We start from the raw sequence: 57671 nt of genomic DNA, 5'->3' as shown, positions 1-57671 counted from the left end.
GCAGGAACGCGTCGGTGAAGGCCAGGTGCACCCAGCGCGCCAGGTCCGGGTCGTTCGCCGAGTAGTCACGGGTGACGCCGTGCCCGTCGACGTACTGCCCGCGCACCCGCTCGTGCAGGCGCAGCACCCAGTCGCTCGCGCTGCGGGCGGTCGCGGTGTCGCCGTGCGAGACGGTGTAGATCCAGCGGATGGTGCCCGCGAGCCGGCCGAACGGGTCCTCGCGGTACCGGGAGTGGTCGGCGACACCGGCCAGGGCGCCCGGGTGCAGCGCCTGGACGAGCAGTGCCCGTACCCCCGCCACGATCGTGTGCTTGCCGCCGTGGACCGCCCAGGTCGCAGAGCCGGGGCCGAAGAAGCCCGCGTCGGTGCCCTGCTCGAGGTCGTCGATCCAGGCCGGCTTGCCCGCCGCCCCACCCGTGAACGTGTCGTTGAGCCGCGAGCGGAAGGCATCGGAGACGGAGGGCATGGCGTCATCGTCCGTCCGGCCCCTGTGAGCAGGCTCGGTGTCGCGCCTCGTGGCCGTTCCCAGCGCGCTCGGGGGCGGCCCGCTAGGTTGGGTCGCGTGAGCATCGACACGCCTCGTCCCTGGCTTGCCTCGTACGCCCCGGGGGTCCCGCACGACATCGAGGAACAGCGCGGTTCCCTGGTCGACCTGGTCGAGGAGTCCGCCCGGCGGTTCCCGAAGCGGGTCGCCCTGGAGTTCTTCAAGCGGACCACGACGTACGCCGAGCTCGAGGAGCAGATCCTCCGTGCGGCGAACGGGCTGCGGAAGCTCGGGGTGGGCGCCGGCGACCGTGTCGCGATCGTCCTGCCGAACTGCCCCCAGCACGTCGTGGCCTTCTACGCGGTCCTGCGACTCGGCGCGATCGTCGTCGAGCACAATCCGCTCTACACACCCCGCGAGCTGCGGCACCAGTTCGAGGACCACGGCGCGAAGGTCGCCATCGCGTGGGACAAGTCGGTCGCGACACTGCAGGACTTCCCGTCGGACGTGCACCTCGACGCGATCGTCTCCGTCGACATCACCCGCGCCATGCCCCGCAGCACCCGTCTGGCACTCGCCCTGCCGGTGGCGAAGGCGAAGGAGTCCCGCGCCAAGCTCACGGCCTCGGTGCGCGGCACGACGAAGTGGGACGACCTGGTCCGTTCACGCAAGCTGTCGAAGCGGCACCCGCGGCCGACCGTCGACGACGTCGCGCTGATCCAGTACACGTCCGGCACCACCGGGACGCCGAAGGGCGCGGTCCTCTCGCACCGCAACCTGCTGGCGAACGCCGCACAGGCCCGCGCCTGGGTGCCGCAAATCCGGCGCGGCGACAACGTCGTGTACGCCGTGCTGCCGATGTTCCACGCGTACGGGCTGACGCTCTGCCTGACCTTCGCGATGAGCATGGCCTCGCGACTCGTGCTCTTCCCCGCCTTCGACCCCGCCCTGGTGCTGAGCGCGATCAAGCGGCACCCGCCGACGTTCCTGCCGGCCGTGCCCCCGATCTACGCCCGGCTGCAGCACGCGGCCGACTCGGCGAAGGTGTCACTCAGGGGCATCGAGATCGGCATCTCCGGCGCGATGCCGCTGTCGCAGGACATCGTCGAACCGTGGGAGGCCCGGACGGACGGCTACCTGGTCGAGGGCTACGGCCTGTCCGAGTGCTCCCCCGTCCTCATGGCGAACCCGGTGTCACCGGAGCGTCGGCTCGGCTCGATCGGCCTGCCGCTGTCCTCCACCGAGGCACGCGTGGTCGACCCGGACGACGACACGAGGGTGCTGGGCGTCGACGAGCCCGGCGAGCTGCAGGTGCGCGGTCCGCAGGTGTTCCGCGGCTACTGGGGCAAGGCCGAGGCGACCGACGAAGTCTTCACGCCCGACGGGTGGTTCCGCACCGGTGACATCGTGGCGATCGACGCGGACGGCTACGTCCGGATCGTCGACCGGCTCAAGGAACTCATCATCACCGGCGGCTTCAACGTGTCGCCGTCCGAGGTCGAGGACACCCTGCTCAAGCACCCGAGCGTCAAGGAGGTCGCGGTCGTCGGCATCACGCAGGCGGGCAACGAGCAGGTCGTCGCCGCCGTCGTGCCGAAGGACCCGTCGACGTTCGACCCGGCGGCGCTCCGTGCGTGGTCGCGTGACCACCTGGCTGCCTACAAGGTGCCCCGTCGGATCGTCGTGGTCGAGGACCTGCCGCGCTCGATGATCGGCAAGGTGCTGCGGCGGAAGGTGCGGGACCAGATCCTGGACAGCTGACGCGCGGGCGGCGCGCGGGCACGGCTCGGCGCGAGCGCCACGCGGGCACGGTCGAGCGCGAGCGCCACGCTGGCACGGCTCAGCGCGGGGGCAGCGGGTGCCGCGCGGGCAGCGCCAGCACGGACAGCCCGGCCACCACCAGCACGATGCCGGCCCACCCGCCGACGCCCAGCCGCTCCCCCACCACGAGCACGGCCAGCACCGCCGCGACGACGGGCTCGAGCAGCGACAGCAGCGTCGCGACCGATGCCGTCACCGTCCGGAGCCCGACCGCGTACAGCGAGTGGCCGATCACCGTCGGCACCAGCGCCAGGTACAGGAACACCGGCCAGTTGCCGGCTCCGGTCAGGAACGGCCCGCCGGCGACGACGGCGAGCACGACGAGCGGGACCGCGGCCAGCCCGAACACCGCACCGACCAGCCCGCGCTCGCTCGGCCCGCGGGCGGCTCGTGCGGCCGTGACTCCGACGTCACCGCCGACCCGCACGACGTCGACCCCGAGTCGGCCCACGGCGATCGGCATCCGACTCGCGGCGGCGTGCATGCCCCGCGCCACCGCCCACGAGTAGGTCGCGTACGTCAGGCCGGCGACCAGGGCACTGCCGACACCGAGGGCGAGCGAGCGCCCGCCGCCGTCGTGCTCGGAACGCGCGAGGGTGACGACGACCATGCCGACCACGCTCACCAGGGTGGCGACGACCCACCGGCGGGTGACGCGCGTGCTGTCGGCGACCCACTCGACCAGACCGGCGAAGACGGGTGACGATCCGATCGCCAGGGTCGTGCCGAGCGCGACCCCGGCGTCGGCGAGGGCCGCGTAGAACGCCACCGCGTAGACCACGAGCGATGCGGCGCCGAGCAGTGCCCAGCCACGGGTCCGGCGCTGTGCGACGGCGCGCAGGGTGCCACGGCCCGCGGTCGCCGCGAGCACGAGGCCGCCGAGGCCGAAGGAGACCGCACCGAAGACGAACGCCGGCACGCCGGGCGCGAAGTGCGTCGCGGTCCCGGTGGTGCCCCACACCGCCGCGGCGATCGCGATCGCCGCCAGGCCACCGACGGGCCGGGAGGCACGCCCCGCGCCCGGTGCCCGGCTCACGACACGTGGACGCTCGGCCGACGGTTGACGTCCGGTTCGGCCTCGCGCAGGACCTCGCGCGTGACGGGGGCGACGTCGCCGACGCCGGTGAAGACGAAGCGCAGGGCGTTCCGGATCGGGTTGCCCTCGTTCCACTCGAAGTAGATGCTCGGCACGACGCCCGCGATGTCCCGGATGGCCAACAGCGTCGACGCGATGGTGTTCGGGACGTTGCCGGACCGGACGCGGAGCACGCGGTGCCCGTGCACGACGTGACCCTCGACCACCAGGTCCTCCTCGAAGTCGGAGGAGTCAGCCGGCAGGACCTCGAGGAACATCGTGGGGACGCGGGCCGGGATGCCCGAGTCGCGGCGTTCCTCGCGCCCCTTCGCACGGTAGGCCGCGGCCGTGCCGGCACCCGGCTCGTTGGCGATGATGCAGACCGCGCTGAACTGGTCGGCGTCGGCCTCGACGAACTGCTGGGCCGTCGCGTCGAGCTCGATGGACGAGGCCCGGAGCTCGAACGACCGGCGCACGCGGGACACGAGGGACACCACGACGATGGCGATGATGAAGATCGCGGCGATGCGGACACCGTCCGGCCGCTCGATCACGTTCGCGACGGTCGTGTAGACGAAGACGACGGTGATCACGCCGAAGGCGATGGTGCGCTTGCGCTGCTGTCGGCGGCGGGCGGACAGCGTCACGGCGACGGCGGCACTCGTGATCAGGACGAGCACGCCGGTGGCGTACGCGCCGCCCTGGGCGTCGACGTTCGCCTCGAAGACGATCGTGATGGCGAAGGCGATCAGCGTGAAGATGATGACGAGCGGTCGGACCGCGCGTGCCCACTGCGGGGCCATGCCGTAGCGGGGCAGGAACCGCGGCACCAGGTTGAGCAGCCCCGCCATCGCGCTCGCACCGGCGAACCACAGGATCGCGACCGTCGAGGCGTCGTACACCGAGCCGAACACGTTGCCGAGGTACTCGTGCGCCAGGAACGCCAGGGCGCGGCCGTTCGCCCCGCCGCCCGGCTGGAACTCGTGCTGCGGGATGAGGAAGGTCGTCGCGATCGACGAGGTGATGAGGAACGAGCTCATGATCACGGCCGCGACGGTGAGCAGGCGCTTCGTCCCGCGGATCCGTCCCTCGGGGCGGCCGTCCGGGTCGTCGCCGGCGTCACCCCGGACCTGGGGCATCACCGCGACGCCGGTCTCGAAGCCCGACAGACCGAGCGCAAGCTTCGGGAACACCACGAGCGCGATGCCGATCATGACGAGCGGGTTGCTGTGCTGCGCGGTCAGGTTCGTCCACCAGTCGCTCGCCACCATCGGACGCTCGAACACGTGCCAGAGCGACACGACCACGACGATCGCGTTGAGCGCCAGGAACACGGCGACCAGGCCGACGGCGATCCCGATGGCCTCCTTGAACCCCCGCAGGAACACGATGCCGAGCAGGAGCAGCAGCACGAGGGTGATCGGCACCGGGATCTCGGTGAACCACTGCGGCGTGTACGGGTTCTCGGCGATGTGGGCCGTGGCGTCGGCGGCCGAGAGCGTCATGGTGATCATGAAGTCCGTCACGGCGAAGCCGAGCAGGACGAGCACGAGCAGCTTGCCGGCCCACCAGGGCAGCAGCTTCTCGAGCATCATGATCGACCCGGCGCCGCGGAAGCTGTCGCTGGCGACGCGTCGGTACACCGGCAGCGCCCCGAACAGCGTGACGAGCACGAGCACGATCGTGGCGATCGGCGACAGCAGTCCGGCGGCCAGGGCGGCGATCGCCGGCTGGTACCCCAGGGTCGAGAAGTAGTCGACACCGGTCAGGCACATCACCCGCCACCAGGGATGGGTCTTCTCGACCTCGACCTGGTGCGGGCCCTGGTGCGAGGCGCCCTGGTCGGCCCCGTGCAGCATCCAACGGCGCACACGGGTGCTGCGGTCGAGGGGCTGCTCGGTGGCGTCGCGCTGGGCGGCCCGCTCGGCGTCTGTCGCGGTCACGAGGAAGATGCTAAGCCGTCCTGGTGACGCCCGTGCGCCCCTGGACGGCCGCTGTGGACAGGCGCGCTGGGGACGGGCGCTGCGGACGACCGCTACTTCGCGCTGATCCGCGTGTACTTGTCGACGGCCCACGGCACGAACACCGCGAGCATCACGGCGATGCCGATGAGCACGGTCAGCACGGGGTGCTGCATGGTCCAGATGTCGGGCACGGGTGCCGACCCCACGTTGCCGAACAGCTCGCGTGCCGCCTGCACGAGCGACGACACCGGGTTCCACTCGGCGAACACCCGCAACACCAGGGGCAGGGTGTCGCTCGGGACGAACGCGTTCGAGATGAAGGTGAGGGGGAACAGGATCATGAACGACGCGTTGTTGATGACCTCGGGCGTCTTGACGCTCATGCCGAGCAGCGCCATCACCCAGCTGAACGCGTAGCTGAACAGCAGCAGCAGGGCGATGCCGGCCAGGAACTCGAGCGGCGATGAGTTCACCCGCCAGCCCACGACGAGCCCGGTGAGCATCATGATCGCCATCGAGATCGAGTTGAGCACGAGGTCGGAGTTCGTCCGCCCCACGAGCACGGCCGAGGCGGACATCGGCAGCGTGCGGAACCGGTCGATGAGCCCCTCCTTCAGGTCCTGCGCCATGGCCGAGCCCGAGAACGTCGCGCCGAACACCACGGTCTGGGCGAAGATCCCGGCCATCAGGAACTGCGTGTAGTCGGTCCCCTGCACCTGGATCGCGCCGCCGTAGACCTGGCTGAACAGCAGCACGAACATGATCGGCTGCAGCACCGCGAACACGAGCATGTCCGGCGACCGCTTGATCTTCGTGAGGTTCCGCTTGGTGACGGTCCACCCGTCCTCGAACCAGACCGCGATCGGGGCGGTGACGACGACGGGCAGCTGGCGGCCCGGTCCGACGGACGTGGCGGTCACCGTGCCGCCTCCTTCTGCCTCGTGCCGGCGGCTTCGTCGGCATCGTCCTCCGTCGCCGCGTGGCCCGTCAGGCGCAGGAACACGTCGTCCAGGGTCGGCCGACGCATGCCCGCGTCGTGCAGGTCGATCCCCGCGGCGCCGAGGTCGGCGAGGACCCGTTGCAGCGCCGCAGGGCCGGCCTCGACCGCGATCGCACGGGTGCGGCCGTCGCCGGACGTCTCGACGTCGCCGACGCCGTACCGGCGCAGGACCGTCGTGGCGGCCTCGCCGTCCGCGTCGTCGACCAGCGTCACGACGACCCGGTGCCCGCCGACCTGCGCCTTGAGCTGGTCGGCGGTGCCCTCGGCGATGACCCTGCCGTCGTCGATCACCGCGATGTCGTCGGCGAGCCGGTCGGCCTCCTCCAGGTACTGCGTGGTGAGCAGGACCGTCGCGCCCTGGGCGACCAGGTCCTCGATGATGCCCCACAACGCCAGTCGGCTGCGCGGGTCGAGGCCCGTGGTCGGCTCGTCGAGGAACAGCACGCGCGGGTTCATCACGAGTGCCCCCGCCAGGTCGATCCGTCGCCGCATGCCGCCCGAGAACCCCTTGACCGGACGGTCGCCGGCCTCGGCCAGGTCGAACACGTCGATGAGTTCACGCGCACGCTCGCGGGAGGTCCGCCGCCCCAGGTGGTAGAGCCGGCCGATCATCTCGAGGTTCTCGAACCCGGTCAGGTTCTCGTCGACCGCCGCGTACTGCCCGGACACCCCGATGGACCGCCGGGTGGCCTGCGGGTCGGCGACGACGTCGATGCCGTCGATCGTGGCGGTGCCGGAGTCCGGCGTGACGAGAGTGGTCAACACCTTCACCGTCGTCGTCTTGCCGGCACCGTTCGGGCCGAGCAGCGCCTTCACGGTGCCCTGCGGCACCGAGAGGTCCAGCCCGGCCAGTGCGTGCACCGGCCCGGACTTCGAGCGGTACGTCTTGGTCAGCCCGGAGGCTTCGATGATGGCCATGTCGCTCCTTCGTCGACCACGGAGAACCAGTGGACCGGTGGAGGGCGACCGTCACTCACACGTCGAAGTCGCCACCACCGAAGTCGCTGAAGCCACCGCCGAAGTCGGATCCGCCGTCGCCCCAGCCCGCACTCTCGAACCCGCCGCCGTCGGACGCGCCACCGTCGGACGCACCGCCGTCACCGGACTCGCCACCAGTGTCCTCCGAACCGCCCTCGCCCGCAGCATCGGTACCGCCGTCGAACGATCCGGGGTCGGGCAGGAAGGCGCTCATGATCGCCGACCCGATGACGTAGCCGGCCACCGTCCCGAGGATGGACGCACCGATCATGCTGCCGAAGGACGGCCCGCCGCGCTGGCCGCCGAAGCGCCCGCCCGGTCCACCGCCCACGCCACCGAGCGACCGCTCCATGAACCCGGGCTGCCGGATCTCGGACCGGGTCGCCGACTGTGCGAGGGACCGGGGGTCGTCGCCGCGCGGGGCCTCCCCGGGGGGAGCCGTCCGGGTGAACTCGTCGTAGACCATCCGACGCTGCTCGTCGGTGAGCTTGGCGAACGCCTCGGCGTGGACCTCCTCGATGCGCTCCGGCGGGGCGGTCCGCAGCAGGTAGCGGTAGCGCTCGACGGCGCGCTCGTCGTCGGTCGACGACTGCGCGCCCGGTGCGGGTGTGCCCCCGCCCCACTGCGGGACGCCGTACGGGTCGCCCTGCTGCCCCGCCGGCGCGCCGGTCGGCGCGGGCTGGTGGTACGACTGCTGGCCGTAGCGGTAGCCCTGCTGCTGCGGCTGCCCCCACTGGTTCTGCTGTCCGTCACCGGACCGGTCACGTTCCGGTCGTCCGAGCAGGCGGTCGAGGAATCCCATGTCGATGCTCCTTCGTGCACGGCAGGGTCCGGTCGGACCCGCCGTGGACTGCCACCCTACGAAGCGCCGACGACGGCTGACTGAGCGCGCGCTCAGAGTCGCCCGGGAGCGGGACGGGAGGCCCGGACCGGTCCGCCACGCACGGCACGACCACCGCGCCCGGCTCCACCGCCCCACCGCGTCCGCCGCGCCGCCCGCGTCGGCGACGCGACCTCGCTCAGGCCGTCGCGAGTGCCGACGTCCACACGGTGTGCAGTTCGTCGGCGGCGCCGGGGTGCGCGACGAGGAACGGCTGTCCCGCGGGCGGGAACCCCTCGACGGGACCCTCGCGGGTGAGCACGACCCCGCCGGCCTCGTGCACGAGCAGCACCGCGGCGCCGTGGTCGACCGGGTCGAAGGCCGACACGCACGCGCCGATCCCCCGGCCGGCCGCGACCTGCGCGACCGTCATCGCGCCAGACCCCTGCACCCGGAGCGCGCACGCCCGGTCGGCGAGGGCGTCGAGGAACGCGCCGAAGCCGGGCCACGGGCGGTGCCCGTCCAGCTCGGTGCCGACGACGGCGCCCGCCAACGGCCTGGGCGCGTCGTCCAACTGCAGCGCGCGGTCGCGCAGGACGGCCCCGCGACCGCGACGCGCCTCGAGCACCTCACCGCGCCAGGGGTCGGCCACGACGGCGACGATCGGCGCGCCGCCACGCGTGAGGCACAGCGACATCGCGGTCCACGGCACCCCGTTCGCCAGGTTCGTGGTGCCGTCGACGGGGTCCAGGTACCAACGGTGCCGGTCGCCGGGAGCGACGCCGTACTCCTCGCCCGTGAAGCCGTGGGTGGGGAACGCCGCCCGGACGCGCGCCCGCACGAGTTGTTCGATCCGGCGGTCGACCTCGGGGCCGTCTGCCGTCGGGGCCGTCCCGGCTCGTCCGTCGCCGACGGGGTGCTCCCGCGTGTAGGCGATCACCTCGTGTGCGACCCGGTGCGCCAGGGCCTGCGCGCGGGCGGCGACCTCGGCCTCGCTCGGCTCGCGGTCCGGTGTCGGCCACCCGTCTCGCTCGGCGGCGGCCAGGCCCGCACGGACCGCGGGCACGTCGTCGGTGGTCACGGAGTCGACGCCCAGACGGGCCGCCCACAGGGCCGGTACGGCGTCGTCGACCCCGCGGACCGCGACCACCAGGCCGAGCGCGTGGGCGGCCTCGACCGTGCGCGGTGTCAGGAAGGCCACGTGGAGGTCGAGCGTCGACGGGCCGAGTGCCTCGAGGTCCGCGGCCGTCGGCGGGTCGAGCGAGTCCCACGCGAGCCAGACGTCGGCGTCCGGGACTGCCGCGCGCACCGTCGCCATCGCCTCGGGCGCCCCGCGCCACGCGACGACCGTGGTGCTCGACGCCGTCGTGACCGTCCGGGCCGCCACGAGCGCGTCGGCCGGGTCACGGACGTCGAGCAGCAGCGTCGCCCGGCAGCCGTCGAGTCGTTCCAGGGCGTCGTCGAGCCGCGGGATGCGGTCGAGACCGTTGCCGAGCCGCGCGACCTCGCACCAGTCGACGTCCGAGACGCGACGGGCATCGCCCCACATCCGACCGAGCGTCTCGTCGTGCAGCAGCACGGCCACGCCGTCTGCGGTGCGACGGACGTCCACCTCCACCACGTCGGCACCGAGCGCCTCGGCGACCGCGACGGCGGGCAGGGTGTTCTCGCGACGGACGCGCGGCGCACCGCGGTGGGCGACGAGACGTGGCGGACGCACGCCGGGCCTCCCGTCCGGGGTCGAGGTGCGCACCTGCGCGACGGGGGCCGGTGGACTCGTCGTCATCCGCGCATGCTGCCGCACCGGGACGAACCGCGGGTGACGTCTGCGTGAACGACGGGCGCACGCATGTAGCTGCCACTGCGGTGTGCATCGTGGTCCTGCACCTGTGGACGCCAGTGATCCGTCCACAGGGCGGGCCCGGTGCGGCTCGGCACGGGCGACGGCTGCGAGGATGGTCGTGTGACACATCGCACCTGGGGCTGGCTCGCAGCCGTGATCGACGTCGTGCTCATCGTGCTGTTCGCCCTGGTCGGGCGGTCCTCGCACGGCGAGTCGAACGCACTGCTCGGGCTCTGGACGACCGCGTACCCGTTCCTGGCCGGCTGGGCCGTCGGCTGGCTCACGAGCCGGGCGTGGGCACGACCGGTCCGGGTGTGGCCCACCGGTGTCGTCGTGTGGGTGCTGACCGTGGTCGTCGGACTCGTCCTCCGGGTCGTGACCGGGCAGGGCGACACCGACGGCGATCCGTTGCCGATCTCGTTCGTGATCGTCACCACCGTCGTGCTCGGCGTCTTCCTGCTCGGGTGGCGCGGGATCGCCGGACTGGTCCTGCGCGCGGCGCGGCGTCGACCACGCAGCAGACCGGCGACCGAGCAGCGCTGACCGCCGGGCACCGGGCGACCGCGCCACCGGGACGCCGGGCCGCGACCCGACCGCGGTCAGAACAAGCCGGAGCGAGCGCCCTCGTCCGGACCGTCGAAGCCGCGGAACATGTCGGAGACCAGGGCCTCGATCTGCGGTTCGACCAGTCGCTCGACCGCTTCGGCGATGCGTGGCCGGTGGTCGATGAGCGCCAGGCACACCGCCGTCCCGGTCGACCGGGCGCACTCGTCCGACAGCTCGATCTCGTGGCGCAGGGCGGCCTTCGCCTCGTCGGACAGCGGCTCGCGCGGCTGCTGCTCGGCGGCTCCCGTGCCCGTGAGCTCCCCGAGGGTGAACAGGAACGGTGATCCCGGCGACGGTTCCGGGTCCACGTCGAGCCCCTGGAACTCGGGCGACAGGCCCTCGGCCGGCTGGTACCCGGCGTGCCGCTTCCGCGCCGCGGCCCGCTCGAGTTCACGTTGCAGCAGCGGCAGGTTCTTCGCGGTGTAGTCGTCGACGGCTTCCTCGACGATGGTCGAGATACGACCGATCAGGGCGTGCTGGACCGTGTGCGGCACGTCGGGACCGAACCCCGCAGCAGCGGCGACGGGCGAGCCGGTGCACTTGCGACAGATGCGGGTCCGGGGTCGGGCGGAGCCGATCTGCCAGCGCGGCAGCCAGCGCAGCCAGACGTCGACCGCGCTGCGCACACGCCCGTCGATGCCGTCCATGGCCCCAGGGTATGCGCCACGCCCGGGTTTTCCGCCCGACCGCGGGGCCTGTTGGCGGATCGGTGCACCGACCGGCTCGGCACGTCGCGCGTGCGCTACCCCCGCGGCTCGGTCACGAAGTCGATGAGCTCCTCGACGCGGCCGAGCAGTTCGGGCTCGAGGTCGGCGAAGGTCCGCACCTGCCCGAGGATCCGCTGCCACGCCCGGGCGATGTCGGCCTGCTCGGCGTGCGGCCACCCGAGGGCCTGGCAGATCCCCTTCTTCCACTCGATCGAGCGCGGGATCGTCGGCCACTCCCGCAGCCCGAGGCGCGCCGGCTTGACCGACTGCCACACGTCGACGAACGGGTGCCCGACGACGAGCACGTGCGCGCCCCACTTGCCACGCATCGCGGCGTCGGCGAAGCGGGACTCCTTCGACCCGGGCACCAGGTGGTCGACGAGCACGCCGACCCGACGGTCCCGCGACGGACGGAAGTCGTCGAGCACGTCGGCGAGGTTGTCGACGCCGGAGAGCTCCTCGACCACGACGCCCTCGACGCGCAGGTCGGCTCCCCAGACCTTCTCGACGAGCTCCGCGTCGTGCTTGCCCTCGACCATGATGCGGCTCGGCAGCGCCACGCGGGCACGCTGCGATTCGACCGCGAACGACCCGGACGCGGTGCGCAGGCGACCACCGCCGGATGCCTGGCGGACCGCCGGGGCCGACCCGGGCCTCCAGTCCGCATGGACGGAACCCAGCGCACCGGGCGAGCCAGCGGCGGCAGCCGACCGCCCGACCGGCGCCGACGGCCGCCCCAGCGTGACGAGCTCGCCCTCGAGCAGGAACTGCCCGGTGAAGGGGAAGGAGCGTGTGCGGCCCTTCCAGTCCTCGAGGGCGATGTTGCCCGCCTCGAGCCCCACCACGGCACCCGCCCACCCGGAGTCCGGGTCCTCGAGCACCATGTCCTTCTCGAGCGGCACCTGCCGCACCTTCTTCACCCCGCGCGAGCGCCAGTCCCCCGAGAGCACATCGCCGCCGTACCGGTCGTCGTCCACCCGCACGAGGGTACTGTCGACGACGGCCCGGACGACGTCGACCGCGCCGGTTCCCCACCATCTCGACGGAAGGCCCGCACGTGCGCGCAGCGATCATCCACGCCCCGAACGACATCCGCGTCGAGGACCGCGACCGACCAGAACTCGTCTCCGGCAAGGACGTCGTCGTCAAGGTCATCGCGGCCTGCGTCTGCGGCTCCGACCTCTGGCCCTACCGCGGTGTGACCGAGACGAAGCGACCGCGGCCGATCGGGCACGAGCTCGTCGGCGAGGTGGTCGCGGTCGGTGACCACGTGACCGCGCTGCACGAGGGCGACTTCGTCATCTCCCCCTTCACGATGAACGACGGCACCTGCCAGGCCTGCCGCCACGGCATGACGACCGGCTGCGACCACCTGTCCGGGTTCGGCGGGAAGGACGCGTACGGCGACCCGGTCGGTGGCGCGCAGGCCGAGTACGTGCGCATCCCCGACGCCGACGCCACGCTCGTCGTGGTCCCCGGTCCGGTCGACCCGGCCCTGGTGCCGTCGCTCCTGACGTTGTCCGACGTGTTCTCGACCGGGCACCACGCCGCCGTGTCGGCCGCCGTCGGCCCCGGCAAGACCGTCGTGGTCGTCGGCGACGGCGCGGTCGGCCTGTCCGCCGTGCTCGCGTCGAAGCGGCTCGGCGCCGAGCGCATCATCGCGATGAGCCGGCACGCCGACCGGCAGGCCCTCGCCCGGGAGTTCGGGGCGACCGACATCGTCGCCGAGCGTGGTGCGGAGGGGATCGCCGCGATCAAGGAACTGCTCGGCGGCGACCTGGCCGACTGCGCGGTCGAGGCGGTCGGCACCGAGGAGAGCATGGACCAGGCACTCCACTCGGTGCGCCCGGGTGGCAACCTCGGGTTCGTCGGGGTGCCGCACGGCGTGCCGACGATCGGCACGCGCTACCTGTTCGACACGAACATCGCCGTCGCGGGCGGCATGGCACCGGCACGGAAGTACATCCCGGAGCTGCTGCCGGACGTGCTCTCGGGTGCGATCGACCCGGGCCGCGTGTTCGACCTCGAGCTGCCGCTCGACGACGCGGCCGAGGCCTACCGCGCCATGGATGAGCGCCGAGCCATCAAGGTGCTGCTGCGCCCGTAGCGGCGCGCGTCGTGGACGCACCCGCAGGCGGACGGGAGGCCCGGGGCGGTGCTGCCACGGGCCTCCCGTCCGTCTGCTGGGCGACGCGCCGGTGCCGGCGAGAGCTGACACGTTTCGCGGAGCAGAACGCGTGTTACCGATCCGTAAACAAACCTTACAGTAAAGAAGGTTGTCCGTTACAGTCCTCGACATGACCACACGAGGACGCACCCCCGGGCAGCCCGGTCTCCTGCGCGTCCTGAACGACCGCGCGGCACTCGAGCTCCTACTCGATGACGGTCCGCTCACCCGCAACGAGCTGGCCCAGCGCACCGGGTTGAGCAAGCCGACGGCCGCCGAGATCATCCGTCGGCTCGAGTCGGCCGACCTGATCCGCCAGGCCGGCACCGACTCGCAGTCCGGCCGCCGCGGCCCGAGCGCCGTGGTCTACGAGGCGATCACCGACCGCGACCTCGCCGTCGCCGTCGACGTGCAGCTCGTCGACGTCCACTCGACCGTGGTGGACGCCGCCGGCCGCACGTTCCCGGTCGCCACCCACCGCATGACCCCGGCCGAGGTGCGCTCACCCGGCGCGGACATCGTCGGCGCAGCGGTGTCCCGGGCGGCCGCCGCAGCAGGCGTCGACCCCGACCTCGTGACGGCCGTCGCGGTCGGGGTGCAGGCGTCCGTCGACCACGCGACCGACACCCTGATCTTCACCGACGGCCTGCCCGGCTGGCCCCGCGAGCAGGTCGCCGCCACCCTCTCCGCCGACCTCGGCGTCCGGGTCGTCATCGAGAACGACGCCAACCTCGCCGCGATCGCCGAACGCAACATGGGCGCTGGCCGCACGCCGGAGTCGTTCGCCCTGTTCTGGATGGCCGAGGGCCTCGGCATGGCGCTCGACCTCGGCGGCCGACTGCACACCGGGGCGTCCGGCGCCGCGGGCGAGATCGGCTACCTCAGCGTGCCCGCCGACGCACGCTCCATCGACCCGACGGCCACGATCGTCGCGGACCTCATCTCCGAGTCCGCGATCACCGCCCTGGCCGCCGAGCACGGGATCACGGCGCCGGACGGCCGCCCAGCCGACTGGCGTCAGGTGCTCCCGCAGCTGCCCGCTCTACCCGAGCAGCACCCCTTCACCACCGCCCTCGGCGAGCGCGTCGGGCACAACGTGCTCCCCGCCCTCGCAGTGGCCGACCCCGAGACGGTCGTGCTGCACGGCCCGACCGGGATCGCGGGCGGACCCGCCCTGGCCGCCGCGGTGACCGCCTGGCTCCGGACCCGCTCGCGCTGGTCCACCGCCGTGGTGGCCCCCGGAGTCCCCGACACCCCCGTCCTGCACGGTGCGCGGCACGTCCTGATCGACGTCGTCCGCACCGCGCTCGCCGACCGGTTGGAGCGCATCAGCGACGATGCGTCCGCGCCGGACCCGGTCGAGCGCACCTGAGAAGTCCCACCCGCACCACCTCGAGGCACCATCACCCAGCCCTGTCACAGGGCTCTTCGGCGCGCCCGGGAACGGTCGATGCAGGCGGCTCCTGCCGCACGCATCGATCGGTCCGTCGCACGCACCGGAGCGAGACCAGAGAGCGAGTACCACAGTGCCGTACCCCGAACCGTCCCACACCGCCCCGGCCCGGCGGGCGTTCCGCCGGATCACCACCGCCACCGCCGTCGCAGCGGCCGGTGCCCTCGTCGTCGCGGGCTGCAGCTCCGGCAGCAGCGCGGACTCGATCGACGAGAGCGCCCCGAAGGAGCTCAAGGGCACCGTGTCCCTGTGGCACTTCTTCACCGGCCGTGAAGCCGGCGTGGTGAAGACCGCCGTCGAGGGCTTCGAGAAGGAGCACCCCGACGTCACGGTCGACATCCACGCCGGCCAGGACGACGAGAAGCTGCAGAAGGCGATCTCGTCGGGGCAGAACATCGACGTCGGGCTCTCGTACTCGACCGCCATCGTCGGCAGCTTCTGCTCCTCCGGGGCGTTCCGCGACCTGTCCCCGTACATCGAGCGGGACGAGGTCGACCTCTCCGACATCCCGAAGGCCGTGCAGTCGTACACGCAGTACAAGGGCACCCGGTGCACCCTGCCGGCCCTCGCCGACGTCAGTGCGTTGATGGTCAACAAGCCGCTGCTCGAGAAGGCCGGGATCACCTCGCCGCCGAAGACCCTCGACGAGCTCAAGGCCGACGCGCTGAAGCTGACGACGTACAACGCCGACGGCTCGATCAAGCAGCTGGGCTTCAACCCGCTCATCGACTTCTACGAGAACTCCCCGGAGCACTGGGCGCCGATGGTCGACGGCTCGTGGTTGGACGAGGACGGCAACAGCGTGATCGGCACGTCCGACGCGTGGAAGAAGCTCATCACCTGGCAGAAGGACTTCGTCGACGAGATCGGGTACGACAAGCTCAAGGCCTTCACGTCGGGCCTCGGCCAGGAGTTCGCAGCGGACAACGCGTTCCAGACCGGCCAGGTCGCGATGCAGATCGACGGCGAGTACCGCACGGCGTTCATCAAGGACCAGAAGCCGGACCTGGACTACGGCACCGCGCCGACCCCGGTGATGGACGGCCTCGGCAACTACGGCTCGACGTACATCGCGGGCAACGTGGCGGGCATCGCGAAGGGCTCGAAGCACCCCGAGCTGTCGTGGGCGCTGCTGAAGTACTTGTCCACGGACACCGACGCGCAGGTCACGCTCGGCAACGGGCTGAAGAACATCCCGACGCTCACCTCGGCGCTGCAGTCTCCCGACCTCGAGGTCGACGAGAACTACAAGACCTTCGTCGACGTCGCGGGCAACGAGGACACGATGACCTCGCCCGGTACCGCTGACGGTGCCGCCTACATCGGCACCTTCACGAAGTTCTGGCAGGCGTACCAGCAGGACGGCGGCGACCTCGACGCCAAGCTGAAGAAGCTCGACTCGGACATCGACAACGCCAACCAGCTGGCTGGTCCGTGATGAGCGTCACCACCAAGACGACCGGTCGGGAGGCGCGGCTCGCCCGTGCCGCCCGGCCCACGGCCCCGACGTGGTCCGGTCCGGTGCCCCCGGCGACTCCCCGGCGTCGGTCCCGCTCCGCCGAGTCCCGCCGCCGCCTGGTCGCACTGACGATGCTCGCGCCGGCGCTGGTCGGCCTGTTGGTCTTCTTCGCCTACCCCCTCGTCGCCTCGATCGGCTACTCGTTCACGCGGTACAACCAGCTGCAGGAGCCCGAGTTCGTCGGGCTCCTGAACTACCGGTTCCTGTTCACGCAGGACCCGCAGATCTGGCCGGCGGTGGTGAACACGCTCTGGTTCGTCGTGATCCTCGTGCCGGTCCGGATCGTCTGCGGCCTGCTCGTCGCGGGGTTGCTGTCGCGCGCCCGCACCGCCACCGGCTTCTGGCGCACGCTGTTCTACCTGCCCGCCCTGGTGCCGCCGGTCGCGAGCGTCGTCGCATTCGTGTTCCTGTTCAACCCCGGCACCGGCCCGGTGAACCAGATCCTCCGCCTGGTCGGCGTCGACGGCCCGCTGTGGTTCAACGACCCCGCATGGTCGAAGCCCTCGCTCGTGATCCTGGGCGTCTGGGTGATGGGCGACATCATGATCATCTTCCTGGCGTCGCTGCTCGACGTGCCGCGTGACCTGTACGAGGCGGCGTCGCTCGACGGTGCCAACGGGGTGCAGCAGGTGCGGCACATCACCCTGCCGACGATCGCACCGGTGATCGGGTTCGCCGCCGTCACGGGGGTGATCGCGGCGCTGCAGTACTTCACCGAGGCCGCGGTGGCCTCGGGTGTGGCCAGTGGCAAGGCCACGATCGGCGGCGGGACCGCCGCACAGCTCGGCTACCCGGGGACCTCGTTGCTGACCTACACCGAGCTGCTCTACCAGCACGGGTTCGCGAACTTCCAGTTCGGGTACGCGTCCGCCATGGCCGTGGTGCTGTTCGTCATCACCGCCGTGGTGCTCGTGCTCACGATGCGCCGGATCTCCGTCTTCCGACCCGAGGAGTCCTGATGACCGCCGTCTCCCAGTCCCCCCTCGCCCGGGCTCCCCGCGGCCGAGCGCCCGGCACCGGTCGCGGCCCCCGCCGGACCCTGCTCGTGTGGGTCGCCGAGCACGCCGCGCTGGTGGCGCTCGGCGTGCTGACCATCGCCCCGATCGTGTTCGTGGTGCTGACGTCGCTCATGTCGAGCAACCAGGCGCTGACGGCGTCGATCGTGCCGCGGCCGTTCGACTTCTCGAACTACGCCCGGGTGTTCACCGAGCTGCCACTCGCGACCTGGTTCGGCAACTCGGCCCTGTACGCCGTGCTCGCCACCGCGTTCATGCTGGTCAGCTCGGTGCCGGCGGCGTACGCGCTCGCGCAGATCCGGTTCAAGGGCGCGAACCTGGTCTTCACGGTGATCATCGTCGCGATGCTGCTGCCGCCGCAGGTGACCGCGGTGCCGGTCTACGTGATGTGGTCGCACCTGCACCTGACCGGCACGCTCTGGCCGCTGATCCTGCCGAACCTGCTCGGTGACGCGTTCAGCATCTTCCTGCTCCGCCAGTTCTTCATGACGATCCCCAAGGAGTACGGCGACGCCGCGCGGATGGACGGCTGCAGCGAGTGGGGCGTGCTCATGCGGGTCGTCGTGCCGATGGCCCGACCGGGCATCGCATCGGCGGCGATCTTCATGTTCTTCCACTCGTGGAACGACTACTACGGCCCGCTCCTGTACGCCTCCGAGAACCAGGCCGCGTGGCCGGTCGCGTACGGGCTCGCCACGTTCCGCGGGCAACACGGCACCGACTGGTCGATGACGATGGCGATGACCGTCGTCGTCATGGTCCCGGTCGTCGTCATCTTCTTCTTCGCACAGAAGGCATTCGTCGAGGGCATCGCGCTCACCGGCGTGAAGGGATAGCAGCACCAGTGAAACTCACAGTCGTCGGTGGCGGATCCACCTACACCCCCGAACTCGTGGACGGCTTCGCCCGGCTCCGCGACCAACTGCCGATCGACGAGCTCTGGCTCGTCGACCCCGACCCCGTCCGCCGCGAACTCGTCGGCGGTGTGGCGAAGCGGATGTTCGCCCACGCCGGCCACCCCGGCACCATCCACGTCACCGACGACGTGGTGGCCGGTGTCACCGACGCCGACGCCGTCATGTTCCAGCTCCGAATCGGTGGGCAGGCGGCCCGGCACCAGGACGAGACCTGGCCGCACGAGGCGTGCTGCATCGGGCAGGAGACGACCGGTCCCGGCGGGTTCGCCAAGGCGCTCCGCACCGTCCCCGTCGTGCTCGAGTACGCGGAGCTCGTCCGGGAGCACGCCAAGCCGGACGCCTGGATCGTCGACTTCACCAACCCGGTCGGGATCGTCACCCGTGCGCTGCTCGAGGCCGGGCACCGCGCCGTCGGGCTGTGCAACGTGGCGATCGGCTTCCAACGCCGCTTCGCCCGCGAGTTCGACGTCGCACCGGGCGCGGTCCGGCTCGACCACGTCGGGCTGAACCACCTGACGTGGGAGCGCGGTGTGCACGTGACGGGCGCGGACGGCGTGGAGCGCGACGTGCTCCCCGAACTGCTCGCCCCCGACACGGGCGCCCTCGACCGGATGGCCGAGAGCGTGCACATGGCGAAGGACCTCATCCGCCTGCAGCACGCGGTGCCCTCGTACTACCTGCGGTACTTCTACGCGCACGACACCGTGCTCGAGGAACAGCTGCACGCCCCCACGCGGGCCGAGGCGGTGATGGAGACCGAGCGGGCGCTGCTGGCGAAGTACGCCGACGAGTCCGTCGTGACCAAGCCGTCCGAGCTCGAGCAGCGCGGCGGCGCGTACTACTCCGAGGCCGCGATCGACGTGCTCTCGTCGATCCTCGGTGACCGCGGTGACGTGCAAGTGCTCAACGTCCGGAACGACGGCACCTTCCCGTTCCTGCCCGACGACCACGTGATCGAGGTCCCCGCCCGCGTGACGCGGCAGGCGATCACCCCGCTGCCGGTGTCCCCGCTCGCCCCGGACATGGCCGGCCTGGTCGCGCACGTCGCCGGCTACGAGCGGCTCGCCCTCGACGCGGCCGTGCACGGCGGGCGTGACCGCGTGCTCCGCGCGATGTGGGCGCACCCGCTCGTCGGACAGGCCGACAAGGCGGAGCAGCTGACCGACCTGCTCCTGGCCGCGAACGCGGAGCTCATCCCGTGGGCGGGGTGAACCGCGCCGACGCGACGGCGCCGACCGGAGCCTCCCGCCCGCCCGCACCCGTCCTGGCGGACCCCGCCGACGTCGTCCTCGCCGTGGACGGCGGCGGGAGCAAGACCGACGTCGTCGCCATCGCGATCGACGGATCCATCGTCGGGCACGCCCGCGGCCCGGGATCGAACCCGCAGACCCGGGGCTGGGCGGTCGCCGGGCCGATCCTCGACGACGTCCGGGCGCGGGTGGTCCGCGGTCTCGGCGATCGGCGGATCCGCACCACGCACGTGTACCTCGCCGGACTCGACCTGCACGACGAACTCGTCGCGGCGACCGCGGCCCTGGCGCACTGGACCGACGACGGCGGCGGCCCGGCGGTACTCGACAACGACCTGTTCGCGCTGCTGCGGGCGGGCACGCTCTCGCCGGACGCCGCTGCCGTCGTCTGCGGCACCGGCATCAACGCGCTGGCGGTCCGCGCCGACGGCGCCACGGCACGGTTCCCCGCCATCGGTGACGTCTCCGGCGACTGGGGCGGCGGGGCATGGCTCGGCAACCGGGCGCTCTGGCACGCCGCTCGGGCCGACGACGGACGCGGGCCGGCGACCGCGCTGACGACCGCCGTTCCCGAGGCGCTCGGACGCACGAGCGTCCGCGAGGTCATCGAGGACGTGCACTTCGGCCGGCTCGACGACGGGGTGGTCAACCGCCTCTGCCCCGTGCTGTTCGAGGTGGCCGAGGCGGGTGACACGGTCGCCGCCTCGGTCGTGGCCCGACAGGCTGACGAGATCGTGCTGCTCGCCTCGGTCGCACTCCAGCGGCTCGGGCTCGGTGGTTCCGGGGCGGTCCCTGTGCCGGTGGTGCTCGGCGGCGGGGTCCTCGCCGCTCGGCACCCACTGCTCGTGTCAGGCGTCGTCGACGGGCTCGCCGCCCGCGTGCCGGGCGCCGTCCCCACCTGGGTGACCGACCCACCGGTGCTCGGTGCGGGGCTGGCGGCACTCGAGTCGGTCGGGGTCGGTGCGGCTGCGCTCGACCGGTACCGCGGTGCTGTGCGGTCCCGCGCCTTCGCGAGCACGACGGCCGCGATCCGCTGACTCCGCTGCGGCCAGTCGTCGGACTTTCGCGCTGGACGACACCTCACGCGGCCCCGAGCCCGTGACCTGTCGCTCAGCGCGAAATCCGCCGGCGCCGCCCGCCCGCCGCGCTCAGGCGTCGCGGATCGCGAGCACGCGGTGCGGCGCCGCCGCCTCGGCCCGCCACCCCTGCGGCAGCACCTGCTGCAGCTCGGGCACGGTGTAGCTCCGGCGGATCGACCGCAGCCCGTCGACCCGGACGAACGTGCCCGCGGCGACGAGCGGCGACGCCAGCGCGTAGGCCCGGTACGCGGCCGGGGACCGTCGGATGTCCGAGTGCAGGCTGCGCGTGCCCGCGAGCACCGCGGAGTCGGCGAGGAACCCGTCGCGCTCCTCGTCGCCCAGGTGGTGCAGGACGTGGTTCGAGACGACCACGTCGAACCGTTCCCCCGCGACGACGAGCTCGGCGCTCGACTGCTGGCGGAACGTGACGCCCGCCGGTGTCGAGCGTCGTGCCGCCGCGATCGCCCGCTCGTCGGGATCGGCTCCGACGACCTCGAGCTCGAACCCGTCCGCGGCAGCCCACCGCACGAGCGATCGCGCCAGGTCGCCCCCGCCGCACCCCAGGTCGAGCACGCGCCCGCGGCCCGTCACGGGCAGCGCCGGCGCGACGTGCGACCGCCAGGCCGCGCGCCATCCGCTGATGAGCGCGTTGACGAGGGCGAAGCGACGGAAGGTCCGGTCGAGTGTCCGCGGATCACAGTCCGGTTCGTCCATGAGCTCGCGCAGGTCGCGCGCACGGGTGCGCAGGTCGACCGCCGGGAGGCCCGGGTCGCCGCCGCTCCGAGCGGTCACGCCGCTCCCGTGGTCGCGACCGGCACCCGCGCGGGCTCGACGGCCGGCGAGGCCTCGGTCCGCACGGCGGTCAGGCGGGCGCTCTCGACCGTCAGGCCGGGGCCGAACGCCAGCGCGACGACGGCGCTGCCGTTGGTGAGACCGGCGTCGACGGCGTCGCGCAGGACGAAGAGCACCGTGGCGCTCGACATGTTGCCGTGCTCGCGGAGCACCCGCCGGCTCGACGCCATCGCGCTGTCCGGCAGACCGAGCGACTCCTGCGCGCGGTCGAGGATGGCGCGCCCACCCGGGTGCACCGCCCACACCGGGATGCTCGCGGCGGTGCCGCCGTCGAGCAGCGGTTCCACGGCATCGGGCACGTGCAGCCCGACGAGCTTCGGGACGGCGGTCGACAGCACCATCTCGAAGCCCTCGTCGCCGATGTTCCAGGCCATCTCCGACGCCCCCTCGGTCACCACGGACGTGGTGAACGCGTCGAAGCGCAGGCCGGCGCCGTCGCGCGCGACGACCGCCGCGGCCGCCCCGTCGCCGAACACGCTGTTCGCCACGATCTGGTCGGGGTCGTCCGAGGCGCGGACGTGCAGCGTGCACAGTTCGCCGCAGACCACGAGCACGACGGCGTCCGGGTCCTGGTCGACGAAGGCCGCGGCGATCCGGAGCGCGGGGAACGCGGCGCAGCAGCCCATGAAGCCGATGTGGTGCCGGAAGACGCGCTCCGGCAGACCGAGCTGGTCGACGACGTCGATGTCGGGGCCCGGCTGCGTGAAGCCGGTGCAGGACACGGTCACCAGGTGCGTGACGGCCTCCGGCGCGATCCCCGCACGGGCGACGGCGTCGCGGGCGGCGGCGACGAACAGCGGCGGGGCGAGTTCGCGGTAGCGGTCGTTCCGCTCGCCGGTCGACGGGGACCGGAGGGTGCCGTCGTCGTCACGGAAGGCGCCACCGGGCCGTTCTCGGTCGAGTTCCTCGAGGACCGTGTGCCGCTGGTCCACCGCCGACCCGTCGAACGCGGCCGGCACGAGGCGGCTGCCCAGGCGTCCGAGGTCCGGTTGCGCGGCGAAGAGGTCACGCACCCGGGGCTGGTCGAGGGTCGTCTCTGGGACGGCGGTACCGATGGCGCGGATCGTTGCGGACACGGTTCATCCTGTCACCAGGTCGCTGACGTGTCCCCAGGATGCACGGGAGGCACGGTGCGTGCGTGCACCGTGCCTCCCGTCCGACCGTGGTCGGGTCTACGACTGCTGCGCGCGCTCCAGCACCAGCTCGCGCACGCGGGCGGCGTCCGCCTGGCCCTTCATGGCCTTCATGACGGCACCGATGATCGCGCCGGCGGCCTGGACCTTGCCGTCCTGGATCTTGGCGAGCACGTCCGGCTGGGCGGCGAGCGCCTCGTCGACGGCCGCGGTCAGGGCCGAGTCGTCCGAGACGACCTTGAGCCCACGGGCCTCGACGACCTGCGCCGGCGAGCCCTCTCCCGCGATGACGCCCTCGAGCACCTGGCGCGCCAGTCGGTCGGTCAGGTCGCCGGACTCGACGAGGGCGATGACCTCGGCGACGTGCTGCGGCGACACGAGGTCACCGGGGGCGGCGTCCTGCGCGTTGGCGACGCGGCTGATCTCACCGGTCCACCACTTGCGGGCGGCTTGCGGAGCGGCGCCCGCGGCGACGGTGCCCTCGACCTCGTCGAGCAGGCCGCCGTTGACGACGTCCTGGAACTCGAGGTCGGCGAAGCCCCACTCGCCCTTCAGGCGGCGTCGGCGCGCGACCGGGGCCTCGGGCAGCGAGGCGCGGAGCTCCTCGACGACCGCGGGGTCCGGCACGACCGGCAGCAGGTCGGGCTCGGGGAAGTAGCGGTAGTCGTCGGCGTCCGACTTCGGGCGTCCGGCCGAGGTGCGACCGGTGTCCTCGTGCCAGTGCCGGGTCTCCTGCGTGATCGTCCCGCCGGCGGCCAGGATCGCGGCCTGACGCTGGATCTCGTACCGGATGGCGCGTTCGACGGCGCGGAACGAGTTGACGTTCTTCGTCTCGGTGCGGGTGCCGAGCTTCTCCTGGCCGCGGGGGCGCAGCGAGATGTTGGCGTCGCAGCGCAGGTTCCCGCGCTCCATCCGGGCCTCCGAGACGCCGAGGGCGCGGACGAGGTCGCGGATGACCTGCACGTAGGCGGCACCGAGCTCGGGCGCGCGGTGCTCGGCGCCGAAGATCGGCTTCGTGACGATCTCGACGAGCGGCACGCCGGCTCGGTTGTAGTCGACGAGCGAGTACTCGGCACCCTGGATGCGGCCGGTGGCACCACCGACGTGCGTGAGCTTGCCGGCGTCCTCTTCCATGTGGGCGCGCTCGATCGGGATGTTGTAGATCGTGCCGTCGGCGAGCTCGACCTCGACCTCGCCCTCGTAGGCGATGGGCTCGTCGTACTGCGAGACCTGGTAGTTCTTCGGGTTGTCCGGGTAGAAGTAGTTCTTCCGGGCGAACCGCGACGACTCGGCGATCGAGCAGCCGAGCGCGAGCCCGAGCTGGATCGAGTACCGCACGGCCTGCTCGTTCACGACCGGCAGCGACCCGGGCAGCCCGAGGTCGACCGGGGTGACGTTCGTGTTCGGCTCGCCACCGAAGAAGTTCGGGGCGTCGGAGAACATCTTGGTCTTCGTCGCGAGTTCGACGTGGACCTCGAAGCCGAGGACCGGCTCGTAGCGCTCGAGCGCCTCGTCGAAGTCCATGAGCGCGTCCTTCTGCGCCATCAGATCACACCTTCCTGCGCAGCCGACTGCTGACTCTGGTCGAGGTCCGGGACGGACGCGATGAGCGGCGCCCCCCACTGCTGCTCGAGCAGCCGCTCGAGGGCCGCGCCGTAGCGGTACAGCCGGGCGTCCTCGCGCTGCGGGGCCATCAGCTGCACACCGGTCGGCAGCGAGTCCTCGGGCGCCAGGCCGTTCGGGATGCTCATGCCGGGGACGCCGGCCAGGTTCGCCGGGATCGTCGTGAGGTCGTTGAGGTACATCGCGAGCGGGTCGTCGATGCGCTCACCGAGGGGGAACGCGGTCGTCGGCGCCGAGGGGCTGACGAGCAGGTCGACCTGCTCGAACGCCGCCTGGAAGTCGCGCTGCACGAGCGTGCGGACCTTCTGCGCCGAGCCGTAGTAGGCGTCGTAGTAGCCGGCGCTCAGTGCGTAGGTGCCGAGGATGATGCGGCGCTTGACCTCCGGCCCGAAGCCGGCTTCGCGCGTGGCGGCCATGACGTCCTCCACCGTGGCGCCGCCCTCGGGCGTGACGCGCAGGCCGAAGCGCACGGAGTCGAACTTCGCGAGGTTCGACGACGCCTCGGCCGGGAGGATCAGGTAGTAGGCGCTGATCGCGTACGCGAACGAGGGGGCGTCGATCTCGACGACGACCGCTCCGGCCGACTCGAGCAGCGCGACGGTCTCCTGGAACCGCTGCGTGACACCGGCCTGGAAGCCGTCGCCACCCGCGAGTTCCTTCACCACGCCCACGCGCAGCCCACGGAGCGTGTCCGAGTGCAGCCCCTCGCGCGCGGCGGCGGCCATCGAGGGCCAGGCGTCCGGGATCGAGGTGGAGTCGCGCGGGTCGTGCCCGCCGATGACGTCGTGCAGGAGCGCGGCGTCGAGCACGGTGCGGGACACCGGACCGACCTGGTCGAGGCTGGACGCGAGGGCGATCGAGCCGTACCGGCTCACACCGCCGTACGTCGGCTTGACGCCGACCGTGCCGGTGACGGCACCCGGCTGGCGGATCGATCCACCGGTGTCGGATCCGAGCGCGAGCGGTGCCTCGTACGCGGCGACGGCGGCGGCGGAACCACCACCGGACCCGCCGGGGATCCGGTCGAGGTCCCACGGGTTGCGGGTCGGACCGTACGCCGAGAACTCGGTCGTCGAGCCCATCGCGAACTCGTCCATGTTCGTCTTGCCCAGCGGCACGAGGCCGGCGGCGCGGAGCTTCGCGACGGGGGTGGCGTCGTACGGCGGCACCCAGCCCTCGAGGATCTTCGAGCCCGAGGTGGTCGGCATGTCCTGCGTGCACAGGACGTCCTTGACGGCGATGGGGACGCCGGCGAGGGCGCCGAGGTCGTCACCGGCGGCACGGCGCGAGTCGATCGACTTCGCGACGGCCAGGGCGTTCTGGTTCACGTGCAGGAACGCGTGCACGTCGCCGTCGACGGCGGCGATCCGGTCGAGGTGGGCCTGGGTGGCCTCGACGCTCGAGACGTCGCGCGCCACGAGGGCGTCGGCGAGCGCCGCGGCGCTGAGCTTCGTGATGTCGTCGGTCACTGTTCTTCGCCCTACTGTTCTTCGCCGAGGATGGCGGTCACGCGGAACCGTTCGCCGTCGGAGTCGGGCGCGCCGGAGAGCGCCTGCTCCTGCGTCAGCGTCGTGCCGACCACGTCGGGTCGGGTGACGTTGCCGAGCGGCACGGGGTGGCTCGTCGCCGGGACGTCGTCGGTCGCGACCTCGGCGACCTTGGCGACGCTCTCGACGATGTGCGACAGCTCCCCGGTCAGCTTCTCGATCTCGTCGGGCGTGAGTGCGATACGTGCGAGGCTCGCCAGGTGGGCGACCTGCTCGCTCGTGATGTCAGGCATGGTGCTCCGTCGATCGGTTCGTGGAATGCCCAACAGTCTATTGGCTGCGTCGGGCGCGCAGGCGCGGCTGTGGACAACGGTCTGGAGGCCCGGTGCCGGTCCGCCGGACCGGCACCGGGCCTCCAGGCCGCACCGGCACGGCCTGCCCGGCGCTGGCGCGTCGTCGAGGAACCGGCGGCGTGGTCCCAGGCGGTCACTCCCCGTGCCGGTCCCCCGCAGCCGGTGCCGCGGGGGCGCCCGTCGCGGCGGGAGCGGGCGCGGCCGGGGCAGCGGGAGCAGCCGGAGCAGCCGGGGCACCGGTCTGCGTCGGCGAGGCGGGCGTGTCCTGGTCGCGCTGCGCGGTCCCCGGTCCGGGCGAGGACGGAGACGACGAGGTCGAGGACGAGGACGACCCGCCCGCGTTCCCGATCATCGCCTGGCTCGGTGCCGGGAGCGCTCCCCCGCCGACGGTCTGGTCCAGGTAGCCCATCATCGCCTTGCCCACGCCGAACTTCGCGCTGTACCCGGTCGTGCCCTGCAGGAACGGCTGGTCCGCCAGGCTCACGTTCCCCTGCACGTTGCCGATCCAGGTGGCGTTCGTGTACTTCGTCGACGACGCGACCAGCCAGTTCTGCACGTCGCCGTCGGTGGTGCCGGTCTTCGCGAACTTCGGCACGCTGTCACCCGGGTTCGCGCTCGCGGCGGTCCCCGATCCGGACAGGACGCCCTGCAGGGCGTGGTCGACGGTGCCCGCGACGTCGGCGGAGACGCCCCGCGTGCAGGACGACGGCGTCGGCGTGATCGTCGTGCCGTCCGCCTCGGTCACCGAGTCGATCGCGGTGGGCGTGCACACGACGCCGCCGTTCGCGAAGCCCGCGTAGGCCTCGGCCAGGTCGATCGGCGACAGCTCGTTGACGCCGAGGATCGACGACGGGGTCTGCGTCAGGTCGCCGCCGTCGGCACGGTGGATGCCCATCGACTGCGCGAGCTTCGCGATCCTGCACAGGTCGAGCTGCTTGCCCATCTGCGCGTAGGCCGTGTTGATCGACTCGACGGTCGCGTCCTCGACCGACATCGACGCCGGTACGCTCTCGGCGTTCGCCACGTTCCAGGTGCCGCCCGCGACGTCCTGGCAGCTGTTCGTGAACTCGGCGTTCTCGAACTGGTGCTCCGACGTGGTCACCGACTCGGACAGCGTGTGTCCGGTCGCGAGCCACTCGGCCAGCGTGAACACTTTGTAGGTCGACCCGGTCTGGAACCCACCGGAGTTGCCGTACCCGGAGTCGGCGCTGTAGTTCACCGCCGTCGCACCCGCGGCGGCGGCGTCGCCCTGCGTGTACGAGGTGTTCTGCACCATCGACGTGATCCGTCCGGTCCCCGGTTCGACGGTGACGTTCGAGCCGCCCACGTCGACGCCCGCCATCGTGGGCGGCACGTACGTCGACAGGGCCTGCTGCGCCCGGCCCTGCTGGTCGAGGTCGAGCGACGTGTGGATCTGCAGGCCCTTCGTGTCGAGCGTCGCGATGCGCTGGGCGGCGGTCCTGCCGAACGCGGGATCCTGCAGCACCTGGTCGCGCACGTAGTCGCAGAAGTACCCGGCGTCGTGGTTCGTCGCGGCGGTCGAGCAACCGTTCGCCGTCTCGGTGATCCTCGGTGTCACCGGGGTCGCGATCGCCTCGGCCAACTGGGCCTTCGTGATCGCCCCGTGCACCTGCATGCGGCGGAGCACGTAGTCCCGGCGTTCCTTGGTGAGGGCGTAGCCGTTCGCCCGGCCGTTGTCCGTGTCGGAGGGCACGTCGATGCGCAGGTTCGACGGGTTGTTCAGGATCGCGACCAGGGTGGCCGACTGCACGAGCGACAGGTCCTTCGCGTGCACGCCGAAGTAGTGCTCGGCTCCGGCCTCGGCACCGTAGACCCGGCCGCCGAGTCCGACGATGTTGAGGTACCCGGTGAGGATCTCGTCCTTCGAGTACTTCTTGTCCACCGCGATCGCGTACCGCATCTCCTGCAGCTTGCGCTGCGGCGTGACGCCGGCCGCGTCCTGGTAGCAGGCTGCGACCTTCTTCTCGGTGGCGGCCTGGTCCTTGCCGGTCAGCTCCTCGCACTGCTGCACGAGGACGTTCTTGACGTACTGCTGCGTGATGCTCGAGCCGCCCTGCACGTCCCCGCCGACGACGGTCGCGGCCACGCCACGCAGGGTGCCGAGCACGTCGATGCCGCCCTCGTCGTAGTAGCGCGGGTCCTCGGTGTCGATCGCGGCCTGCTTCAGCGAGTCCGCCATCTGGTCCGCGGTGACGTTCGTGCGGTTCTCGGCGTAGAACGACGCGATCTCGACCTGCTTCCCGCCCTGCGTGGCGTACACCGACGACACCTGCTGCGGGGTCCGGACCTCGAGGTAGCTCGGCAGGTCCTCGAAGAACGCCACCGCACCCGACGTGCCCTCACCGGCGACCGCGACGGCCGGTGTGACCGCGACGGCGACGAGCATGCCGGCGAGCACGGACAGCACCACGAACATCAGGAGAGCACCAGGCCATCGCACCACACGCATGACGGCACCGTAGGGATGCGGGCTGGACTGGTTCTGCCGTGGAACGATCACCGACTGCGGTCGTGCTCAGGTTGCCGTTCAGGCACCGTCGGAGATCAGTCGCGCGGTTGCAGGTCCTGCGGGCGCACGAGGTACATGTCGGGGGTCGCCCCGACGACCGAGTCGCCGTCGTGGTCGCCCCGGCGCACCTGCTCCCGCACCAGGTCACCCCGGCCGATCCCGATCAGGGCGACGTCGTGCAGCGAGGCGGTGCCGGGCTCGAGGTAGTCGTTGTGCCCGACCGGACGCCGGAAGACGTCCCCCGCGGCGTCCTGCACCCCGCCGGCCAGGTCGAGCACGGTCGACCCGAAGGACGCTCCGCCGGGGTCGGTGCCGAAGTACCCGGAGCCCGCGATCGGATCGCTGTGGGCGCCGCCGACGAAGACCTCGCCGTCGGTGACCGCGAGGTCGGCAGCCGAGCGCACGTCGCTGCCCGGCGACCCGAGCACCGTCAACGTGTCGGCGGTCATCCGTCCCGACGCCAGGGCGATCATCGCCGTGGTGGACCCGTACGAGTGAGCGACGACGTTGAGTCGCGGCGGGTCGACCGGCCGCTCGCGCAGGCCGTCGACGGCGCGTTCGAGCCGCACGGCGCCGGTCTCGGCCAGGCCGAGCGACAGGATGTTCGACAGGTCGGGCGTGCGGTAGCCCATCCAGGCCACGACGGCGACGCCCGATCCGCTGCCGCCACCCGCCGTCGCGAGGGGCGCGAGCGTGGCCTGCTCGCGGGACAGGTCGTTGGCGGTGTCGGTGAAGTCGGTCATCTGGCCGGTGACCGTGAAGAACATCCCCGGGACGACGACGGTGACGTCGGCCGCGGTGTCGAGGTCACCGATGCTGATCGCCGCCCGTCCGGATCCGCGGGTGTCCAGCGTGACGAGGTACCGCTGCGGGTCGCCGGGCTCGTGCACGAGCGAGTCTCGGACCTGCCCGAGCATCGCGGCCTCGGCGGCACCGGTGTCGTCGTCGGCCAGACCGGTCGTGAGCGTCGCACGGTTCGCGACGTCGCGGACGGCGTACGGCACGCCGTCCAGGTTCCCCACCACCGACGGCGCGCACCGCAGGAGCAGGTCGCGCTCGTCGCCGTGCAGACCCGCCCACCACCGGGCGACCGTGGCGGCGGACGGTGGGTCGTCCTGCACCGTCTCGACGACCCGACGGTCAGCGGCGGCGCGGCCGAGCTTGCCGGCGTCCAGCGCCCCGAGCCCGTCGAGGAACGCCCGACCACCCGCGGTCGCGACGTCCTCGACACCGGCGTGTCCCCCGGTCGCGACCGGGACGGGGGCGGGGTGCCGTGGGGCGACCACCGCGACGGCGGCCGGTGCCGCGTGCGCCGGAGGCACGTCGGGGACCTCGACCACTCCGAGCGAGTGCATCGAGGCGGTGAGCAGAGCTGCGGCGACGAGCAGCAATCGGGTCTCCCCCGGGAAGGCCTTCCCGACGTCCCCCTGCAGACGACGGGTGATGCTGTTCCGAGTGTACGGAGGGCCGCCGACGTTCTGTCATGCGTGATGCAACTTGTCCCTCGAACTGGGCACGACGATCGGCGCGCCGTTCCCCGCTGGCGCGCCGATCCTGTGTGCTGAGTGCGCCTCAGTCCTCGGTCGCGGTGCCGTCCGGCGTCGACTCGACCGGGGCAGTCTCGTCCGAGCCTGCATCGTCCGAGCCCGCCTCGGCGAGGGCCGCCGGCCCCTCCGTCACGAGCAGGTGGAACTGGACGGCGTCGATGATCCGCACGCCCAGCTGCTCGGCCTTGGTCAGTTTCGACCCGGCTCCCGGCCCGGCAGCGACGAAGTCCGTCTTCTTGCTCACGCTCGACGCCGCCTTGCCGCCCGCGGTGATGATGGCCTCCTGCGCTCCCTCGCGTGTGTAGCCCTCGAGCGACCCGGTCGCGACGACGGTCACACCGCTCAGCACGCCGCCCTCGGCTGCGGCGCCGCCCGGACCGGGGTGATCGGGCGTCGTGAACTGCACGCCGGCCGCGGTCCAGCGGTCGATGATCTCGCGGTGCCAGTCGACCTCGAACCAGGCGAGCAGGGCATCGGCGATGATCCCGCCCACCCCGTCGACGGCGGCCAGGTCCTCACGGGACGCCGACCGGATCGCGTCGAGGGAGCCGAAGTGGTTCGCCAGGGCGCGGGCGGCGACCGGTCCGACGTGGCGGATGCTCAGGCCGACCAGGATGCGCCACAGGGGCTTCGTCTTCGCGGCGTCGATGTTCGCGAGCATCTCGAACGCGTTCTTCGACGGGTAGCGGCTCGGCTCCCCGGTGTAGTCCGCACCACGGGACTCAGGGTCGAACGGCGGGTCGGTCTTCTTGCGCGCCCGACTGAACGGCGTCACACGCTTCGGGGTGCCGTCGTCGTCGACCTTCTGCATGCCGGTCTCGGCGTCGCGGACGATCACCTCGATCGGGACGATGTCCTCCATCGTCAGGTCGAACAACCCGGCCTCGGTGACGAGCGGCGGGGTCTCCGGCCGCAGGGGCTGGGTGAGCGCCGCGGCGGCGACCTCGCCGAGGCCCTCGATGTCGAGCGAGCCGCGCGAGGCGATGTGCTCCACCCGCCCGCGCACCTGCGCCGGGCAGCTCTCCGCGTTCGGGCAGCGCAGGTCGATGTCGCCCTCCTTGGCGGGGGCGAGCTCGGTGCCGCACTCGGGGCAGTGCGTCGGCATCACGAACTCGCGCCCGGAGCCGTCACGGAGTTCCACGACCGGCCCGAGCACCTCGGGGATGACGTCGCCGGCCTTGCGCAGCACGACGGTGTCGCCGATCAGCACGCCCTTCGCCTTGACGACCTGCTGGTTGTGCAGCGTCGCCTGGCGCACGACCGACCCGGCGACCTCGGCCGGGGCCATCACCGCGAACGGGGTCGCACGGCCGGTGCGGCCGACGCTGACCACGATGTCGGTCAGCGTCGTGTGGACTTCTTCCGGCGGGTACTTGTAGGCGATCGCCCACCGCGGCGCCCGCGAGGTCGAGCCGAGCTCCTCGTGCAGCGCCAGGTCGTCGACCTTCACGACGACGCCGTCGATCTGGTGCTCGACGGACGACCGGCGGTCCCCCGTGGTGCGGACGAAGCCGTTCACCTCGTCGATGGTGTCGAACACCCGGTAGTGGCTGCTCGTCGGCAGCCCCCACGTCTGCAGGAGCTCGTACACCTCGGACTGGCTGCGGACGTCGGTGCCCTGCTCGAGCTCGCGGACGGGCCACGCGCCGATGCCGTGCACGAGCATCCGCAGACGCTGCAGGCGGTCGACCATCAGGGCGCGCTTCGCCTCGGACTTGCCCTCTTCCTTCTGGCGGAGCGACCCGGCGGCGGCGTTGCGCGGGTTGGCGAACACGCGCTCCCCCGCATCGCGCTGGTTCGCGTTGAGCTCGTCGAACTCGGCGACGGGGAAGAAGATCTCGCCCCGGACCTCGACCAGGGGCGGGTGACCGGTGCCCGACAGGCGGTCCGGGATCGTGCCCATGGTGCGGACGTTGCCGGTGACGTCCTCGCCCACGACGCCGTCGCCACGGGTCGCCGCCGAGACGAGTCGACCGTGCTCGTAGCGCAGGTTGATCGCGAGACCGTCGATCTTCAGCTCGGTCAGGAACCGCACGCGCTCGTCGCCCGCGTCCCGCTGCACCTTGACGGCCCAGTCGGTCAGCTCGTCGGGGCTGAAGACGTTGTCGAGCGAGAGCATGCGCTCCGCGTGCTCGACGGGCGCGAACTGGATCGACTGCGCCCGGCCGCCGACCGTCTGCGTCGGACTGTCCGGCGTGACGAGCTCCGGGAACCGCTGCTCGACGGCCTCGAGCCGGCGGGCCATCGCGTCGTAGTCGGCATCGGTGACGGTCGAGCCGCCCTCGCCGAAGTAGTAGGCGTCGCGCAGTTCGAGGATGCGGGACCGCAGCCGGTCGACCTCGCGCTGCGCACCGGCGGCGTCGAGCTCGTCGGGGTCGATGGTCTCGAACGTGGCGTCGGTCTCGCTCATGGCATCAGTTCTACCGTGCGCCACCGACGTGGCGTGCAGCGACCGGGGTGCCCGGGAGCGGCGGGGTCAGGCGTCGACGGGGACGGCGCTGACGGTGTCGTCGATCGTGCACTGCCCGAGCACCCGGGTGCCCACGTACACCACCGCGGTCTGCCCGGGGGCGACCCCGGACAATGGCTCGTCGACGTCGATCACCAGCACGTCGTCCTGCACGCGCGCGGTCGCGGGCACCGGGTCGGCGTGGGCGCGGATCTGCACGTCGCAGGCGAACGGCACGGACGGGTCGGCGGGGGCGGCACCGGCCCAGGTGAACCGGGAGCCCGACATCGACACGACGTCGAGCGCCTCCTTCGGGCCGACGACGACGGTGTTCTCCTTCGGGCGGATCTCGAGCACGAAGCGCGGCCTGCCGTCCGGCGCCGGTCGTCCGAGCGCGAGACCGCGGCGCTGCCCGACGGTGTACCCGGTCGCGCCCTGGTGGGAGCCGACGACCGTGCCGTCACGCTCGACGACGTCACCGGTCTCGCTGCCCGCGCGGTCGGCGAGCCAGCCGCGGGTGTCCCCGTCCGGGATGAAGCAGATGTCGTAGGAGTCCGGCTTCTGCGCGACCGTCAGCCCGCGGGCGGCGGCCTCGGCCCGGACCTCGTCCTTCGAGGGGGTGGCACCGAGCGGGAACATCGCGTGCTGCAGCTGCTCGGCGGTCAGCACCCCGAGCACGTACGACTGGTCCTTCGCCCACGCGGCCGACCGGTGGAGTTCCCGGGAGCCGTCCGGACCGGTGACGATCGAGGCGTAGTGCCCGGTCGCGACGGCGTCGAACCCCAGGGCCAGTGCCTTCTCGAGCAGCGCCGCGAACTTGATGCGCTCGTTGCAGCGCATGCAGGGGTTCGGCGTGCGGCCGGCCTGGTACTCGGCCACGAAGTCGTCGACGACGTCCTCCTTGAACCGGGCCGAGAAGTCCCAGACGTAGTACGGGATCCCGAGGGCCGACGCGGCGCGCTGGGCGTCCATCGAGTCCTCGATGGTGCAGCAGCCGCGGCTGCCGGTCCGCAGGGTCCCGGGCATCCGGCTCAGCGCCAGGTGCACGCCGACCACGTCGTGTCCGGCGTCGACCGCCCGGGCAGCCGCCACCGCCGAGTCGACACCACCGCTCATCGCCGCCAGAACACGCATGCCTCCAGGGTAACCCGCCGACGAAGCGGTACCGCTGGCGTACCGTTGGTCGGGCGATGGCCACGACTGCGAACGACTCATTCGACTTCCGGTCCGTCCTGCTGTCCGGGTTCCTGCCCGCCGCGCTGTTCGCGATCGGCGAGGGCGCGATCATCCCGATCATCCCGATCGCCGCCGACTCCCTCGGGGCCAGCCTGGCGTTCGCCGGCTTCGTCGCGTCGCTGATCCTGGTCGGCGAGCTCATCGGTGACGTGCCGTCCGGCATCGTCGTCGCCCGCATCGGCGAGCGGAACGCGATGATCGGCGCCGCCCTGGTGTCGGTCGTCGGCCTCGTCGTGGCCACCACCGCCGCGAACGCCTGGGTCCTGGCGCTCGGGGTGTTCCTGGTCGGGGTCTCGACCGCCGTGTTCGCCCTCGCCCGACACGCCTACATGACCACGGCGATCCCCCTGCGCATCCGGGCCCGTGCCCTGTCGAGCCTGGGCGGGGTGTTCCGCTTCGGGTACTTCGTCGGCCCCTTCATCGCCGCTGGCGTCGTCCACCTGACCGGCACCACCAGCAGTGCCTTCTGGATCCACGTCGTCTGCTGCCTGGCGGCGGCGACCGTGCTCCTGGTGCTCCGAGACCCGGCGACGGGCGCACGGGGTCTGCGGTTGCCGCCCCGCGCCTCCCGACCGACGGCGGACCCCGTGGCGGACGCGAGCGGCGGGGCCGGCACCGAACCACCCGCCGACACGGGCGCGCAGTTCGTCCAGCAGGAGGCACAGGGCCTGTTCCGCACCATCCGCGCGAACCGGGCGGTGCTGCTGCGACTCGGCAGCGGCGCCGGCCTGATCGGCGCGATGCGCGCCGGCCGCCAGGTGATCCTGCCCCTGTGGGCGGTCAGCGTGGGACTGGACGACTCGGCCGCGGCGCTGGTCATCGGCATCGCCGGCGCCGTCGACTTCGCGCTGTTCTACACGAGCGGGCAGATCATGGACCGGTGGGGACGGCTCGCGAGCGCCCTGCCGTGCATGCTCGGCCTGAGCATCAGCTACTTCCTGCTCGCCTGGAGCGGCCACCTGGACGCCCGGGTCGGCTGGTTCGTCGCGATCGCGATGGGCATGTCCCTGGCCAACGGCGTCGGGTCCGGCATCCTCATGACGCTCGGCGCGGACCTCGCTCCGCGGAACGCCCCGGCACCCTTCCTGGGCGCCTGGAGGTTCACCGGCGACTTCGGGTCGGCCGCGGCGCCCCTGGTCATCTCCGGGGTCACCGCGATCGCGTCGATCGCGGTCGCGAGCGGGGTGATGGGCGTGCTCGGCCTGGTCGGCGCCGGGATCCTGCTCCGGTACGTGCCCCGGTACCTGCCCCGGCAGCTGCGCTGACGCGCCCGGTCCGGTCTGGAGGCACGGTGCGCGTCCGCCCCGCACCCCGCCCTCGGTAGACTGCCGCTGCTCGCGGGAGTGGTGGAATCGGTAGACACGCAGGATTTAGGTTCCTGTGCCCCAGGCGTGAGGGTTCGAGTCCCTCCTTCCGCACCGTTGCGGTCCTCCGCACCCCTGCCAGGAGTCATACCCGCGAGGGATGGCCGGGCGACGCACGGGCGGTACCCTCGACCCGCGGGGGTCTCCCGCCGCCTCCGCCTCCACGACCGGAAGAACCATGCACTCCGTCGCACTCGCCCTGATCCCGTGGCTCGACCCGCAGTACATCCTCGACCACTTCGGGGCCATCGCCGTGCTCGTGGTCTGCGGGATCGTGTTCGCCGAGACCGGACTGCTCGTCGGGTTCATCTTCCCGGGCGACAGCCTGCTCGTCATCACGGGCCTGTTCGCCTTCGACCGCGGCGGCGAGATCGGCGGCATCCCGATCTGGGTCGCGGCGCTGATGATCGGCGCGGCGGCGTTCCTGGGCGGCGAGCTGGGCTACTACATCGGCAAGAAGGCCGGTCCGCCGATCTTCGAACGCAAGGAGAGCGGGCTGTTCTCGAAGGAGAACGTCGACCGCACCAACGCGTTCTTCCACCGCTTCGGCCCCGCCGCCGTGATCCTGGCGCGCTTCGTGCCGGTGGTCCGCACCTTCGCGCCCATCGCCGCCGGTGTCGGCCGGATGGACTACAAGAAGTACTCGCTGTACAACGCCGTCGGCGCCGTGGTCTGGGGTGTCGGTGTGACGTTCCTGGGCTACTTCCTCGGGTACATCCCGTTCGTGGCCCACATCGTGCGCGAGTACATCGACATCATCCTGCTCGCGGCGGTCGTCGTGACCGTGGTGCCGATGGCCCTGACCTACCTGCGGAACGCGCGCAAGGCCAAGCACGCGGGCGATGCCGAGGCGACCACCGCGCCGACGGAACCGACGCTCTAGGCGCACCCCGGGCCTCCAGGCCGCCGCGGGCGCTGCCGCAGCCCGCGCGCCCTGCGCCCGCGCGCCCCACGCCCTACGCCGCGCGCCCCGCGCCCGCGCGCCCTGCGCACAACCGAAGCCGCCCCGAACCACGGAACCGCGTGGTTCGGGACGACTTCGGTTGTGCGGAGCGGAAACGCACCGGCACGCACGCGCACGAGCGCGCAGCGCGCAGCGCGTCAGACGCCGAAGTGCTCCCGCACGATCGGCGCGATTCCCCGGAACGCCTTGCTGCGGTGCGACAGCGCGTTCTTCTCGGCCCGCGTCAGCTCCGCCGAGGTGCGGTCCGCGTCGTCCGGCCGGAACACCGGGTCGTAGCCGTGCCCGCCGTCGCCGATCGGCTCGGTGGTGACCTCGCCGTTCCACACGGCCTCGACCACGCGCTCCTCGCCCTCGGGCGTCACGAACGCGGCCGCGCACACGAAGGCGGCGGTGCGCTCGACGACGCCCTCCAGGTTCTGCAGCAGCAGCGCGATGTTGTCGGCGTCCGACCGCGTGCCCGCGTACCGGGCCGAGTGGATGCCCGGCGCACCGCCCAGCGCGTCGACCGCGATCCCGGAGTCGTCGGCGAGCGCCGGCAGCCCCGTGTGCGCGACCGCGGCGCGGGCCTTGATGAGGGCGTTCGCCGCGTAGCTGTCGCCGTCCTCGACCGGCTCGGGGCCGTCGTAGCCGACCAGCTCGACGCCGTCGCCGAGCGCGGTGCCGAGGATCTCGCGGAGCTCGACGACCTTGCCCTGGTTGTGGGTCGCCAGCACGACCGAGCGGGAGGTCACGCGAGCCCCAGCACGGACCGCTGGATCGCGGCGAGCGACTGGTTGCCCGCCAGACCGAGGTCGAGCAGCACGTTCAGCTCGTCGCGGTCGAAGGGTGCGTGCTCGGCGGTGCCCTGCACCTCGATGAACTTGCCCGAGCCCGTGGTGACGATGTTCATGTCGGTGTCGGCCGCGGAGTCCTCGGTGTAGGCCAGGTCGAGCATCGGCTCCCCCTTGACGATCCCGACCGAGATCGCCTGCACGCTGTCGGTGAGCGGGGTGGCCTTCTTGCCGATGAAGCCCTTGTCCCGGCCCCACTCGATCGCGTCGGCCATCGCGACGTACGCACCGGTGATCGATGCGGTGCGGGTGCCGCCGTCGGCCTGCAGCACGTCGCAGTCGATGACCAGGGTGTTCTCCCCGAGCGCCTTCGTGTCGACGACGGCACGGAGCGAGCGCCCGATCAGGCGGGAGATCTCGTGCGTCCGGCCGCCGACCTTGCCCTTGATGGACTCGCGCTGCATGCGCTCGTTCGTCGAGCGGGGCAGCATCGAGTACTCGGCGGTCACCCAGCCGGTGCCCTTGCCGGCGAGCCAGCGCGGGACGCCGTTCGTGAAGCTCGCGGTGCAGAGCACCTTGGTGTTGCCGAACGAGATGAGCGCGCTGCCCTCGGCCTGCGTGCTCCACCCCCGCTCGATGGTGACGGGGCGGTGGTCGGTGGCGGTGCGGCCGTCGATGCGGGTGGTCATGGTGTCCTTTCGGTCCGGCCTGGAGGCTCGGTGCGGGTCGTACGGTCGGCTGCGGTCGTGCTGGTGGTCCGGTTCAGGACCCGGTGCGCGGGAGCGTGATCGCGCCGGTCTGCAGGTGGCCGACACTCGACACCTCGGGTCCGAGGAAGCGCCGGGCGAGCCGGATGAAGCCGTTCTTGTCGTCGCCCGTCGCCTCGAACGAGTACGTCGGGGCGGTGGTCGTGGTGCGCTCGAGTCCGTGCTCGACGAGTCGACGGTAGACGTCGTTCGCGGTCTCCTCGGCGCTCGAGACGAGCGTGACCTCGGGCCCCATCACGAACTGGATCGCAGCGGACATGAGCGGGTAGTGCGTGCAGCCGAGCACGAGGGTGTCGACGTCGGCGGCACGGATGGGGTCGAGGTAGCCGGCCGCGACCTCGCGCAGGGACGGTGAGGAGGTGTCCCCCGCCTCCACGAACTCGACGAACCGGGGGCACGCGGCCGTGGTCAGCGTGACGTCGGCGGCGACCGCGAAGGCGTCCTCGTAGGCGCGCGACGCGATGGTGCCGACGGTCCCGATGACGCCGACGCGACCGGTCCTGGTCTGCTTGACGGCGGCGCGCGCGGCGGGCTGGATGACCTCGACGACGGGGATGCCGTACGCCTGCTCGTACCGTTCACGGGCGTCGCGGAGGACCGCCGACGATGCGGTGTTGCAGGCGATCACCAGGGCCTTGACACCCTGCTCGACCAGGTCGTCCATGACCTCGAGCGCGTAGCGGCGGACGTCCGCGATGGGCTTCGGGCCGTACGGCGAGTGCACGGTGTCCCCGACGTACCGGATGCTCTCGCGCGGCAGCTGGTCGATGATGGCGCGGGCCACGGTGAGCCCGCCGACCCCGCTGTCGAAGACTCCGATCGGTGCATCCGTCACCGGTCCAGCGTACCGACGCCCGCTCACGGCGGCGTCACCCGTGCGTCTGCTCACCTACCCGCCGAGTTCCCGAGCGGGCGGAATCCGCAGCGCCCGCACGAGGCAATGCGCTGATTCCGCCCGCTCGCCGCACAGGCCCTCCCCGATCTCCGCCGCCCACCCGCGAGCGGGCGGAAGGCGCGGCTCACCGCTCGAGCACTCCGAATCCGCCCGCTCGCCGACCGAGCACGCTGCCGCCCGGCCACCGCCACCGCGAACGGGCGAAACCCGTGCGGCACACCGCTCGGGCACTCCCGAATCCGCCCGCTCGCCGACCGAGCACGCTGCCGCCCGGCCACCGCCACCGCGAACGGGCGAAACCCGTGCGGCACACCGCTCGGGCACTCCCGAATCCGCCCGCTCGCCGAACGAGCACGCTGCCGCCCGGCCCCCCTTCCGCGAACGGGCGGATTCCGCGCGGCACATCGCTCGAGCACCCCCGATTCCGCCCGCTCGCGCCCTCGCGCTCGCGCCCACCGGCCCAGGACCACCCGCCTACCGGCGCCGGCAAGGACCTCAACCGCGATCCGTGCCTCCCGGCCCGCCGCGACAGTAGTGTCGGAGAGGTGACCACCGCGCTCCTCACCGACCAGTACGAACTCACCATGGTCGACGCCGCCCTCAAGGACGGGACCGCCGACCGCCGATGCGTCTTCGAGGTGTTCGCCCGACGACTCCCGGACGGCCGCCGCTACGGCGTCGCGGCCGGACTCGGTCGGTTCCTCACCGCCCTCGCCGACTTCCGCTTCGGCGACGAGGAGATCGGGTTCCTGCGCGACCGCGGGGTCATCGACGCCGGCACCGCATCCTGGCTCGCCGACTACCGGTTCAGCGGCGACATCCGCGCCTACCGCGAGGGTGAGGTCTACTTCCCGAACTCCCCCATCCTGCAGATCGAGGGCACCTTCGCCGAGGCCGTCGTGCTCGAGACCCTGGCGCTCAGCATCTTCAACGCCGACAGCGCCATCGCGAGCGCCGCCGCCCGCATGGCGTCCGCTGCCGACGGCCGCCCCCTGGCCGAGATGGGCTCCCGCCGCACCGGTGAGTGGAACGCCGTCGCCGCCGCCCGTGCCGCGTACATCGCCGGGTTCCGGGCGACGAGCAACCTCGAGGCCGGACGCACCTGGGGCATCCCGACCATGGGCACGGCGGCGCACGCCTTCACGCTGCTGCACGACTCCGAGGAGCAGGCGTTCCGGTCGCAGCTCGACGCACTCGGCGACGGCACGACGCTGCTGGTCGACACCTACGACATCGAGGCCGCGGTGGAGACCGCCGTCCGGCTGACGGACGGCAAGCTCGGCGGGGTCCGGATCGACAGCGGCGACCTGCCGTCGGTGGTCGCCGCGGTCCGGGCGCAGCTCGACCGACTGGGCGCGACGGGGACGAAGATCACGGTCACGAACGACCTCGACGAGTACACGATCGCCGCGCTCCGAGCAGCCCCGGTCGACTCGTACGGCGTCGGCACCTCGGTCGTCTCGGGATCCGGGCACCCGGCCGCCGGCATGGTCTTCAAGCTCGTCGCGCACCGGGACGCGGACGGCGGCGACTGGGTCCCCGTCGCCAAGAAGTCGGCCGACAAGGCGTCGATCGGCGGCCGGAAAGAGGCCGGCAGACGACTCCGCAACGGCGTCGCGACCGCCGAGATCGTGCTCACGGGCGCCCAGGTCGGCCCCGACGAGCGCCCCCTGCTGGTCCCCGTCGTCACCGACGGCGAGGTCGACCCGGCGTTCCTCGGCACGGCGGGCGTCGAGGCCGCTCGGGCACACCACCAGCGGGCGAAGGCGGAGCTGCCCGCCGACGCGTCACGCATCGGGCGCGGCGACCCCGCCATCCCCACCCTGGTCATCTAGGGCAGGTGGCGCGGCCACGACGCGTGGCCCCGTCGTGAGCAGCAATGGTCGGGTCCGTGTGACGGACCCGACCATTCCTGCTCACGAAGCCACAGACGGACGGGAGGCCCGTGGCGGCGCCGCCACGGGCCTCCCGTCCGTCTGCTGGTCGCGCCTACTCGGCCTTCATCTTCTCGTAGATGGCCTTGCAGTCCGGGCAGACCGGGAACTTCTCCGGGTCGCGACCCGGGATCCACTTCTTGCCGCACAGGGCCTTGACCGGCTTGCCGGACAGGGCCGACTGCAGGATCTTGTCCTTCTTGACGTAGTGCGAGAACCGCTCGTGGTCGCCGGGCTCGACCCCCTCGTCCTCGAGGAGCTTCTCGAGCTCCCGGTCCATCACGTCGAGGCCGCCGCCGGGTTCCGTCATGCTCATGCACCCAGGGTACGACGCTCCGCGACCGGGCGCGCGGGATACCGTGCGCCCGGAGCGGACCTCGGGATCGCGGTCAGTTGCGCTGGGCCGCCGCGAGCAGGTCGGGACCGCGCCGGTCGAACAGCCGGCCGCCGGCGAAGACGCCGACCACCAGCACGACCAGGCCGATGCCGACTCCGACGACGATCGTCAGCACCGACCACGGCTCCGGACCACGTGCGAGGGCCAGGACGCCGAGCCAGACCGCGGGGACCGTGCAGAGCACGATGCCGATGACCATGACCGTCTGCGCGAACGTCGCCGTGACACCGGCGGCCTGCGGCTGCTGGAACGGGTGGTCGCCGGGGCGGACGGTCGGGTACGGCAGCAGGACCGAGACGACACTCGACAGCCCGAGGCCGGACAGCAGTGCGCCCGCACTCACCCCGATGAGCACCGGGAACGCCGTCCAGTCACCGAACAGCCGTGCGGAAAGCGCGGCCCCGGCCACGATCGCCGGGATCCCGACGACGAGCACGGGGACGACGCGGCCGAGGCGGTCGCTCCACCCCGGGGCGCCGGACGCGACGTGCAGCCAGACCGCGGTGTTGTCGTAGGAGACGTCGTTGTGGGGCAGGAACCCGGCGATGAGCGCCATGAGCGGCAGCGGCACCAGGGCCGTCCACTGCCACGGCACCCCGGCGACGCCGAGCGGCAGGACGACGAGCGGCACGAACAGGATGATGAGGTACGAGGTCCGGTACCGCGGGTCGCGCAGCCAGTAGGTCAGGGCGCGGGCGGCCACGGCGGACACCGGCGCGGACCCGAAGCGGTCGAACCACCCCAGGCCCTGGTAGCGGCGCGTCCGGGCACGGTCGTCGACGGTCTCGAGCGCCCGACCGACCAGTGCCCACCAGGCCCAGGCGAGCAGCGCGACGACCACGAGTGCGACGAGCAACTTGAGCACGCCGGCGCCGGGGTCGCCGCTCGCGACCTCGGCCGGCACGGCCCACGCGGCACCCCACGGGGTCCATCCGGCGACGTCAGCGACGCGCTGCATCTCGGCGCCCTCCGGGTCGATCCAGTCGACGCGGAGCAGGAGCGACACCGCCGGGACCGACAGCGCCAGGATCACGAGGGCGACGAGCCACCCGGCGTCGCGCGACCGGTCGGGACCGATCAGCCGCGAGCCGACGGTGCAGCAGACCCGCACCAGGAGCGCGCAGGTCACGACCGCGAGGACACCGCCGAGCACGGCGAGGACGACCAGTCCGGGGCCACGCGACCAGGCGACGACCTGGGCGACGGCGATGATCGCGACACCCAGTACCGGCACACCGACGAGCCCGGCGACGACGAGGCCGACCGCGAGCCGACGCCGTTCGATGCCGAAGACGGTGAACCGGCGGGGGTCGAGCTGGTCGCTCCGCCCGACCACGAGCGGCACGACCGTGAAGCCGAACGCGACGAGGGCACCGACGGGCACCACCACCGCACGCACCACGTCGGGGTCGGCGGAGCGGAGCGCCACGGTCTGGGTGGCCACGAAGACGGCGGCGAGGAGTCCGACGAGGCTGCCGAGCACGACCGCCACGGACCGACGTGCGGTGCCGCGGACGTCGCCCGCGAGCAGGTCGGCCCTCAGCCGGAGAAGCTGTGCAACCATTCCATGCTCTCTGCCACGACGCGACCGCCCGCGAGCTCGACGAACTTGTCCTCGAGGCTCTTGCGCCCACGCACCTGCGCCATGGTCCCCGAGGCGAGGACCTTGCCGCCGACGATGATCGCCACCGAGTCGCAGGTGCGCTGCACGAGCTCCATCGAGTGGCTGGAGAGCACCACGGTGCCGCCGCCGCGCGTGTACCGGCGGAGGATGTCGGTGATCGTCGCCGCGCTGACCGGGTCGACGGACTCGAACGGTTCGTCGAGCACCAGGACCCGCGGCGAGTGGATGAGCGTCGCCGCGAGGGCGATCTTCTTCGCCATGCCGACCGAGTAGTCGGCGACCTGACGGCCGAGGGCCTCGCCCAGGCCGAACGCCTCGGCGAGGTCGGCGCTGCGCGCACGCGCGGTCGCACCGTCGAGGCCGCGCAGCGTGGCCGAGTAGTAGAGCAGCTGGGCACCGGTGAGCCGGTCGAACAGCCGGAGCCGGTCGGGCAGCACGCCGAGGCTGCGCTTCGCGGCGGTCGGGTCGGCCCAGACGTCGTGGTCGAGCACGGTCACCGATCCGGCGTCCGGGCGGAGCAGGCCCGTGATCATCGACAGGGTGGTCGTCTTGCCGGCGCCGTTCGGACCGACGACGCCGAAGATCGAGCCCTGACGGATCTCGAGGTCGACCTCGTCGACCGCCAGCGTCTGGCCGTAGCGCTTCACGAGACCGGTCGCCTCGAGCACGACCGGCTGCAGCTTCTGCGGCTGCTTCGGGGTGGCGGTGCGTGGCGCACGCTTCTTCGCGGTCGGCGCGGCGTCGGTACCGGTCGCGACGCCGGCGCCCGTCGCGACGCCGTCGGTGCTGCCGGGAGGCTCGGTGTCGGTCGACGGAGCGGGCTTCGTCGGGCGCTTGGTGCGTCCCTTGCCCGTCCGCGGCTTCGCAGGGCGCGCTGCGGTCGTCGTCGCGGCCGCCGCGGCGGCCGCGCTCGTCGCTGCGGCCGACCCCCCGTCGGTGCCGCCCTCGGTCGTCGTCGTCTCGTCGGCGCCGATGACCGTCGTGTCGTCGGTCATCGCGTCACCCGCGGAGGCGTCGTCCGCATCCGTGTCCCCCATGTCGTCGTCTGCCGCGTCGTCCTCCGCGGCGGCGGCGTCCGCCTCGTCGGCGTCACTCGCTTCGGTCATCCATGCGGCGTCGGTCGTGGCGTACACGTCCTCGTTCTCTGCCCTGGATGCCATCGCCCCACCGTACCAACGCTGTCCACCCGGCGGGGAACGGCCTCCCCAGTGTCACGAATTGAGTACGAAGCACGCAGACCCGTACCCCGAACGGCCCTGTTTCCGTATCATTCACCAGGGCACGAAGGAGTGTTCACCACTTGGAAACCTGCCCCCCGCGGGTGCTCCGGGAGCCCCACGATCCTTGACGGGATGGCTTCTCGGGCAACTCGGACGTTGGGAGAGCAGACTCGACGAGGCCCGCCCGTGCCCCAGGGCGCGCGGGCGGACACCGGAAGGGACCAGCATGACCACGCAGATCGTGATCCTCGCAGCGGGGATGGGCAGCCGCCTCGGGCGCAGCCTGCCGAAGCCGCTCACGGAGCTCAGCGACGGCCGCACCATCATGCAGCAGCAGTTCGACAACATCCGCGCCGCGTTCGGTTCGAGCGCCCGCGTGACGATCGTCGTCGGCTACAAGTCGGAGCACATCGTCGAGGCCTTCCCCGAGGCGAACTTCGTCTACAACGAGTCCTACGACTCCACCAACACCTCGAAGAGCCTGCTGCGCGCCCTCAAGGCGACCGGCAAGGGCGGGGTCCTCTGGATGAACGGCGACGTGGTCTTCGACCCGATGGCGCTCGTCCGTGCGGCCGACATGATCGACGAGGGCCGCTCCTTCGTCAGCGTCAACACCGACAAGGTCTCCGACGAAGAGGTCAAGTACACGGTCGACGCCGAGGGCTTCATCCACAAGCTGTCGAAGCGGGTCGAGGGTGGTCTCGGCGAGGCCGTGGGCATCAACTACGTCTCCGCCGCCGACAAGCAGGCGCTGATCCGTCAGCTCGGCCGCGTCGACGACCAGGAGTACTTCGAGGGCGGCATCGAGGCTGCCATCGCCGAGGACGGGCTACGCTGGACGCCGATCGACATCTCCGACCTGTACGCGGTCGAGATCGACTTCGCCGAGGACCTCGAGCGCGCGAACAACCTGTTCGCCTGACCTGCCTCAGGACCCCCTCGGCGGTTCCGCCCGAAGGGAAACCGTGACCACAGCGAGTGCGCCGACCGCGCCCGCGGCTGCCGCACCCGCGACGCCTCGGAGCGCCGGTCGGCGCTACCGTCAGGCGCTCTGGCTGCTGACGGTGCGCGACCTGCGGGTCCGCTACTCGACCTCCGCGCTCGGCTACGTCTGGTCGATCCTCGACCCACTCGTGATGTCGGGCATCTACTGGTTCGTCTTCACGCAGGTGTTCCACCGCGGCTCGGTCGGCGAGGACCCGTACATCGTGTTCCTGCTGGCGGCCCTGCTCCCCTGGATGTGGTTCACCGGCGGCGTCTCCGACTCCACACGGGCGTTCATCAAGGAGTCGAAGCTCATCCGCTCGACCACGATCCCCCGCACCATCTGGGTGGCGCGGATCGACGCGTCGAAGGGCATCGAGTTCCTGCTGAGCCTGCCGGTGCTGGCCGCGTTCGCGATCGCGACCGGTGCCCACCTGCACTGGCAGGTCGTGTTCTTCCCGTTGGCGATCGTGCTGCAGTGCGCGCTCGTCTACGGCCTGGGCCTCATCGTCGCCCCGCTCGTCGTCTTCTTCCGTGACCTCGAGCGCGCCACGAAGCTCGTGCTGCGGTTCCTGTTCTACGCCTCCCCCATCGTCTACGGCACGCACGCGCTGCCCGCCGCGCTGCGGGACATCGCGGCCGTCAACCCGCTCACCGGCATCTTCGGCCTGTACCGGGCGGCGTTCTTCCCGTCGCAGCTCGACTGGTTCGAGGTCGGTGCCGCGGTGGTCGTCACCGGGGTCGTCCTGGTGGTCGGGTTCACCGTGTTCCGGCGGAGCGAGCACCGCGTGCTGAAGGAGCTGTGATGACCGCGACGGACCAGACCCGACGCACCGAGACCGCCGCACCGGTCATCTCCGTGCGCGACGCCGGCATCTGCTTCAAGCGCAACCGGCGAGCGAGCCGCAGCTTCAAGGACCTGTTCGCCGGCAAGCGCCGTCGCCGCCCCACGGACGAGTTCTGGGCGCTGCGGAACGTGTCGTTCGACGTCCGCCCGGGCGAGGCGATCGGTGTCGTCGGGCGCAACGGGCAGGGCAAGTCCACCCTGCTGAAACTCGTGGCGCAGGTGATGCTGCCGGACGAGGGCCGGATCGACGTCGGCGCCGGGGTCGCACCCCTGATCGAGATCACCGGCGGTTTCGTCGGCGACCTGACGGTCCGCGACAACGTGTACCTGACCGCCGGCCTGCACGGCATGTCGCGCGCAGAGATCCGTGATGCCTTCGACGAGATCATCGCGTTCGCCGAGATCGCGGACTTCGTCGACACCCCCTACAAGCACCTGTCGAGCGGCATGAAGGTCCGGATCGCGTTCGCGGTGATCTCCCGCCTCGACGAGCCGGTCATCCTGGTCGACGAGGTCCTGGCCGTCGGCGACAAGGCCTTCCGCGAGAAGTGCTACAAGCGCATCGAGGAACTCCTGGCCGGCGGGCGGACCCTGTTCTTCGTGTCGCACAGCGACAAGGACCTGCGGCGCTTCTGCGACCGAGGCCTGTACCTCGACAAGGGCCGGCTGCAGCTCGACGACACGATCGAGGCCGCACTGGCCCGGTACGCCGCCGACTACGGCGCCTGACGGGTCGGGGTACTCCCCTCCACGATCACCGGCGGCCGGTGCGCCCTCCACAGCCCCGGTCTCCTCCGGTCCGCACCGGGTCCCCGCCGTCGGACCCTCCCCCTAGCGTTCCGTGCATGCACCGCCCAGCAGCCGCGTACGCCGTCCCCTTCGCCGTCGACCGATCGAACGCACCGCATCGGTACGACATCGTCAACACCGGTCCGGAGCCCGTCGACGGTCTGGTCCTCACCCACCTCGGCACGGGCTACTCGCCACCGCTCGCGGTCCGGCGGCTCGAGCCCGGTCGCTCGCTGTCCGTCGCCGTCTTCGGCGCCTCGCCGGAGGACACCGGCGTCGTGATCGTCCGCTGGCGCCGCCCGGACCGCTCCGAGTACCTCTGGCGGATGTCGCTCGCCGGCACGGGGGTCCGGGCCTGATGCCGGCACGACTCTCGTGCCGAGCCCGTGACCGGGCAGGTGGCCGGGCCGAGCCGGTCTGGTGCGCCTGCGGTTCAGCGCTCCCCGCGCTCGGCCGCCACCGTGCGCCAGCGCTCGAGCAGCCACTCGATCGCCTCGTGGAACCGCTCCGTGGCCGCTCCGGGCGTGGTGTCGCCGAAGTACCGACGTACCCAGTGCTGCAGTCGTGCGAGCTCCGCGGCGTCCCCGGCCGCAGCGTCGATGCGCTCCAGCACCTCCGGGGCGTCGGCGGCCGTCAGCCAGTTCGCATCGCTCAGGTAGCCACGCTCGTCGACATCGGCGTCGGGCGACACCGGGCGGGTGACGATGAGCGGCTTGCCCACCGCCAGTCGGTCGTAGATCATCGCGCTGATGTCCGTGATCGCCACGTCGGCGTCGGCGAGCTGCCACCCGAGCGCACCGCCGTCGTCGTACAGGTGGTGCGCCGCCGGGTCGGCGGCGTTCGCCGCGGTGATGGCGGCGAGGATGCGCTCGTGCGCCGCACGGTACGCCGGGTCCAGCACGCCGCTGCGCGGGTGCGGGCGGTACACCAGGCGGTGCCGGGGCGAGGCCAGTACCTGCTCGGCGATGGTCGTGCCGTGCGAGGCGATCGACCCGTAGGCGGCGGCCGCTCGGTCGCCCTCCCACGTCGGCGCGTAGAGCACCACGGTCCGCTCGTCGGCCGGGTACGGCGCGTCCCCGGCGAAGTGGTCGGCCTGCGGACGGCCGATCGCGATGGTGCGCGTGTCCAGGTCGTAGTCCCACAGTGCCTCGGCCAGTCGGTCGCGAGCGGCGTCGCCGGCGATGAGCGCGTAGTCGTACGCCTTGAACTGGTTCGTGGTCATGTACATCTTGTCGCTCTCGCCGTGGTTGACGAAGACGTGCCACATGCGCCCGTACCGCATCATCTGGAAGTTGCGGGCGTTCTGGTTGACGTACAGCACCACCTTGGGTGCGTGGCCCTCGACGAACTGCTCGAGGTCGACCACCTGCCGCGCGTACACCACCGGCACCGGCGACTCGTCGAGCAGCGTGAGCATGGTGCCCGGGCTGCGCGACACGATCGCCACGGGGTGCGTCTTCGCCAGCTCGGCGAGCGGTGCGTACCACTGGCGGACCTGGTACATGTTGACCGGGCCGTCGGCGAAGTAGACCGCGATCTCGATCGAGCCCGGTTCGGGCTTCGGCGCCGAGGGCAGCCGCTGGGCCAGTCGCCGTCGGCTGCGTCGCGAGGACAGCAGGCGCTCGGCGAGCCGCAGTGCGGCACGCACGTCGCTGGTGATCGGCATGGTCGTCCTCCCGGTCTGCTGTGGCGGTCTGGTGCGCGCGGGTCAGACGACCGGCGGCCGTCCGGCGATGGTCATCCGGGCGACCGTCAGCCAGCCCATCGGCCGGACCGGACCGCAGTCCGCCGTCCAGCCCTCGCGGATCCCACCGAACCACGTCGCGAGGCGTCGCGGGTGCCGCCACCACCGGGCGACCTGGATCGCGGCCCACGACCCGACGTACAGCGGGCGGAGCACCGACGGCAGGTTGCGGCGCGCGAGCCAGACCCGGTTGCGGGCGTTCAGGCGCACGTACTCCGCGTGCCGTGCCGGGTCGATGGCGGGGTGGTGGGCCACGAGGTCGCCCGCGTACCAGGCACGACGACCGGCGTCCCACACGCGCCAGGCGAGCTCGATGCCCTCGTGGGCGTAGAAGTACGGCGCACCCCACCCGCCGACGGCGCGGTAGACGTCCATCGGCAGCACGACGGCGCCCTCCCACACCGAGAACACCGGCGACGAGTGGTCGGGCTCGCCCTTGCGGATGCGTGGCACCCACCGGCGCGGGTTGGCCGCTCCCGACGGGTCGACCACCCGGGGCTGGACGAGACCGAGGGACGGGTCGCGCTCGAACAGGGCGACGGCGTCGCGCAGGAAGGTGTCGGACGGCACCGACGCGTCGTCGTCGAGGAAGAAGACGTAGTCGCCCTCCACCACCTCGGCGCCGGCGTTGCGCCCGGCCGGGATCCCGACGTTCTCCGGCAGCGCCAGCGTCCGGACACCGTCGGGCAGCCCGGACGGCTCCCAGCCGTTGCCGACGCAGACCACGTCGAGGTCGACCCCCTGCTGGGCGAGCACGCTGTCCAGGCCGCGACGCAGGTCGTCCGGTCGGTTGCCCTGGGACAGGCTCACGACGGCGATGCGCGGACGCTCGTGGTGCACGACGGCGTGCCGCCTGACCGTGGCCGGGCGCGGAGTCGGACGGTCGGCGGTCACGCCTTGACCCGCTTCGAGGCGAGGATCGCCAGGAAGTGCCCGACCGTCGCCAGGACGGCGAGCGGGAGCAGCGCGCCCACCAGGATCCTGCTGGCCAGCGGGTCGCCGATCACCAGGGCGAGCAGTGCGAACACGAAGGCCAGCATGCTCAGCTCGACCGAGTGGTACAGGCGGTGGAACGGCAGGAACCGGGCCAGGCGGCGCAGCGAGGCGAGCTTGCGGCCGGACGGTGCGGTCGATGCATCGCGGCGGTCGACGAGCTGCGCGAGACCCGCGTTCGCGCGGGCCACGTGCACCATGTCGTTGAGCGCCTTGTTCAGCACGATGACCAGCCCGAGCGCGCAGCCGATCGTGGTCCACATCCAGTCGTCCCCGTGGATCGGCCAGGTGGCGGCGCGGATGCCGAGCGCGACCGGGATCAGCCCCTCGGTCGTGTAGTGCCCGACCTTGTCGAGGAACACCCCGGCCGGCGAGCGCGTGCCACGCCAGCGCGCGACCTCGCCGTCGGAGCAGTCCACCAGCATCTGCAGCTGGCCGAGCAGCAGCGCGAGGGCGGCGCCCCAGATGCCCGGGATGAGGAGGGCGGCGGCCACGCTCCACCCGACCAGGATCATCAGGCCGGTCACCTGGTTCGCGCTGACGCGGGTCTTCAGCAGCACCCAGGTCAGGTACGGCGACACGTCGCGCAGGTACAGCGAGGCCGTCCAGTGCTCGGCGTTGGCACGCGCACGGACCTCGTCGGGCTGGGCGACGGCCCGCAGCTCGGCGATCGAGGTCGGTCGTGCGGATCCGCGGCCGGTCGTGGTGTGGTCGGTCATGGGTTCACCGTCCCGTGTGGGTGGTCAGCTCGGAGGTGCGGGTGAGGAAACCGATGATGAAGCCGATCCCCCAGCCCACGTGGATGCACGGCAGCACGACGAGCAGCCAGAGGAAGGTGGGGACGCCGGACCGTCGCGCGACCACGACGGAACCGAGGACGACGAAGAGCAGGTAGACCACCGGCACCACGAAGCCGAGCACCGCCCAGGCGAGCGGGGTCCCGAGGACCGCGCCGACGATCCCGACGAGCCCCGCGACGATGCCCAGGGCCATCGCCGCGACCATCGCGGGCGGCACGAAGTAGCGCAGGCCGTTGTTCGCCGGGAAGCGGCGGGCCAGCTCGCCGCGCCACAGCCCGGTGGCGACGAACTGCCGGGCCAGGCGCTTCAGGCTCGGCCGGGGGCGGTAGGTGACGACGAGCTCGGGCGTGAACCAGACCGTGCCACCGGTCTGCCGCAGCCGCCGGTTGAGTTCCCAGTCCTGCCCGCGCTTGATCCCCTCGTCGAAGAGTCCGACGTCGAACAGGCGCTCACGGCGGAAGACGCCGAGGTACGCGGTCTCGGCCGGCCCCGCGGTCCCCCCGACGTGGTGCGGGGTGCCGCCGAGGCCGACCCGGCTGCCGTAGGCCAGGGCGACGGCCCGCTCGAACGGCGTGCGGCCCTCGGCCCGCATGATGCCCCCGACGTTGTCGGCGCCCGACTCCAGCAGGGTGCGCACGGCGATGCGCGTGTAGTCCGTCGGCAGGACCGAGTGGGCGTCCACGCGGATCACCACGGGGTGCACGGAAGCCCGGATCGCGACGTTGAGGCCGGCGGGCGTCGACCCGACCGGGTTGTCGATGGCTCGGATGCGGGGGTCGGCGGCGCTCATCTCGGCGACGAGTTCGTTCGTGCCGTCGATGGACGGCCCGAGGGCGAGGATGACCTCGAACGTCCCCGTGTAGTCCTGGTCGAGCAGACTCGCGACGGCGGCACGGACCTCGGTGACCTCGTTGAGCACGGGCATCACGTACGAGACGCCCGGCAGGGGCTGTCCGTCTGACTGCATGCGTACCTCGGGGTGCTGGCTGGCGGCACGGGACGCACCGGGGCGGTGCCGCCCCGCAGAGCGACCATGAGCCTATCAAGAGGCGGAACCGCGCACCTGCGCGGGTGGTACGCGACCCCGTGACGGACGGGAGGCCCGGCGCACGTCGTGCACCGGGCCTCCCGTCCGTCTGTTGTTCGCGTCAGCCCTTGCTGTCGAACGTCCCCAGCTTGACGTCCGCCTGACGGGACTGCCCGTCGCGGATGTAGCTGATGGTGGTCGAGGCGCCACCGGCGAAGTACCGGACCTGTGCGGTCAGGTCCGTCGCGTCCGCCACGGTGGCGGACCCGATCTTCGTGACGACGTCGCCCTTCTGCAGCCCGGCCTTCGCGGCCGCGCCGTTCGGCGAGACCGACTTGATGAGCGCACCGGTCTGCGTGGCGCGCGGGTCCTCCGAGGCGTCGCCGACGCTCGCGCCGAGCAGGCCGTGGGTCGCGGACCCGTTGTCCTTGATCTCGTTCGCCACGCGCTCGACCAGGTTCGACGGGATGGAGAAGCCGACGCCGATGCTGCCGGCAGCCGACTCCGACGACGAGGAGCTGCCGGCCGAGGCGATCGCCACGTTGATGCCGATGAGCTTGCCGTCGGCGTCGAGCAGCGCGCCGCCCGAGTTGCCCGGGTTGATGGACGCGTCGGTCTGGATGACCGGCAGCGAGACCGTCGTGTTCGCCGAGGAGCTGCTGCCGTTGTCGCCGTTGCCCCAGAAGTCGAAGGGTCCGGAGCCGCCGTTGCCGCCCTCGTTCGAGTCGCCGCCCTGGCTGGGGGCGCTCGACGTGACCTGGATGCTGCGGTTCAGGGTCGAGACGATGCCGTCGGTGACCGTGTTCGACAGACCGAGCGGCGCACCGATGGCGACCGCCGTGTCGCCGACGTTGAGCTTCGTCGAGTCGGCGAACTCGATCGGCTTGAGGTCGGTCGCGTCGATCTTGATCACCGCGAGGTCGACGGTGGGGTCGGTGCCGACGAGCTCGCCCTGGTAGATCTTGCCGTTCGAGGTCGTCACCGTGATCGAGCCGTTCGAGCTGTCGCCGTCGAGCGTCACCACGTGGGTGTTCGTGACGATGTAGCCGTCCTTGCTCATCACGACGCCGGAGCCCGTGCCTGCCTCGTTGCTCGAGGACACGTTGATGGTCACGACCGACGGCGTCGCCTGTGCGGCGACCGCGGTGACCACGGTCGCGGAGTCGTAGTCGTTGACGGTCAGGTTGCCGCCCTGGGACGACCCGGACGACACGACGGTCCCGCCGTCGTTCGCCGACGAGACGGCCCATCCGGCCCCGCCGCCCACCAGGCCGGAGACGACGACCGCCGCGATGATCGGCAGGAGGAGCTTGCCCCGGCCGGAACGGTCCTTGGTCGAGGACGGAGCAGCGGACGCGTCGCCGTCCTCGAAGTAGTGGCCGTTGTGCTGGTTCGCGCCGTCGACGTCGCCGAAGGCGCTCGTGGCCGACTGCGGTGCCTGGGCGGACGCCGATGCGTACTCGGACGACGAGGTCGGGGCCGCGGACGCCGAGCCGGGCTGTGCGTACTCGCCGTAGCGGGGGCGCTCACCGGCGGCGCGACCGTACTGGTCGGCCTGGCCCGGCTGGCCGTACTGGCTCTGCTGCCCGTACTGGCTCTGCTGCCCGTACTGTCCGGCCTGGCCGTAGTAGCCCTGCTGACCGTACTGGCCGTACTGGCTCTGCTGCCCGTACTGGCTCGCCTGTCCGTACTGGCTCGTCTGGTGCTGCTGGCCGTACTGGCTGTCCTGGCCGTACCCGGACTGGCCCTGCTGGCCGGACTGGCTGTGCTGGCCGGACTGGCCGTACTGGCTCTGCTGGCCGTACTGGCTCTGCTGCCCGTACTGGCTCTGCTGCCCGTACTGCCCTGACTGGCTGTGGTCGCCCTGCTGCCCGGAGCCGGCCGCGTCGGCGGACCCGCCGGAGACGGTCGGGTACGGGGAGGTGTAGCGGTCCGTCGGGTGGTCGTTCGACGACGGGATCACGTCGGTGTGGTCGGCCGACTCGGGGTCGGTGTGCCGCGGACGAGCGTGCTCGTCCGGCTGGTCGGAGTCGTTCTGCATCGACGGGGTCCCCTCCGTGGCCGCTGCTGCGGCGTCCTCGCTGGCGGCAGGCGATGCCGCGTCGTCGGGACGGCGGTCGTCGCCCTGCCCGTTGGGTGTGGTGTCGGTCATGCTGGACGTGCTCCTTTCAAGCTCGTGCAGTCTGTCGCAGGCACCTGAGCGGACCTTCTGGCGAGGCTGCGAGCCACCCCTGGCGATCTTATGCGTGCGCTGTGCACGGTGTCCGAGGCTGCCGGAACCGGCCGGTTAGGTTGGATCCGTGCGACGCGGCACGACGCCACGTGCACGGGAAGGGACGACATGCGCCAGGCAGGACCGTGGCTGCGAGCCGCCGAGGGAGCCATGCTGCTCGGACCCGACGGCGTCCCGGCGCCGACCGTGTTCGCCGAGATGAGCGCCCTCGCGGCGAGCACCGGCGCGGTCAACCTCGGGCAGGGGTTCCCCGACGAGGACGGCCCCGCCGAGGTGCTCGAGGCGGCGGTCCGCGCGATCCGGGACGGTGCGAACCAGTACCCGCCCGGACGGGGCACCCCGGACCTCCGCGCGGCCGTGGCCGAGCACCAGCAGCACTGGTACGGACTCGACGTCGACCCCGACCGCGAGGTCCTGGTCACCGCGGGCGCCACGGAGGCACTGGCCGCGACGCTCCTCGCGCTGGTCGAGCCCGGCGACGAGGTCATCACGTTCGAGCCCTTCTACGACGCCTACGGCGCACTCATCCGGCTGGCGGGCGGCGTCCACGTCACGGTGCCCCTCAGCGCACCGGACTTCCTGCCGGACGACGACACCCTGCGCGCTGCGTTCACCGACCGCACTCGCGCCGTGCTCGTGAACACCCCGCACAACCCCACCGGCCGCGTCCTGCCCACCGAGGTGCTGCAGACGATCGTCGAACTCGCCACCGCGCGCGACGCCGTCATCGTCACCGACGAGGTGTACGAGCACCTGACCTTCGGGGTCCCGCACACGCCGATCGCGTCCCTGCCCGGCGCCGCCGAGCGGACCGTGTCGGTGTCGAGCGCCGGCAAGACGTTCAACACCACGGGCTGGAAGATCGGCTGGCTGACCGCTCCCCCGGCGCTCGTCGACGCGATCACCACCGTCAAGCAGTACCTGACGTTCGTCAACGGCGCGCCGTTCCAGCCTGCGGTCGCCGTCGGGCTCCGGTTGCCCGACGAGGTCTTCACCGGCATCGCCGCCGAGCTCAGCGCCAAGCACGAGCTGCTCGCCGCCGGGCTGCGGGCCGCCGGGTTCGACGTGCTGCGGCCGGACGGCGGGTACTTCGTGCTCGCCGACGCCGCCCCGCTCGGGTACGACGACGCACGGGCCCTGTGCCTCGAGCTCCCGACGACGGCCGGTGTCGCCGGCGTGCCGGTCTCGGCATTCGTCCACCCGGACCGCGTCGCCGGCTACCGCTCGCTCGTGCGCTTCGCGTTCTGCAAGCGCCGCAGTGTGCTCGAGGACGCCGCCGCCCGTCTCGCGACCCTCGGAGCGCGCCGCGACGCCTGAGCGGTGACCACGTCGGGACGGGACGGACGCGTCAGCGCTGCGCCGCTCCTCCAGACCGGCCGCGCAGCGCGACGTCGTACCGACGGAGCGACAGCGACGGGTTCACCTGTCGGACCGCGTCGGTGACGGCGGTGTCGATCGTCGCGACGAGCGTGCCGGGCGTGGCGCCGGCCGAGGCGACCGCGACACCGGACGGGTCGAGCACGACGGACGCACCGATGCCGACCGGCGGTGTCTGGCCGACCCCGACGACCCAGACCGTGTTCTCGATGGCACGAGCCGTGAGCAGGGTGCGCCAGTGGTGTTCCTTGCCGGGTCCGCGGACCCACTCCGCGGGCAGGACGACGACGTCCGCCGCCCCGGACTCGGCGGCGGCGAGTCGGCGGGTGACCTCGGGGAAGCGCAGGTCGTAGCAGGTCTCGAGACCGACACGGACCCCGTCGAGCTCGAACACCGGCAGCTGACCGGGGTCGCCCGGTTCGATGCGATCCGACTCCCGCGAGCCGAAGGCGTCGTAGAGGTGCACCTTCCGGTACGTGACGGCCAGCTCGCCGGACGGGAGCACCGCGACCAGGGTGTTCCGGAACCGATCCGGTGTGTCCGCGGACTCGGCGACCCCGACGACCAGGGCGATGCCGGTCGCGCGGGCGACGTCGCGCAGACCGGAGACGAACGGGCCGTCCAGGGGTTGCGCGGCGGCCACGAACCGGTCGTCGATCTCCGCGGTGAAGTACGAGGTGTACTCCGGCGTGACCAGGAGGTCCGCTCCCCGGGCTGCGGCCTCGGCGGCGGCGGCGCGGACGGTCTCGAGGTTGACGGCGGGGTCGTCCACGGGGGCGAACTGTGCCGCCGCGATGGTGAGGGTGGCCATGGGGCGAGCGTACTCGGCGGGTGGGAGGCGGCCCGGGCGACGGCGAGCGGGCGGCCGGGTCGGCGGGCCTCCGGTGGGCGGCTGGCCGGGTTGGCGGGCCTCCGGTGGGCGGCTGGCCGGGTCGGCGGCCAGCTGGCCCGCGGCGGCGGTACGACGAAGGCCCCGGTCCGAGTGGACCGGGGCCTTCATGTGACGCTTGGTTGCGGGGGCAGGATTTGAACCTACGACCTCTGGGTTATGAGCCCAGCGAGCTACCGAACTGCTCCACCCCGCGGCACATCTGTAAGCGTACACGGGGCCGTGGCGGGACACAAATCGAGTGCCCCGCCACGGTGTGTCAGTCGCCGCTCTCGGCTGCGGTGGCCGCCTCGATGGCGTCCTGCAGGCGCTGGTCGGCCTCGGCTGCGGCGACCAGGTCGTTGTCGGCGTATGCCTGCTGACGGTCCCGCAGCGCGTCGTTCGCCTCGGAGAGCGCCTGCTGCAGGGCGTCGTTGTCGACGGTCCCGGAACCGGTGGAGCCGCCGGTCGAACCGCCCGTCGAGCCGGAGTCCGAGCCCGTGTCGGAGTCGGACCCCGAGTCGGAGTCGGACCCGGTGTCGGAACCCGAGCCGGAGCCGGAGCCGGAGCCGGAACCGGAACCGCTCGCGCCCGAGTCGCCGGCCGACGCGCCGGAGTCGCCACCGAACAGCGAGTTGAGCGCTTCGTCGAGGGTGTCCTCGAACGCGACCTTGTCGCCGAAGGCCACGAGGACCTTCTGCAGCAGCGGGTACGAGCCGCTCGAGGTCGACTGCACGTACACGGGCTGCACGTACAGGAAGCCGCCACCCACCGGCAGGGTCAGCAGGTTGCCCTGCTTCACCGTCGAGTTGCCGCGCTTCAGGATGTTCAGCTCCTGCGACACCCGCGAGTCACCGTTGAACAGGCTCTGCACCTGGCCGGGGCCGGGGATGTTGTCCGTCTTCGGCATCGTCAGCAGGGTGAGCTTGCCGTACCCGGACGCCTTCTCGCCCTTGCCTGCGCCACCCGCGTCGGAGTTCACCGCCAGGTACCCGGTGAGCACGTTGCGGTTGTTCGCCCCGGCCGACTGCTGCGGGATGTACGTCGTGTACAGCGAGTAGGCGGTCCCCTGCCCCGGCACCTTCATCGTGAGGTAGTACGGGTCCTGCAGGTTCGCGCGGCTCGTGGTCGTCGTCTGGGCACCCAGCGCGTTGGCGTTCGCGTTGCCGTTCGCATTGCCGTTCGTCGTCGTGTTCGCGGTGTCGGCGTCACCGTCCGACGTCGCGGTCGTCGTCGGCTCCTGCGGCGTGTTCCACGCGTCGTCGCCCGAGTAGAACGAGTTCGCGTTGGTCACGTGGTACGTGCCCAGGATCGAGCGCTGCACCTTGAACAGGTCGGTCGGGTAGCGGACGTGGTCGAGGAGCTCGGCGCTCATGCTCGAGACGGCCTTCGTCGACGTCGGGAAGATCTTCTGCCACGTCTTGAGCACCGGGTCCTCGGTGTCCCAGGCGTAGAGCGTGACCTTGCCGGTGTACGCGTCGACGGTGGCCTTGACCGAGTTGCGGATGTAGTTGACCTGGTCGGTCCGGTACGTCGAGGACTCCTCGCCCGCGATGCTGTCCGACAGGCTCTGGCTCTGCGAGTACGGGTAGGCGTCGCTCGTGGTGTACCCGTCGATGACCCACTGGATGCGGTTGTCGACGATCGCCGGGTAGGCGTCGCTGTCGACCGTCAGGTACGGCGCGACCTTCTGGACGCGCGTGATCGGGTCGCGGTCGTACAGGATCTGCGAGTCGCTGTTGACCGCGTCCGACAGCAGGATCTGCTCCGACTGGAACTTCGCCGCGTAGACGAGCCGGTTGAAGAAGTTGCCGACGCTCGGTCCGCCGTCGCCGGCGTAGGTCGTCGTGGCGTTGCCACCGTTCTCGTCGTCCGAGCCGGCCGGGTAGTCGAGCTCGACGTCCTTCGTGCCCTCGGGCGCCCCGACGATCGAGTACGGCGGCGAGGTCTCGCCGAAGTACACGCGCTGCTGGAACTTGCCGAGCGCGCCGTTCGAGGGGATGCCGGACTCGAGGAACACCGGCTTGCCGTCGCTCGCGCGCTGGTTGCCGTAGGCCGCCGTCGCGCCGTAGCCGTGCGTGTAGACGAACGCGCGGTTGTACTGCGTGTTCGCGGCGTTGCTCAGGCCACCGAGGTCGATGTCGCGCACCGCGATCACGGTGTCC

At 72.0% G+C, this 57671-nt stretch carries 48 protein-coding genes and 2 tRNA genes (2 of these 50 cut by a window edge); 18 read left to right on the top strand and 32 right to left on the bottom strand.

The genetic code is table 11. From position 1 onward, the window contains the following. Positions 1 to 466: the 5' portion of an oxygenase MpaB family protein gene (locus LEL83_RS01615; protein ID WP_225557499.1), read on the bottom strand. The gene continues 464 nt to the left of window position 1, outside the view; the window shows 466 of its 930 coding nt (coding positions 1-466); its start codon is at positions 464 to 466; its stop codon lies beyond the left edge, outside the window. Positions 467 to 562: 96 nt separating this feature from the next. On the opposite strand from LEL83_RS01615, the gene LEL83_RS01610 reads away from it, so the two are divergent. Beyond that, the gene (locus tag LEL83_RS01610; protein ID WP_225557498.1) at positions 563 to 2245 is read left to right on the top strand and encodes a long-chain-fatty-acid--CoA ligase; all 1683 of its coding nucleotides are present in this window, start codon (positions 563 to 565) and stop codon (positions 2243 to 2245) included. A 79-nt stretch (positions 2246 to 2324) separates the two neighbouring features. Here LEL83_RS01610 and LEL83_RS01605 read toward each other — a convergent pair whose 3' ends face one another. The 6 genes from LEL83_RS01605 to LEL83_RS01580 form a co-directional block, all read right to left on the bottom strand. Further along, a complete protein-coding gene (locus LEL83_RS01605; RefSeq protein ID WP_225557497.1) occupies positions 2325 to 3341 on the bottom strand; it encodes a DMT family transporter in 1017 nt (338 codons plus the stop codon). Beyond that, on the bottom strand, positions 3338 to 5239 hold the full coding sequence (locus LEL83_RS01600) for an APC family permease (protein ID WP_225557506.1): 1902 nt from the start codon (positions 5237 to 5239) through the stop codon (positions 3338 to 3340). Before LEL83_RS01600 ends, LEL83_RS01605 begins: the two co-directional genes overlap by 4 nt. 176 nt (positions 5240 to 5415) lie before the next feature. Continuing rightward, positions 5416 to 6264, bottom strand: a complete 849-nt coding sequence (locus LEL83_RS01595; protein WP_198657974.1) for an ABC transporter permease — start codon at positions 6262 to 6264, stop codon at positions 5416 to 5418. After that, positions 6261 to 7262, bottom strand: coding sequence for an ATP-binding cassette domain-containing protein (locus LEL83_RS01590; RefSeq protein WP_225557496.1), 1002 nt, complete (start codon positions 7260 to 7262; stop codon positions 6261 to 6263). Before LEL83_RS01590 ends, LEL83_RS01595 begins: the two co-directional genes overlap by 4 nt. 55 nt (positions 7263 to 7317) lie before the next feature. Further along, positions 7318 to 8124, bottom strand: a complete 807-nt coding sequence (locus LEL83_RS01585) for a hypothetical protein (protein ID WP_225557495.1) — start codon at positions 8122 to 8124, stop codon at positions 7318 to 7320. Positions 8125 to 8341: 217 nt separating this feature from the next. Next, positions 8342 to 9928, bottom strand: a complete 1587-nt coding sequence (locus LEL83_RS01580) for an inositol monophosphatase family protein (protein WP_225557494.1) — start codon at positions 9926 to 9928, stop codon at positions 8342 to 8344. Positions 9929 to 10105: 177 nt separating this feature from the next. On the opposite strand from LEL83_RS01580, the gene LEL83_RS01575 reads away from it, so the two are divergent. Then, positions 10106 to 10528 (top strand): DUF3054 domain-containing protein, encoded by a 423-nt coding sequence (locus LEL83_RS01575; protein WP_225557493.1) that lies wholly within the window; start codon positions 10106 to 10108, stop codon positions 10526 to 10528. Positions 10529 to 10584: 56 nt separating this feature from the next. Here LEL83_RS01575 and LEL83_RS01570 read toward each other — a convergent pair whose 3' ends face one another. Beyond that, entirely contained in the window at positions 10585 to 11238 is a 654-nt protein-coding gene (locus tag LEL83_RS01570) for a spermidine/putrescine ABC transporter substrate-binding protein (RefSeq protein WP_225557492.1), read from the bottom strand. A gap of 95 nt (positions 11239 to 11333) precedes the next feature. Then, on the bottom strand, positions 11334 to 12275 hold the full coding sequence (locus LEL83_RS01565; RefSeq protein ID WP_225557491.1) for a DUF3097 domain-containing protein: 942 nt from the start codon (positions 12273 to 12275) through the stop codon (positions 11334 to 11336). A gap of 80 nt (positions 12276 to 12355) precedes the next feature. Between LEL83_RS01565 and LEL83_RS01560 the strand changes: the two genes are divergently transcribed. From LEL83_RS01560 to LEL83_RS01530, 7 genes are all read left to right on the top strand, one after another. Then, positions 12356 to 13405, top strand: a complete 1050-nt coding sequence (locus tag LEL83_RS01560; RefSeq protein WP_225557490.1) for a zinc-dependent alcohol dehydrogenase family protein — start codon at positions 12356 to 12358, stop codon at positions 13403 to 13405. A 190-nt stretch (positions 13406 to 13595) separates the two neighbouring features. Next, positions 13596 to 14837 carry an ROK family transcriptional regulator gene (locus LEL83_RS01555; protein WP_198657966.1) on the top strand — a complete coding sequence of 414 codons (1242 nt, stop codon included), beginning with the start codon at positions 13596 to 13598 and terminating at the stop codon, positions 14835 to 14837. 154 nt (positions 14838 to 14991) lie between these two features. Further along, positions 14992 to 16356 carry an extracellular solute-binding protein gene (locus LEL83_RS01550; protein WP_225557489.1) on the top strand — a complete coding sequence of 455 codons (1365 nt, stop codon included), beginning with the start codon at positions 14992 to 14994 and terminating at the stop codon, positions 16354 to 16356. Continuing rightward, the gene (locus LEL83_RS01545; protein ID WP_198657964.1) at positions 16356 to 17396 is read left to right on the top strand and encodes a carbohydrate ABC transporter permease; all 1041 of its coding nucleotides are present in this window, start codon (positions 16356 to 16358) and stop codon (positions 17394 to 17396) included. The genes LEL83_RS01550 and LEL83_RS01545 overlap by 1 nt, the downstream gene beginning before the upstream one ends. Continuing rightward, a complete protein-coding gene (locus tag LEL83_RS01540) occupies positions 17396 to 18289 on the top strand; it encodes a carbohydrate ABC transporter permease (RefSeq protein WP_198657963.1) in 894 nt (297 codons plus the stop codon). The genes LEL83_RS01545 and LEL83_RS01540 overlap by 1 nt, the downstream gene beginning before the upstream one ends. An 8-nt stretch (positions 18290 to 18297) precedes the next feature. Beyond that, complete coding sequence (locus LEL83_RS01535) at positions 18298 to 19581, top strand: 6-phospho-beta-glucosidase (RefSeq protein WP_225557488.1); 1284 nt, start codon at positions 18298 to 18300, stop codon at positions 19579 to 19581. Continuing rightward, positions 19578 to 20657 carry an N-acetylglucosamine kinase gene (locus tag LEL83_RS01530; RefSeq protein WP_225557487.1) on the top strand — a complete coding sequence of 360 codons (1080 nt, stop codon included), beginning with the start codon at positions 19578 to 19580 and terminating at the stop codon, positions 20655 to 20657. Before LEL83_RS01535 ends, LEL83_RS01530 begins: the two co-directional genes overlap by 4 nt. Before the next feature lie 111 nt (positions 20658 to 20768). Here the strand turns inward: LEL83_RS01530 and LEL83_RS01525 are convergent, their stop codons facing one another. From LEL83_RS01525 to mnmA, 9 genes are all read right to left on the bottom strand, one after another. Beyond that, positions 20769 to 21491, bottom strand: a complete 723-nt coding sequence (locus LEL83_RS01525; protein WP_225557486.1) for a methyltransferase domain-containing protein — start codon at positions 21489 to 21491, stop codon at positions 20769 to 20771. After that, the gene (locus LEL83_RS01520; protein WP_225557485.1) at positions 21488 to 22627 is read right to left on the bottom strand and encodes a type III polyketide synthase; all 1140 of its coding nucleotides are present in this window, start codon (positions 22625 to 22627) and stop codon (positions 21488 to 21490) included. Before LEL83_RS01520 ends, LEL83_RS01525 begins: the two co-directional genes overlap by 4 nt. 96 nt (positions 22628 to 22723) lie before the next feature. Next, positions 22724 to 24229: an Asp-tRNA(Asn)/Glu-tRNA(Gln) amidotransferase subunit GatB gene (gatB, locus tag LEL83_RS01515; RefSeq protein ID WP_198657960.1), complete on the bottom strand. Its 1506-nt coding sequence runs from the start codon at positions 24227 to 24229 to the stop codon at positions 22724 to 22726. After that, positions 24229 to 25776, bottom strand: a complete 1548-nt coding sequence (gene gatA / locus LEL83_RS01510) for an Asp-tRNA(Asn)/Glu-tRNA(Gln) amidotransferase subunit GatA (protein ID WP_198657959.1) — start codon at positions 25774 to 25776, stop codon at positions 24229 to 24231. The genes gatB and gatA overlap by 1 nt, the downstream gene beginning before the upstream one ends. 11 nt (positions 25777 to 25787) lie before the next feature. Continuing rightward, the gene (gatC, locus tag LEL83_RS01505; RefSeq protein WP_198657958.1) at positions 25788 to 26087 is read right to left on the bottom strand and encodes an Asp-tRNA(Asn)/Glu-tRNA(Gln) amidotransferase subunit GatC; all 300 of its coding nucleotides are present in this window, start codon (positions 26085 to 26087) and stop codon (positions 25788 to 25790) included. A 193-nt stretch (positions 26088 to 26280) separates the two neighbouring features. Continuing rightward, positions 26281 to 28617, bottom strand: a complete 2337-nt coding sequence (locus tag LEL83_RS01500; protein WP_225557484.1) for a transglycosylase domain-containing protein — start codon at positions 28615 to 28617, stop codon at positions 26281 to 26283. A gap of 95 nt (positions 28618 to 28712) precedes the next feature. After that, on the bottom strand, positions 28713 to 30068 hold the full coding sequence (locus LEL83_RS01495; protein ID WP_225557483.1) for an alpha/beta hydrolase: 1356 nt from the start codon (positions 30066 to 30068) through the stop codon (positions 28713 to 28715). A 181-nt stretch (positions 30069 to 30249) separates the two neighbouring features. Beyond that, positions 30250 to 32634 (bottom strand): NAD-dependent DNA ligase LigA, encoded by a 2385-nt coding sequence (gene ligA, locus LEL83_RS01490; RefSeq protein WP_225557482.1) that lies wholly within the window; start codon positions 32632 to 32634, stop codon positions 30250 to 30252. A gap of 66 nt (positions 32635 to 32700) precedes the next feature. Further along, on the bottom strand, positions 32701 to 33807 hold the full coding sequence (gene mnmA / locus LEL83_RS01485; RefSeq protein ID WP_225557481.1) for a tRNA 2-thiouridine(34) synthase MnmA: 1107 nt from the start codon (positions 33805 to 33807) through the stop codon (positions 32701 to 32703). 56 nt (positions 33808 to 33863) lie between these two features. Between mnmA and LEL83_RS01480 the strand changes: the two genes are divergently transcribed. From LEL83_RS01480 to LEL83_RS01470, 3 genes are all read left to right on the top strand, one after another. Next, positions 33864 to 35174, top strand: a complete 1311-nt coding sequence (locus LEL83_RS01480; protein ID WP_225557480.1) for an MFS transporter — start codon at positions 33864 to 33866, stop codon at positions 35172 to 35174. A 72-nt stretch (positions 35175 to 35246) separates the two neighbouring features. Beyond that, positions 35247 to 35327: transfer RNA gene (locus LEL83_RS01475), tRNA-Leu, on the top strand. A gap of 124 nt (positions 35328 to 35451) precedes the next feature. After that, a complete protein-coding gene (locus LEL83_RS01470; protein WP_225557479.1) occupies positions 35452 to 36156 on the top strand; it encodes a DedA family protein in 705 nt (234 codons plus the stop codon). A 218-nt stretch (positions 36157 to 36374) separates the two neighbouring features. Here the strand turns inward: LEL83_RS01470 and rdgB are convergent, their stop codons facing one another. From rdgB to murI, 3 genes are all read right to left on the bottom strand, one after another. Next, entirely contained in the window at positions 36375 to 36968 is a 594-nt protein-coding gene (gene rdgB, locus LEL83_RS01465; RefSeq protein WP_225557478.1) for an RdgB/HAM1 family non-canonical purine NTP pyrophosphatase, read from the bottom strand. Next, positions 36965 to 37696: a ribonuclease PH gene (rph, locus tag LEL83_RS01460; RefSeq protein WP_198657951.1), complete on the bottom strand. Its 732-nt coding sequence runs from the start codon at positions 37694 to 37696 to the stop codon at positions 36965 to 36967. Before rph ends, rdgB begins: the two co-directional genes overlap by 4 nt. A gap of 73 nt (positions 37697 to 37769) precedes the next feature. Then, on the bottom strand, positions 37770 to 38609 hold the full coding sequence (murI, locus tag LEL83_RS01455; RefSeq protein WP_225557477.1) for a glutamate racemase: 840 nt from the start codon (positions 38607 to 38609) through the stop codon (positions 37770 to 37772). A 605-nt stretch (positions 38610 to 39214) separates the two neighbouring features. Between murI and LEL83_RS01450 the strand changes: the two genes are divergently transcribed. Next, positions 39215 to 40504: a nicotinate phosphoribosyltransferase gene (locus LEL83_RS01450; protein WP_225557476.1), complete on the top strand. Its 1290-nt coding sequence runs from the start codon at positions 39215 to 39217 to the stop codon at positions 40502 to 40504. Positions 40505 to 40658: 154 nt separating this feature from the next. On the opposite strand, the gene LEL83_RS01445 is transcribed toward LEL83_RS01450, so the two are convergent. From LEL83_RS01445 to LEL83_RS01435, 3 genes are all read right to left on the bottom strand, one after another. Then, positions 40659 to 40919, bottom strand: coding sequence for a DUF3039 domain-containing protein (locus LEL83_RS01445; RefSeq protein ID WP_198657948.1), 261 nt, complete (start codon positions 40917 to 40919; stop codon positions 40659 to 40661). Between the two features lie 73 nt (positions 40920 to 40992). Beyond that, positions 40993 to 42564 (bottom strand): ABC transporter permease, encoded by a 1572-nt coding sequence (locus LEL83_RS01440; protein ID WP_225557475.1) that lies wholly within the window; start codon positions 42562 to 42564, stop codon positions 40993 to 40995. Next, entirely contained in the window at positions 42540 to 43784 is a 1245-nt protein-coding gene (locus tag LEL83_RS01435; RefSeq protein WP_225557474.1) for an ABC transporter ATP-binding protein, read from the bottom strand. The genes LEL83_RS01440 and LEL83_RS01435 overlap by 25 nt, the downstream gene beginning before the upstream one ends. Positions 43785 to 44070: 286 nt before the next feature. Here LEL83_RS01435 and LEL83_RS01430 point away from each other — a divergent pair, with 286 nt between their 5' ends. From LEL83_RS01430 to LEL83_RS01415, 4 genes are all read left to right on the top strand, one after another. Further along, positions 44071 to 44766 (top strand): phosphocholine cytidylyltransferase family protein, encoded by a 696-nt coding sequence (locus tag LEL83_RS01430; RefSeq protein ID WP_198657946.1) that lies wholly within the window; start codon positions 44071 to 44073, stop codon positions 44764 to 44766. A 43-nt stretch (positions 44767 to 44809) separates the two neighbouring features. Further along, the gene (locus tag LEL83_RS01425; RefSeq protein ID WP_198657945.1) at positions 44810 to 45634 is read left to right on the top strand and encodes an ABC transporter permease; all 825 of its coding nucleotides are present in this window, start codon (positions 44810 to 44812) and stop codon (positions 45632 to 45634) included. Next, positions 45634 to 46404 carry an ABC transporter ATP-binding protein gene (locus LEL83_RS01420; RefSeq protein WP_198657944.1) on the top strand — a complete coding sequence of 257 codons (771 nt, stop codon included), beginning with the start codon at positions 45634 to 45636 and terminating at the stop codon, positions 46402 to 46404. Before LEL83_RS01425 ends, LEL83_RS01420 begins: the two co-directional genes overlap by 1 nt. Before the next feature lie 116 nt (positions 46405 to 46520). Further along, entirely contained in the window at positions 46521 to 46823 is a 303-nt protein-coding gene (locus tag LEL83_RS01415; protein ID WP_198657943.1) for a hypothetical protein, read from the top strand. A gap of 74 nt (positions 46824 to 46897) precedes the next feature. Here the strand turns inward: LEL83_RS01415 and LEL83_RS01410 are convergent, their stop codons facing one another. From LEL83_RS01410 to LEL83_RS01390, 5 genes are all read right to left on the bottom strand, one after another. Beyond that, positions 46898 to 48130 carry a CDP-glycerol glycerophosphotransferase family protein gene (locus tag LEL83_RS01410; protein ID WP_225557473.1) on the bottom strand — a complete coding sequence of 411 codons (1233 nt, stop codon included), beginning with the start codon at positions 48128 to 48130 and terminating at the stop codon, positions 46898 to 46900. 42 nt (positions 48131 to 48172) lie between these two features. Beyond that, entirely contained in the window at positions 48173 to 49048 is an 876-nt protein-coding gene (locus LEL83_RS01405; protein WP_225557505.1) for a glycosyltransferase family 2 protein, read from the bottom strand. A 50-nt stretch (positions 49049 to 49098) separates the two neighbouring features. Further along, on the bottom strand, positions 49099 to 49920 hold the full coding sequence (locus LEL83_RS01400) for a CDP-alcohol phosphatidyltransferase family protein (protein WP_225557472.1): 822 nt from the start codon (positions 49918 to 49920) through the stop codon (positions 49099 to 49101). A 4-nt stretch (positions 49921 to 49924) separates the two neighbouring features. Continuing rightward, positions 49925 to 50968: a glycosyltransferase family 2 protein gene (locus LEL83_RS01395; protein WP_225557471.1), complete on the bottom strand. Its 1044-nt coding sequence runs from the start codon at positions 50966 to 50968 to the stop codon at positions 49925 to 49927. Between the two features lie 181 nt (positions 50969 to 51149). Then, positions 51150 to 53180, bottom strand: coding sequence for a S1C family serine protease (locus tag LEL83_RS01390; protein ID WP_225557470.1), 2031 nt, complete (start codon positions 53178 to 53180; stop codon positions 51150 to 51152). A 189-nt stretch (positions 53181 to 53369) separates the two neighbouring features. Here LEL83_RS01390 and LEL83_RS01385 point away from each other — a divergent pair, with 189 nt between their 5' ends. Next, positions 53370 to 54578 (top strand): aminotransferase class I/II-fold pyridoxal phosphate-dependent enzyme, encoded by a 1209-nt coding sequence (locus LEL83_RS01385; protein ID WP_225557469.1) that lies wholly within the window; start codon positions 53370 to 53372, stop codon positions 54576 to 54578. Between the two features lie 31 nt (positions 54579 to 54609). Here the strand turns inward: LEL83_RS01385 and LEL83_RS01380 are convergent, their stop codons facing one another. The 3 genes from LEL83_RS01380 to LEL83_RS01370 form a co-directional block, all read right to left on the bottom strand. After that, a complete protein-coding gene (locus LEL83_RS01380; protein ID WP_225557468.1) occupies positions 54610 to 55449 on the bottom strand; it encodes a carbon-nitrogen hydrolase family protein in 840 nt (279 codons plus the stop codon). 197 nt (positions 55450 to 55646) lie between these two features. Further along, positions 55647 to 55723 (bottom strand) — tRNA-Met (locus LEL83_RS01375). A gap of 63 nt (positions 55724 to 55786) precedes the next feature. Continuing rightward, positions 55787 to 57671 carry the 3' portion of a UPF0182 family membrane protein gene (locus LEL83_RS01370; protein ID WP_225557467.1) on the bottom strand. It continues 1148 nt past the right edge of the window, so 1885 of the gene's 3033 nt are visible here — the last part of the coding sequence; its start codon lies off the right edge, out of view; it ends in the stop codon at positions 55787 to 55789.

This window comes from Curtobacterium oceanosedimentum (assembly GCF_020297365.1).
Classification (GTDB): Bacteria; Actinomycetota; Actinomycetes; order Actinomycetales; family Microbacteriaceae; genus Curtobacterium.
The sequence above is the reverse complement of the archived record's forward strand: the minus strand, read 5'-3'. Positions and strand labels throughout refer to the sequence as shown.

Bases quoted from the DNA above. Each gene is read 5' to 3' on its own strand.
- LEL83_RS01600 (WP_225557506.1), bottom strand. From the start codon at position 5,239: ATGCTGCACGGGGCCGACCAGGGCGCCTCGCACCAGGGCCCGCACCAG.
- LEL83_RS01590 (WP_225557496.1), bottom strand. From the start codon at position 7,262: ATGGCCATCATCGAAGCCTCCGGGCTGACCAAGACGTACCGCTCGAAG.
- LEL83_RS01585 (WP_225557495.1), bottom strand. From the start codon at position 8,124: ATGGGATTCCTCGACCGCCTGCTCGGACGACCGGAACGTGACCGGTCC.
- LEL83_RS01580 (WP_225557494.1), bottom strand. From the start codon at position 9,928: ATGACGACGAGTCCACCGGCCCCCGTCGCGCAGGTGCGCACCTCGACC.
- LEL83_RS01570 (WP_225557492.1), bottom strand. From the start codon at position 11,238: ATGGACGGCATCGACGGGCGTGTGCGCAGCGCGGTCGACGTCTGGCTG.
- LEL83_RS01555 (WP_198657966.1), top strand. From the start codon at position 13,596: ATGACCACACGAGGACGCACCCCCGGGCAGCCCGGTCTCCTGCGCGTC.
- LEL83_RS01545 (WP_198657964.1), top strand. From the start codon at position 16,356: ATGAGCGTCACCACCAAGACGACCGGTCGGGAGGCGCGGCTCGCCCGT.
- LEL83_RS01540 (WP_198657963.1), top strand. From the start codon at position 17,396: ATGACCGCCGTCTCCCAGTCCCCCCTCGCCCGGGCTCCCCGCGGCCGA.
- gatB (WP_198657960.1), bottom strand. From the start codon at position 24,229: ATGGCGCAGAAGGACGCGCTCATGGACTTCGACGAGGCGCTCGAGCGC.
- gatC (WP_198657958.1), bottom strand. From the start codon at position 26,087: ATGCCTGACATCACGAGCGAGCAGGTCGCCCACCTGGCGAGCCTCGCA.
- LEL83_RS01500 (WP_225557484.1), bottom strand. From the start codon at position 28,617: ATGCGTGTGGTGCGATGGCCTGGTGCTCTCCTGATGTTCGTGGTGCTG.
- ligA (WP_225557482.1), bottom strand. From the start codon at position 32,634: ATGAGCGAGACCGACGCCACGTTCGAGACCATCGACCCCGACGAGCTC.
- mnmA (WP_225557481.1), bottom strand. From the start codon at position 33,807: ATGCGTGTTCTGGCGGCGATGAGCGGTGGTGTCGACTCGGCGGTGGCG.
- LEL83_RS01480 (WP_225557480.1), top strand. From the start codon at position 33,864: ATGGCCACGACTGCGAACGACTCATTCGACTTCCGGTCCGTCCTGCTG.
- LEL83_RS01470 (WP_225557479.1), top strand. From the start codon at position 35,452: ATGCACTCCGTCGCACTCGCCCTGATCCCGTGGCTCGACCCGCAGTAC.
- rph (WP_198657951.1), bottom strand. From the start codon at position 37,696: ATGACCACCCGCATCGACGGCCGCACCGCCACCGACCACCGCCCCGTC.
- LEL83_RS01445 (WP_198657948.1), bottom strand. From the start codon at position 40,919: ATGAGCATGACGGAACCCGGCGGCGGCCTCGACGTGATGGACCGGGAG.
- LEL83_RS01440 (WP_225557475.1), bottom strand. From the start codon at position 42,564: ATGGTTGCACAGCTTCTCCGGCTGAGGGCCGACCTGCTCGCGGGCGAC.
- LEL83_RS01435 (WP_225557474.1), bottom strand. From the start codon at position 43,784: ATGGCATCCAGGGCAGAGAACGAGGACGTGTACGCCACGACCGACGCC.
- LEL83_RS01430 (WP_198657946.1), top strand. From the start codon at position 44,071: ATGACCACGCAGATCGTGATCCTCGCAGCGGGGATGGGCAGCCGCCTC.
- LEL83_RS01420 (WP_198657944.1), top strand. From the start codon at position 45,634: ATGACCGCGACGGACCAGACCCGACGCACCGAGACCGCCGCACCGGTC.
- LEL83_RS01415 (WP_198657943.1), top strand. From the start codon at position 46,521: ATGCACCGCCCAGCAGCCGCGTACGCCGTCCCCTTCGCCGTCGACCGA.
- LEL83_RS01410 (WP_225557473.1), bottom strand. From the start codon at position 48,130: ATGCCGATCACCAGCGACGTGCGTGCCGCACTGCGGCTCGCCGAGCGC.
- LEL83_RS01400 (WP_225557472.1), bottom strand. From the start codon at position 49,920: ATGACCGACCACACCACGACCGGCCGCGGATCCGCACGACCGACCTCG.
- LEL83_RS01395 (WP_225557471.1), bottom strand. From the start codon at position 50,968: ATGCAGTCAGACGGACAGCCCCTGCCGGGCGTCTCGTACGTGATGCCC.
- LEL83_RS01390 (WP_225557470.1), bottom strand. From the start codon at position 53,180: ATGACCGACACCACACCCAACGGGCAGGGCGACGACCGCCGTCCCGAC.
- LEL83_RS01385 (WP_225557469.1), top strand. From the start codon at position 53,370: ATGCGCCAGGCAGGACCGTGGCTGCGAGCCGCCGAGGGAGCCATGCTG.
- LEL83_RS01380 (WP_225557468.1), bottom strand. From the start codon at position 55,449: ATGGCCACCCTCACCATCGCGGCGGCACAGTTCGCCCCCGTGGACGAC.